At 55.1% G+C, this 57,671-nt stretch carries 39 protein-coding genes and 2 tRNA genes (2 of these 41 running past the window's edge); 10 read left to right on the forward strand and 31 right to left on the reverse strand.

All coding sequences use genetic code 11. The features are described from left to right. Positions 1-2,326: the 5' portion of a T9SS-dependent M36 family metallopeptidase gene (locus FHG12_RS10955; protein WP_139515767.1), read on the reverse strand. It extends 317 nt beyond the left edge of the window; the window shows 2,326 of its 2,643 coding nt (coding positions 1-2,326); its start codon is at positions 2,324-2,326; the stop codon falls past the left edge of the window. 162 nt (positions 2,327-2,488) lie between these two features. Next, entirely contained in the window at positions 2,489-3,028 is a 540-nt protein-coding gene (locus FHG12_RS10960) for an RNA methyltransferase (protein ID WP_139515768.1), read from the reverse strand. Between the two features lie 227 nt (positions 3,029-3,255). Between FHG12_RS10960 and mutS the strand changes: the two genes are divergently transcribed. From mutS to FHG12_RS10985, 5 genes are all read left to right on the forward strand, one after another. Next, the gene (gene mutS / locus FHG12_RS10965; protein ID WP_139517773.1) at positions 3,256-5,934 is read left to right on the forward strand and encodes a DNA mismatch repair protein MutS; all 2,679 of its coding nucleotides are present in this window, start codon (positions 3,256-3,258) and stop codon (positions 5,932-5,934) included. Between the two features lie 138 nt (positions 5,935-6,072). Next, a tRNA-Gly gene (locus tag FHG12_RS10970) sits at positions 6,073-6,148 on the forward strand. A 67-nt stretch (positions 6,149-6,215) separates the two neighbouring features. After that, positions 6,216-6,298, forward strand: a tRNA-Leu gene (locus FHG12_RS10975). A gap of 409 nt (positions 6,299-6,707) precedes the next feature. Continuing rightward, positions 6,708-7,115 carry a hypothetical protein gene (locus tag FHG12_RS10980; protein ID WP_139515769.1) on the forward strand — a complete coding sequence of 136 codons (408 nt, stop codon included), beginning with the start codon at positions 6,708-6,710 and terminating at the stop codon, positions 7,113-7,115. A gap of 1,140 nt (positions 7,116-8,255) precedes the next feature. After that, positions 8,256-9,242, forward strand: a complete 987-nt coding sequence (locus FHG12_RS10985; protein WP_139515770.1) for an AAA family ATPase — start codon at positions 8,256-8,258, stop codon at positions 9,240-9,242. Positions 9,243-9,274: 32 nt separating this feature from the next. On the opposite strand, the gene FHG12_RS10990 is transcribed toward FHG12_RS10985, so the two are convergent. From FHG12_RS10990 to FHG12_RS11005, 4 genes are all read right to left on the reverse strand, one after another. After that, positions 9,275-10,537, reverse strand: coding sequence for a lipopolysaccharide biosynthesis protein (locus FHG12_RS10990; protein WP_139515771.1), 1,263 nt, complete (start codon positions 10,535-10,537; stop codon positions 9,275-9,277). Further along, positions 10,534-11,730 carry a glycosyltransferase gene (locus FHG12_RS10995; protein ID WP_139515772.1) on the reverse strand — a complete coding sequence of 399 codons (1,197 nt, stop codon included), beginning with the start codon at positions 11,728-11,730 and terminating at the stop codon, positions 10,534-10,536. The genes FHG12_RS10990 and FHG12_RS10995 overlap by 4 nt, the downstream gene beginning before the upstream one ends. Positions 11,731-11,879: 149 nt before the next feature. Then, positions 11,880-13,421 carry a hypothetical protein gene (locus FHG12_RS11000; protein WP_139515773.1) on the reverse strand — a complete coding sequence of 514 codons (1,542 nt, stop codon included), beginning with the start codon at positions 13,419-13,421 and terminating at the stop codon, positions 11,880-11,882. A gap of 64 nt (positions 13,422-13,485) precedes the next feature. Next, positions 13,486-16,335 (reverse strand): TonB-dependent receptor, encoded by a 2,850-nt coding sequence (locus FHG12_RS11005; protein ID WP_139515774.1) that lies wholly within the window; start codon positions 16,333-16,335, stop codon positions 13,486-13,488. 224 nt (positions 16,336-16,559) lie between these two features. On the opposite strand from FHG12_RS11005, the gene FHG12_RS11010 reads away from it, so the two are divergent. Together FHG12_RS11010 and FHG12_RS11015 are read left to right on the forward strand one after the other, a co-directional pair. Then, a complete protein-coding gene (locus FHG12_RS11010) occupies positions 16,560-17,456 on the forward strand; it encodes a YicC/YloC family endoribonuclease (protein ID WP_139515775.1) in 897 nt (298 codons plus the stop codon). Positions 17,457-17,835: 379 nt separating this feature from the next. Then, positions 17,836-18,330, forward strand: coding sequence for a hypothetical protein (locus tag FHG12_RS11015; protein WP_139515776.1), 495 nt, complete (start codon positions 17,836-17,838; stop codon positions 18,328-18,330). 209 nt (positions 18,331-18,539) lie between these two features. On the opposite strand, the gene FHG12_RS11020 is transcribed toward FHG12_RS11015, so the two are convergent. From FHG12_RS11020 to tatA (FHG12_RS11065), 10 genes are all read right to left on the reverse strand, one after another. Beyond that, positions 18,540-19,802 (reverse strand): M28 family metallopeptidase, encoded by a 1,263-nt coding sequence (locus tag FHG12_RS11020; RefSeq protein WP_230471091.1) that lies wholly within the window; start codon positions 19,800-19,802, stop codon positions 18,540-18,542. A gap of 53 nt (positions 19,803-19,855) precedes the next feature. Beyond that, on the reverse strand, positions 19,856-20,257 hold the full coding sequence (locus FHG12_RS11025) for a VanZ family protein (protein WP_139515777.1): 402 nt from the start codon (positions 20,255-20,257) through the stop codon (positions 19,856-19,858). A gap of 12 nt (positions 20,258-20,269) precedes the next feature. Next, positions 20,270-20,650 carry a glycine cleavage system protein GcvH gene (gcvH, locus tag FHG12_RS11030; RefSeq protein ID WP_139515778.1) on the reverse strand — a complete coding sequence of 127 codons (381 nt, stop codon included), beginning with the start codon at positions 20,648-20,650 and terminating at the stop codon, positions 20,270-20,272. Positions 20,651-20,833: 183 nt separating this feature from the next. Further along, complete coding sequence (sov, locus tag FHG12_RS11035) at positions 20,834-28,261, reverse strand: T9SS outer membrane translocon Sov/SprA (RefSeq protein WP_230471092.1); 7,428 nt, start codon at positions 28,259-28,261, stop codon at positions 20,834-20,836. A 33-nt stretch (positions 28,262-28,294) separates the two neighbouring features. Then, positions 28,295-28,900 carry a Holliday junction branch migration protein RuvA gene (gene ruvA, locus FHG12_RS11040; RefSeq protein ID WP_139515779.1) on the reverse strand — a complete coding sequence of 202 codons (606 nt, stop codon included), beginning with the start codon at positions 28,898-28,900 and terminating at the stop codon, positions 28,295-28,297. A gap of 190 nt (positions 28,901-29,090) precedes the next feature. Further along, the gene (locus FHG12_RS11045; RefSeq protein WP_139515780.1) at positions 29,091-31,361 is read right to left on the reverse strand and encodes an NADP-dependent malic enzyme; all 2,271 of its coding nucleotides are present in this window, start codon (positions 31,359-31,361) and stop codon (positions 29,091-29,093) included. Between the two features lie 166 nt (positions 31,362-31,527). Next, positions 31,528-33,564, reverse strand: coding sequence for a LysM peptidoglycan-binding domain-containing protein (locus FHG12_RS11050; protein ID WP_139515781.1), 2,037 nt, complete (start codon positions 33,562-33,564; stop codon positions 31,528-31,530). Next, complete coding sequence (gene gatA, locus FHG12_RS11055) at positions 33,564-35,003, reverse strand: Asp-tRNA(Asn)/Glu-tRNA(Gln) amidotransferase subunit GatA (RefSeq protein WP_139515782.1); 1,440 nt, start codon at positions 35,001-35,003, stop codon at positions 33,564-33,566. The genes FHG12_RS11050 and gatA overlap by 1 nt, the downstream gene beginning before the upstream one ends. A gap of 9 nt (positions 35,004-35,012) precedes the next feature. Next, complete coding sequence (tatA, locus tag FHG12_RS21340; RefSeq protein ID WP_139515783.1) at positions 35,013-35,396, reverse strand: twin-arginine translocase TatA/TatE family subunit; 384 nt, start codon at positions 35,394-35,396, stop codon at positions 35,013-35,015. A gap of 2 nt (positions 35,397-35,398) precedes the next feature. Further along, entirely contained in the window at positions 35,399-35,623 is a 225-nt protein-coding gene (tatA, locus tag FHG12_RS11065; RefSeq protein ID WP_139515784.1) for a twin-arginine translocase TatA/TatE family subunit, read from the reverse strand. 339 nt (positions 35,624-35,962) lie between these two features. On the opposite strand from tatA (FHG12_RS11065), the gene FHG12_RS11070 reads away from it, so the two are divergent. Beyond that, positions 35,963-36,901, forward strand: a complete 939-nt coding sequence (locus tag FHG12_RS11070) for a GAF domain-containing DNA-binding protein (RefSeq protein ID WP_139515785.1) — start codon at positions 35,963-35,965, stop codon at positions 36,899-36,901. Positions 36,902-37,276: 375 nt separating this feature from the next. On the opposite strand, the gene FHG12_RS11075 is transcribed toward FHG12_RS11070, so the two are convergent. The 7 genes from FHG12_RS11075 to FHG12_RS11105 all read right to left on the reverse strand — a co-directional run bounded on the left by FHG12_RS11075 (position 37,277) and on the right by FHG12_RS11105 (position 45,365). Continuing rightward, a complete protein-coding gene (locus FHG12_RS11075; RefSeq protein ID WP_230471093.1) occupies positions 37,277-38,659 on the reverse strand; it encodes a murein hydrolase activator EnvC family protein in 1,383 nt (460 codons plus the stop codon). Further along, positions 38,643-39,410, reverse strand: coding sequence for a DUF4292 domain-containing protein (locus tag FHG12_RS11080; RefSeq protein WP_139515786.1), 768 nt, complete (start codon positions 39,408-39,410; stop codon positions 38,643-38,645). The genes FHG12_RS11075 and FHG12_RS11080 overlap by 17 nt, the downstream gene beginning before the upstream one ends. After that, positions 39,403-41,220: a tetratricopeptide repeat protein gene (locus FHG12_RS11085; RefSeq protein ID WP_139515787.1), complete on the reverse strand. Its 1,818-nt coding sequence runs from the start codon at positions 41,218-41,220 to the stop codon at positions 39,403-39,405. Before FHG12_RS11085 ends, FHG12_RS11080 begins: the two co-directional genes overlap by 8 nt. A gap of 113 nt (positions 41,221-41,333) precedes the next feature. Continuing rightward, complete coding sequence (locus FHG12_RS11090; protein ID WP_139515788.1) at positions 41,334-42,344, reverse strand: sugar phosphate nucleotidyltransferase; 1,011 nt, start codon at positions 42,342-42,344, stop codon at positions 41,334-41,336. 79 nt (positions 42,345-42,423) lie between these two features. After that, complete coding sequence (gene dut, locus FHG12_RS11095; RefSeq protein ID WP_139515789.1) at positions 42,424-42,858, reverse strand: dUTP diphosphatase; 435 nt, start codon at positions 42,856-42,858, stop codon at positions 42,424-42,426. A 109-nt stretch (positions 42,859-42,967) separates the two neighbouring features. Further along, positions 42,968-44,470, reverse strand: coding sequence for a lipopolysaccharide biosynthesis protein (locus FHG12_RS11100; protein ID WP_230471094.1), 1,503 nt, complete (start codon positions 44,468-44,470; stop codon positions 42,968-42,970). A gap of 106 nt (positions 44,471-44,576) precedes the next feature. After that, complete coding sequence (locus FHG12_RS11105) at positions 44,577-45,365, reverse strand: enoyl-CoA hydratase/isomerase family protein (RefSeq protein WP_139515790.1); 789 nt, start codon at positions 45,363-45,365, stop codon at positions 44,577-44,579. Positions 45,366-45,649: 284 nt separating this feature from the next. Between FHG12_RS11105 and mscL the strand changes: the two genes are divergently transcribed. Both mscL and FHG12_RS11115 read left to right on the forward strand, forming a co-directional pair. Continuing rightward, a complete protein-coding gene (gene mscL, locus FHG12_RS11110) occupies positions 45,650-46,075 on the forward strand; it encodes a large conductance mechanosensitive channel protein MscL (protein ID WP_139515791.1) in 426 nt (141 codons plus the stop codon). Between the two features lie 150 nt (positions 46,076-46,225). Then, a complete protein-coding gene (locus FHG12_RS11115; RefSeq protein ID WP_139515792.1) occupies positions 46,226-46,687 on the forward strand; it encodes a hypothetical protein in 462 nt (153 codons plus the stop codon). Between the two features lie 364 nt (positions 46,688-47,051). On the opposite strand, the gene FHG12_RS11120 is transcribed toward FHG12_RS11115, so the two are convergent. The 8 genes from FHG12_RS11120 to FHG12_RS11155 form a co-directional block, all read right to left on the reverse strand. Next, a complete protein-coding gene (locus FHG12_RS11120; RefSeq protein WP_139515793.1) occupies positions 47,052-47,576 on the reverse strand; it encodes an OmpA family protein in 525 nt (174 codons plus the stop codon). A 63-nt stretch (positions 47,577-47,639) separates the two neighbouring features. Continuing rightward, a complete protein-coding gene (locus FHG12_RS11125) occupies positions 47,640-48,011 on the reverse strand; it encodes a DUF4870 domain-containing protein (RefSeq protein ID WP_139515794.1) in 372 nt (123 codons plus the stop codon). Between the two features lie 53 nt (positions 48,012-48,064). Next, complete coding sequence (locus FHG12_RS11130) at positions 48,065-48,706, reverse strand: hypothetical protein (protein ID WP_139515795.1); 642 nt, start codon at positions 48,704-48,706, stop codon at positions 48,065-48,067. A gap of 47 nt (positions 48,707-48,753) precedes the next feature. Beyond that, a complete protein-coding gene (locus FHG12_RS11135; RefSeq protein WP_139515796.1) occupies positions 48,754-49,308 on the reverse strand; it encodes a hypothetical protein in 555 nt (184 codons plus the stop codon). 438 nt (positions 49,309-49,746) lie between these two features. Next, positions 49,747-52,863: a translation initiation factor IF-2 gene (gene infB, locus FHG12_RS11140; protein WP_139515797.1), complete on the reverse strand. Its 3,117-nt coding sequence runs from the start codon at positions 52,861-52,863 to the stop codon at positions 49,747-49,749. Positions 52,864-52,985: 122 nt separating this feature from the next. After that, positions 52,986-54,266 (reverse strand): transcription termination factor NusA, encoded by a 1,281-nt coding sequence (gene nusA / locus FHG12_RS11145; protein WP_139515798.1) that lies wholly within the window; start codon positions 54,264-54,266, stop codon positions 52,986-52,988. Between the two features lie 133 nt (positions 54,267-54,399). Next, positions 54,400-54,870: a ribosome maturation factor RimP gene (locus FHG12_RS11150; RefSeq protein ID WP_174805796.1), complete on the reverse strand. Its 471-nt coding sequence runs from the start codon at positions 54,868-54,870 to the stop codon at positions 54,400-54,402. 128 nt (positions 54,871-54,998) lie between these two features. Next, on the reverse strand, positions 54,999-57,671 hold the 3' portion of the coding sequence (locus FHG12_RS11155; protein ID WP_230471095.1) for a DUF7948 domain-containing protein. Its footprint extends 1,221 nt past the window's final position; the window shows 2,673 of its 3,894 coding nt (coding positions 1,222-3,894); its start codon lies off the right edge, out of view; it ends in the stop codon at positions 54,999-55,001.

Genomic DNA, 57,671 nt, shown 5'->3' on the forward strand with positions numbered 1-57,671 from the left:
TGAGGTCGTCGCTGCTGCCTTGCACGGCATCGGAGCCCATGCCGCGGCGGGCAAATACGCGCCAGATCAGGGCTTGATTAGCCCCGCCGTAATCGGCTTGATCGGCCTTCAGAATAGCATCGCGCCCGTCCAGGAAACCGGGTTTGCACGGTTGCAGCTTCATGCCATCGATGACGAGCTGCATGGTTTTGTTGTTGCCGCCCGTGCCTTTGTACAGGTCGGCATCGTAGCCGTAGCGCCCGATCATAGCCCAGTTCAGATCCCACAGCACGCTGGCCCATACTTCGCCGACGTCGTGCGTTTCGGTATAAACCGGACCGACTTCTGCATAGGTGTGGTTGTTGATGCTGAAATCGGTGCTGTAGAGCTTGTTACGAATGCCCGTACCCGTAGTGGGCGCCGCCAGCACGTAGTTGCCCACGGCGCGGCCCGTTTCGCCTTTGTCGGTGGGGCGGGTCGTCATCCAGAGGCCTACAAAATCGCTCCAGCCTTCGCCCATCTGCTCTTTGTTGTTGAGGCAACTGGAGTTGGCAGGGCCGCCGGTCAGGCGAATGGAGATGCCATGGGTGTACTCATGGGCCATGATGCCGTTGTCGAGGTCGCCGTCGCGGGCCGCCGCTTGCGACCGAAACAATACCGAGCCTTTGACAGGCGTGCCCGCCGTAAGCTGATTCTTAATCTTCTGACCATCAGCCTGATAGATCATCATTGAGGGGATCTTAATACCAGCCGTATCGGTGCGGGCACCGGTGACATAGTAGAGCACGTCGGGCTCGTTGCAGACGATGATGACCGCCGTAGCGCCGGCTGCCTGTGCGTTCTTTACCTGATCAGTGTACTTGCACGAAGATGTGCGATCGACTACCGCAATGTTGCCCGTGATTTCAGCCACGTTGGTGAACGTCGCGCAGCCGCTATTGGGGGTGTTAGTACCGTCGTTGGCCAGCACCAGATTTCCGGCGATGGGCGTTGTGGTGGGAAAGGATTTACCAAATTCTGCCTGCACCCCCACGTACGACCCGGCAATCGTGCTGGGCTGCGTGACCGTGAGATCAGCAATAGCCGGCCGCGGCCAGATGTACATCTGCATCACGGGGTTGTAGTTGTCGGGCGGGGCCGAGAAGTTGGCGTTACGCACGCCGCCACCGTCCTGCGCTTCGGCCTGCACGTCGTCGTCGGCCAAGCCTTTGTCGGTGTAGTTCTTAAACTGGAAGTTGCCGCTTACTTCATCAAACCCGTACTGAAAACTAACATCGTGCATGATGTTGTTGATATAGAACAGGTTGGTGATGTTGGCATCTTGGTTTATCAGCGGCGACTTGGTGTTGTCGAGCGCAAAATTGAAATTCAGAGATGCGCCGCCATCAGGCGAGTATCCTGCCTTGTTCTGCCCCGCACGGTCTTCGTAGGCATACACGTTGTTGCCGCGCGTGATGGTGTATTTCGGGCCTGAGCCGCCGTCGATGTCGTGCCAGCCAAAAGGCGAAGCCGCAGCATTAGCTGGGCTGGTCAGGACGCTACGGGCACCGTAAGTGGGGCTCTCCACCGGAATGGGATACACATTGTACGTCGCGGTGGCCGCGGGTTTGGCCGGCGTATCGTCGCCCGATGCCGCTGGAGCGCCTTGTAGCCACGGGGTGCCGTTGTAGGCCGCTTTCAAGGAAAGCGTAGGAGCTTTTTCTTGGGTAGTCCAGTCGTTTTTGTTCAGAACGGCGCCTGTGCCCGCATCGACCTGCATATTCCAGTAATGGTCGCCGCCGGGCGGCATAAAGGCCACGTCCCAAGCCAGCTTCACCTGTCCATTGGGCTGCAGAATGTATACCTGCTTGGTCGGAATCTCACGCGCCGAAATCGTGGGGTCGCTCAGCACCGGGCCGCGGTTGGCTGTGGCAGGCTGGGCCTGCCGTAGTGCGCTAGGAGCCAAGCCCACAGAACGGGCCGCTGAAGCGGTAGCATCTTGGGCCGTAAGGGCAGCTGACGTGCTCCGAACGGCTTGAGCGAGGTTAGGCTGAAACTTGCCGCCCTGGCTGAGCAGGTTGCCGTTGCGGTCGAAGTTCAGGTTCATCTCGGTCCCGATTACCTCCAGGCCCTGGTAGCGTTGGCGCAGGTACACGTGCGACACACCGTTGTGCGCATCGGTGTAGGAGTCGGTCACGAACGGGTCGCGCACGTCGGCTTCGGTTAGGCCCAAAGCAGCCCGCTTCGATTCGAGGTAGCGTATCGCCCGCTGAACCGAGGCATCCTGGGCCTGTGTGGCCAGCGGCCAAGAAAGGAGCATGGCCAACGCCAACGCCCGGTACCGGGCAGTGGTAAAATTTAGGGGCATAAAAGTGAGGAAGATGGGTGTAAGAGTGGCCACCAAACAACGAGGACTCTATTTCCAAATCTACTAACAAAACCGATAAATTCGGCGGGCAATCGGCTAAAAGCAGAAGCTAATCGACAAAGCCTGCCAGTGCCCCGACTAGACGGGTGCCGCTCCCTTGCCTCAGGACTTTGCGAAGCCCATTTTTACCAGAAAGTCCCACAGCACAACCCCAGCTGCCACCGACACATTCAGCGAGTGCTTGGTGCCAAATTGCGGGATTTCGACAGCCGCGTCGCACAGGGCCAGCACGTCGTCTTCGACCCCAAAAACCTCATTGCCCATGACCAAGGCATAAGGACGCCCAATTTCAGGAGTGAACTTAGTAAGTGTTTGACTATCAATAGTTTGCTCAACGGCTACTATGGCGTAGCCTGCGGCTTTAAGCTGCCGAATAGCGTCAACAGTAGTAGCCGCGTACTCCCACGCTACCGACTCGGTGCTGCCCAGCGCGGTCTTGGTGATTTCGCGTTGCGGCGGCCGGCCGGTAATTCCGCACAGCCAGATTTTCTCGACGGCAAAAGCGTCGGCGGTGCGGAAGGCGGCGCCCACATTATGCAAGCTCCGCACGTTGTCCAGAACGAGGGTTAGGGGGAATTTTTGCGTACTTTTGAAGTCTGCCACTGAGAGCCGGTTCAGCTCTTCCATCGTTCGTTTGCGCATCGTGGGGAGGGGTTGTTTTGCGCAAAGGTAGGAACGCGCTCCGGCGCGTTCGCTGTTTCGCCTGAACGCCGCAAAACCGTCTGCTCGGCTTGGCACTCACCGTTCAACGATTGAATGCGCTCCGGGGCATTCCTACAGCTTGCACTTTGTCTAACAAACCTAAGTTCGTCATCAAGTCGGTCGGTCCCGACCACATCACGCCCGCGCCCGTAGCCGATACGCCGCTGATGAAGCAGTATTATCAGCTCAAGCAGCAGCATCCGGGCGCGTTGCTCCTGTTTCGGGTCGGTGATTTTTACGAAACCTTCGGCGAAGATGCCGTCACCAGCTCGCGCATCCTCGACATCACGCTCACCAAGCGCGGCGCCGGCACCTCGTCGGAAGTGGCGCTGGCGGGTTTTCCGCACCACTCCCTTGACACGTATTTGCCGAAGCTCGTGCGGGCCGGGCAGCGCGTAGCCATCTGCGACCAGCTCGAAGATCCGAAGCAAGCCAAAGGGTTGGTGAAACGTGGTGTTACAGAGCTAGTTACGCCCGGAGTGTCATTCAACGACAACGTGCTCGAGCGCAAGAGCAACAACTACCTCGCGGCCGTCCATTTCGGCAAGCAGGAAGCCGGCATTGCCTTCCTCGACATCAGCACCGGCGAATTTTTGGTGGCCCAAGGTGACCTTGCGTACCTGGGTAAGCTGCTCCAGAATTTCTCGCCCGCTGAGGTGCTGTTCTGCAAAAAAAGCCGGCACGAGTTTGAGCAGCATTTTGGCCCTGATTTCTGCCATTATGCCCTCGACGAGTGGGTTTTCGGCTTCGACTACGCCCACGATTCGCTCACGCGCCATTTCAAAACCACCTCGCTCAAAGGCTACGGCATCGACACGCTACGGGAAGGCATCACGGCGGCCGGCTGCATCCTGCATTACCTTGCCGAAACCAAGCATACCGACATTGGCCACATCGCCAACATCGCCCGCTTGGAAGAGGACAAATACGTGTGGCTCGACCGCTTTACGGTGCGCAACTTGGAGTTGGTGCATCCGCAGCACATGGGCGGCGTGCCGCTCATCGACATCCTCGATCAAACGGTAACGCCGATGGGCGCGCGCCTGCTGCGCAAATGGGTGGTGCTCCCGCTGAAGGAAGTCGGGCAAATACAGCGCCGCCTGGATACGGTAGACGCGCTTTTGCAGAACCCCGAGCTGCTGGGTGAGCTAAATCAACATCTTAAGCAAATATTTGATTTAGAACGACTTATATCGAAAGTGGCCGTGCGGCGCATCAACCCGCGGGAGCTGATTCAGCTTAGCCGCGCGCTGGATGCCATCGGCCCGATTCGGGAGTCGCTGGCTGGTTCGGGCATTCGGGCTTTGCAGAAATTGGCCGATCAGTTGAACCCGTGCGTGACGCTCCGGGAAGAGATCAAAACCAAAATCCGGCCCGACGCGCCCGTGCTCACCAACCAAGGCAATGTGCTCAACGACGGCGTGGATGCCGAGCTGGACGAGCTGCGCAAAATTGCGTTTTCGGGCAAAGATTACTTGCTGAAACTCCAGCAGGAAGAAAGCCGCAAAACCGGCATCTCGTCGCTGAAAGTGGCTTATAATAAGGTGTTTGGCTACTACCTCGAAGTCACCAACGCCCACAAGGACAAGGTGCCCACCACCTGGATTCGAAAGCAAACTTTGGTGAATGCCGAGCGCTATATTACCGAGGAGCTGAAAACCTACGAAGAAAAGATCCTGCATGCCGAGGATCGGCTGTTTGTGATCGAGCAACAGCTTTATAATGAGCTGGTTCTGTCGGCCATGGATTACGTGCCGCAGATTCAGCAGAATGCCCGCGCCGTAGCCATTCTCGACTGCCTGGCCTCGTTTGCCACCACGGCGCGCCAGCACCGCTACGTCAAGCCCATCGTGAACGACACCACCGAGTTGGACATTCGCCAAGGCCGTCACCCGGTGATTGAGCGGCAACTGCCGCCCGGCGAGTTTTACATTCCCAACGACATTCGGCTCGATCAGGAAGAGCAGCAAATCGTGGTAATTACGGGGCCAAACATGGCCGGCAAATCGGCTCTGTTGCGCCAAACGGCCCTGATTGTGCTGTTGGCTCAGATCGGCTCGTTCGTGCCCGCTGACGCAGCCACCATCGGCGTCATCGACAAAATCTTCACCCGCGTAGGCGCTTCCGACAACCTGTCGAAGGGCGAAAGCACGTTCATGGTGGAAATGACCGAAACCGCTAGTATTCTTAACAACCTATCGGACAGAAGTTTAGTGCTGATGGACGAAATCGGGCGTGGCACCAGCACCTACGACGGCATCAGCATTGCGTGGGCCATCGTGGAGCACTTGCACAACAATCCCAAAGCCAAGGCCAAAACGCTGTTTGCCACCCATTACCACGAACTCAACCAACTGGCCGATGACTGCCCGCGGGTGCGCAACTACAACGTGGCCGTGAAGGAAGCCGACGGGCGCATCCTGTTCATGCGCAAGCTGGTGGAAGGCGGTTCGGAGCACAGCTTTGGCATTCATGTGGCCCGTATGGCCGGCATGCCCACCGCTGTAGTGCTGCGCGCCAACGAAATCATGCATCACCTCGAGCAGGAGCGAACCAGCGCCGGCGCCGAAGACAACACCCTTCTCGACGAAGTGCTGGCTGGGCTTGAAGTAAACACTCCGGATAACGCAACGCCAATCGGAGGCGAAACCGCCCAGCGCGGCCCAGCAGCCCGGCCGGTAGCCGTAGCTTCGGCGCCACGTCCGAGCCTGCAACTCAGCATGTTCGAGCCTTCCGACCCGGCCTTGGAGCGCATTCGGGAGCTGCTGCAAGCCTTGGATGTGAACACGCTTACGCCCATCGAGGCCCTGCTCAAGCTCAACGAATTAAAGCTCGTATTGAAATAAGATTGAAGAAAAAGCCCCTGAGAATGAGCTAGAACCATTTTTTTTCGGGCAAATCAGGAAGAAAAATTGCGCTAGGACTTGACACAATAAAAATCAGTTGTACCTTTGTCGCACCATTCGCCACTTGGTGAACGACATGCGAGAGTAGCTCAGTTGGTAGAGCGCGACCTTGCCAAGGTCGAGGTCGCGGGTTCGAACCCCGTCTCCCGCTCCAATAAAAAACTAAAAAGACGTTGCCAACCCGCAACGTCTTTTTAGTTTTGTAGCGAGTCTACATTTAAGCCGGAGTGGTGGAACTGGTAGACACGAGGGACTTAAAATCCCTTGCCGAATAGGCGTACGGGTTCGATTCCCGTCTCTGGTACGAAAAGCCCCTTTACACAAGCTGTGAAGGGGCTTTTGGCGTTTTAAGGGCTTTAGGGCGGTCGAGGGTGAATTATGTAAATATCGAATAACCAAATGATTATATGTATTTTGTGTATTGGCAAGCTTGAAAATAAAATAGGATGTAACCATTATGATTTTTGCACGTAACCGGATGCGGACTTGTTGGAATATAAAAATTTTTCAATTAAATAGGCTTATACTTGTATAAACAGCAGGTTTTGGAGCCTATTTTGCTTGGATGACCCCACGGTAAGTTCGTGCAATTGTACAACAGCCTCTTTCCTCTAGTTTTCCACCTTCAGCATATAGTCACCTTGAAAACCTTCTCTACTTCTGCCCTAGTTCTCGCCACCGCTTGTTTATTGGTTGGTTGCAAGAAAGAATCTGTGACCACGAAAGGTGACGTCAAAACGCAACTGCTGACTGCCAAGAACTGGCGGGTTAGCTCCGACGTGGTTGAAACGACGCGCAATGGTGTGGCCGACGCGCCGTACGACAAGTATGCAAACTTGGCTCCCTGTGGAAAAGACGATTTTATCCGCTTCCGCGATGACATGAGCATGCTGGTGGACGAAGGCCCCACCAAATGCGCGCCCAACGACCCCCAAACGCAGGGTGGCAAGTGGAGTTGGAACAGTGGCCAGACTGAAATTACGATGACAGACCCCACGTTTGCGGGGCGCGACAAATACAGCGGCCCCGTTGACCTAACAACGGACACGATCACGATTGTGCTTACTGATACCAAGGGCACGACTGTTACCAAAGAAACCATCGTGTACAAAGGTTTCTAGAAACATGCCACGCGCTAGGCCGCAGAAATAGTGCAGGTCTTCACAAGTTCAGGGGCGCCAAAGCAGGATAAAATCTCTGTTTTGGTGCCCCTGAGTGCGTATCGAAGGCATGTTGTTCCGTACTCTTAATGAGGGTCAGGCTATTACAGCTATGCTGTTGCCCTTATAGTACGCGGTTGGCTTGCTTTCTGAAAGGAGACAGTTGGCGACGGGATCTACCATTGCAGCGGCGGTACGAGAAGAATGGGCACCGGCGACACAATGAAATCGATGAGAAGCCGGCCAATGTAGCAGTTATGGGCGTGCAGGAAGAAGTTGGAGTTAATGCTATAGCATTGGCACACAAGTCGTTGACGGGCGGTAGGCCGGGGTTATTGATGCAAATCGAAAAGGCCCGGTAGCTGCCGTGGTAGGTGTTGCGCTATACGAATACACCCATACATAATAAGAAGAGCCAACAGTCAGGCCGTTGACTATCACCTCAAGGTCAGAGGCTTGAAGCGAAGTTAAGGCACCGCAGGAGCCCGAAAAAGACTTTTGCAGTAGGTCCGTGCTGATCAGCAGCAGCAAAAACAGCAAAAGTCACGGCCAAAGCCCGCCATGAGCAGGCAAGCGTGGGTGGCCGGAGGGCGCAGCAAAGCCACCCTCCGTACCGGATGGTAAGGGTTGTTTCATAGGAAGTTAGTGTGAAGTGGAACGGAAGCTCAAACCACGGCCTTGTCTCCGGTCCGCGGTTGGAGGCAATAGCAGTAGAAAAAATGCGTTGTTAGGCCCGGCCCAAATGCCGGCATATAAAGGAGAGTAGGTAGTGATTTTGGTTTAACCTATTAATAGACAGGTCATTATAATGAGCGCCGCCTTTTGTTATAGGCCCTGCATTGAGCCACTTTCTAACCCACACAGTTTGCAAGAGCGCAAGGCAGCGCCAGCCTCCAAGGCGGGAAGGTCTGGAAGTTGCTGCTGTATTTCGATGAATAATTGGTAGGACAAATCTATGGTACTAAAACAAGTTTCGCTATCACATAATCACGCGAACGGGTGGCACCTCGCTCAAACTGAACAGTAAACAGGTTTCTGTTGTGCCTGCTGCTTGGCTGGTATTCACTACTTTTAAGACCCTTCCTCGCTTTTCGTTTCTACATGGCTGCTTCCGCTATCCCACTTTCTCCCGACGAATACCAGCAAAAAATCAGGCAGGCTTTTGCCGAGGTCGGCAAGGTGGTAGTGGGCCAGCATTATATGGTCAATCGGCTGCTTATTGGCCTATTTACGGGTGGGCATATCCTTCTGGAAGGCGTGCCTGGGCTAGCTAAGACTCTGACTATTAGCACCTTGTCCAAGGTGCTGCATCTGAACTTTCAGCGGGTGCAGTTTACGCCCGACCTGCTGCCTTCCGACTTGGTGGGAACCATGATTTATAACCAGAACCAGTCGGTGTTCGAGGTGAAAAAGGGTCCGATCTTTTCCAATCTGGTGCTTGCCGACGAGGTCAATCGTTCGCCCGCCAAGGTGCAGAGCGCGCTGCTCGAAGCCATGCAGGAAAAACAGGTGACCATCGGCGAAACCACCTATCCGCTGGACTTGCCGTTTCTGGTGTTGGCCACGCAAAACCCTGTGGAACAAGAAGGTACGTATCCGTTGCCCGAGGCGCAGGTCGATCGGTTTATGATGAAAGTGTACGTCGATTACCTCAAGAAAACCGACGAACTGGAAGTCATGCGGCGCATGGCCAACATGGCCTACGTGGGCGACGTGAACCCCGTGCTCACCAAGGAAGACATTTTCGGGGTGCGCGATCTGATTAACCAGGTACAAATTTCGGAAACCCTGGAGAAATACATCATCGAGCTGGTTTTTGCCACGCGCAAGCCCGCCGATTACGATTTGGCGGAATTTGCTCAGTATGTGCAGTTTGGCGTAAGCCCAAGGGCCAGCATTGCCTTGCACCGCGCGGCCAAAGCGGTCGCCTTTTTCGACGAGCGCGACTATGTGCTACCCGAAGACATCAAGGATGTAGCCAGCGACGTGCTCAACCACCGCATCCTGCTCAACTACGAGGCCGAGGCCGACGGCATCCGCACCCAGGATCTTATCGAAGCAATCTTGCGTAAAGTGCCCATTAGCTAAGTATTTGATATTCAAATATTTGTGAATATGGCCTAATTTCCTTTGGCCAACAGTTCGCGCAGGCGAGTCAGCTCTTGCGGGCGGGGTACGAAGTCGGATACAGATGTGCCGGTTGCGCGCAAAAACTGACGCAGCAGGTAAGCCGTGCAGGCAAAGTACGAAAGCGAGGTGGCGCAAGCCGCGCCAATGATCCCCCAGCGGGGAATCAGCAGCCAACACGCGGGCACCGTAACCAAAATGCCCACGACGGTACACACATTGTTGACCCAATACCGGCCGATGCCAGCAAAATAAGAGCTGCATATCATGTTGATAGACATGATGATAACGCCCGGCGCCAACACCAGAATAACTGGCCGGGCCGCCCCGAACTCAGGCCCGAACACCGTGATTAGCACAACGGGCGGTAGCGCGCAAAGCACCAGCACCGCGGCCAGCGTGCCCAGCACCGTGAGGCGCGCCACGCCCAACGTGGAGCCGAGGCCAGCGTGCTTGTCGGTAGCGTGCACCAGATCAACGTATTGGATCAGGGCGGTGCTGCGCGGAATGATCCAGATAGCTTCGGCCAGCGCTACGCCCACCGACAGCACTCCCACGGCGCGGGCGTCGGCGTAGTGTGCCACGAAATAGTAACTCAGGCGATAGTTGACGAAGGCCAGAATGTTGGACAGGTGCGAACTGCGGCTGTTGCGGGCCAGCTCGCGTACGGTATGACCAAATCCTGATCGGATGTTTTTGGGGTCGGGAAGCTGGAGTAAGTACTTGAATGTGAGAAGCAAGGGCAAACCGTAGGCTACGTAGGTAGCGTAGTAATACACGGGCACCTGCCGCCACGCCAGCCCCAGAAAAGCCACTAGCAACACGCCCGCCAGCAAGGCTACTTGCAACACCGTCAGGAAGTTATAGCTCGCTTCCCTTTTGCGGCCCAACAAAAGCGACGTGTTGATCGAGAAAAAGGCCTGCACCACCGACAACGCCCACAAATGCCACAGATACATTTCGGGAACGGCCCGTAGGGCGCCTACGGTGGCCGTGCCCGCCGTGCACACCACCAAGGCCCAGCCATAAGCCGGCGCAAGCAGGTGCCAGACGTTGTGCGTGGGAGCCAAAAAAATGAGCGACGAGCCGCCCAACAATCCGATAAACAGCAGCAATACCGCGCAATCGGTCACGAATAGGCTGACGGCGCCGCGGCCGGCAGCGCCGAGGTAATGCGCCGTGAGCCACACCACAGCAAAACTGAGCAAGGCAGTTGCCAGCCGGGTTGCAAAGTTGTGGAGGATGCGGCGAATCATGCGTGCGGAACAGGAGCCCAGTCCAACAGGCTGTGATAAAGCGAGTTAAAAGCTTGCCCGACGTGCGCCGGACTGCTGCGGGCCACTGCATCGGCGTGCAGACGAGTAGCATCCGGCCGAACTTCGCCCGCCAGCACTGAGGTTAGCGCGGCGGCCAGGGCTTCTTCATCGTCCATGGGTACTAGTTGGCCAAAGGCACCTTCGGGGCGAAACAGCTCCGGCACGGCGGCCGTGTGGGTCGCGACTACGGGGCAGCCGCAGGCCCGCGCTTCCAGCAACACGCAACCGAAAGTTTCCAGTCGGCTAAACGAAACCAAGGCCGCGGCCTGCTGCATTTCGGTGGCCACAGCCGATTGCGGCAGCTTGCCCAGAAAGACCACGGTGCCGTCAGCGAGCAAGCTTAACCCCTGAGCCAGTTGGCGTAGCAGCGCTTCATCGGGTCCGTAGCCAGCAATGCGCAAACGCAGGCTGGGCCAAGTGGGCCGCAGTCGAGCCACCACCCGCAAGATTCCTGAGATGTTTTTTACAGCATCATCAAAAGCCGAAACGTTGAGCAGCGTTTGCGTACGCGGCCGTACTAGCGCGGGCCGGAACAGATCTGTATCTACCACATTACCAATCACAACTGAATAGGCATTGCGAAAGCTCAGCGCGTGCATCGCGTCGCGCAGAGCTTCCGAAACGGTGTGTAGCGCCGCAGCCTGCCGTACCACCGCCCGCGTCAGGATGCGACGAAGCCAACTAATGCCCACGACGCGTTCCGGTAAGTACAGCGACCAATGCTCAGTGACTAGATAAGGCACTCGGTAACAAAGCTTTAGCCACCACGCAAATAAGCCGGTGCGCAGCAACACATGCACGTGTACCAACTGCGGTCGGCCCCAAGTGCGTTGGAGGTGCCAGTAGCCGTGGCCGAGGCAACCAAAATACAGAATCAGTTTCAGCAGCTTGTCCAGAGGCCCAAAACCCGTAATGCGGTCTTGATAATAGTAGCGGTAGATAGGAAAAGCTAATTCTGTATCTATTTTGTAATCAACGAGTTGTGGTAATGGCTTGCGGGCCACTGTGGCAAACAGGATGGCGATATCAGCGTGCGGCGCGATGGCTGCAACGTGGCGGGCCACAAAGTCGCCGGCTTGGTCGTCGTAGCGGTTGGGGTACCACTTGGGCAGCATGAGTACGCGAGGCTTCATTACGAGCGCAAGCTACAGGTTTTGGGGTGGCGGCACGGGGCGAAGTAAGGCCAACTTACGCAACAAAAAAGGAGCCTTCTCAGAAGGCTCCTTTCGACTAACCGGCATTTCAGGATGCTTATACCTGAAATGTATAGACAGTTAAAATATTAATAATCAGCATTTTGTGGGTCGAAGTTGGTCCAGCCAGCCAGCCAGTTGTCAGCAGAAGTACCTGAGCCGGAGAAGGCGCCGATGTAGCTTACTTTGGTGAAGAAAGCGTCCGTGACCTTGGTGCTCGTAAAGTCGGCGGGCGCCGTGGGCGGGGTAGTGGCAGAAGCAGCTACGATGGGCGAAGCACTGCGCGGCAAAAAGCTCGGAGCCGTCAGGTTGAAGGGGTTGAGCAGCTGCACGTTATCCGAAGTAGCATAGCGTTTGTTGCCATTCGCTTTCAGCCACGTGACTGGGCCCACGGCCGTGCCCCAGGCTGCCGAATCGGAGCTCATCACGTTGTTGACGGTCAGGCTGCCTGCCCCGCCATTTGGCCCAATATACACGATGCTGCGCTGGCCGTTGGTTGAGTTCGACCCGACCAGCGAGCCAGCCACGATGTTGTTTTTGAATTGCAGATCGCTGCGACCGGCGTTGGCGGCCGTTAAGCTGTTATCAATCAGCACGCCCGTCGGGAAGCCCATGATCACGGAGTTCAGAATGCTGAGCGCCGAGTTGCGGCGAATATGCACGCCGGCCGTGTACTGCGGGCTGTAATTGGCCGCGCTAGGGTTCAGGATCGGCCCTACGGCCGTCACGTTGGAGAATACCGCCGAGGTGATCGGGCCTTTGGTGGTGCCGTTGGCGTCGTTGTCCGATTCGAAGGCTTTGGAACCCGACTGGTCGGCCTGCTGCGGATCGCGCAGAGAAACAGCGAATTGTACCTTGCCCGAGAAGCCGTTATCGGTATCAAAATCGTCGTCGAAGCCGCGGTGGGCCACTAGGTATTTGGCGTTGACGGTGCCTCCGAACCATTCGTACGAGTCATCGCCGCTGTACGAAACCTGAATGTGATCGACGGTTGTGCCGCTGCCCACGCCGTCGAAGGTCAAGCCGTTCAGCTCATTATTGGGCGTAAGCGCAATGCCCGCAAACTCAATGCGAATGTACTGGAGCGTGCCGGAGTTGTCGGCAGCGTTGGTGCCGCCGTATTTGGTTGTGATGCCGCCTTCGGCCGTGGGTAGGTTGGTGCCGTCGATGGAGTTTACCGGCGCGTTGCCAGCAATGACCACGCCGCCCCAGTCGCCGTAGTTGCGCGAGCCTTTGGCTTGGTTAGAAGTAAAAATGATGGGCTTTTCGGCCGTGCCGGCGGCTATGATCTTTGCGCCGGGCTCAATAATCAGGGTGCCTTTCGTGTCCTTATCGCCTTTGATGATGGTGCCCGGCTCGATGGTAAGGGTCGCGCCGGTGCGTACGTACACAAAGCCCTTCAGCAAGTATCGGTTGGCCGCCGACCAGGTAGTGTTGGTCGTGATGGCAGTTTCCTTGCCATCGCCGACCACAATTACCGACCCCGAAGCCGGTGGGGGCGTGGTGCCGCCGGTGGTAGTTCCGCTAGGTACGGGAGCGTTCGGAGCGGGGGTGGTATCCTTTTTATCGCAGGAGGCAAGACCCAGCAGTAGCGTTGCAACGAGCGCCAGGGATAGGGGATTCTTTTTCATGAGGGCGTGAAATGAGAATTAGGTCTTGGGGGTTGGAAAGGATGCGACTCGAAAAACTCAGTAATTAAGGCAGGGGCGTAGTCGGAGTAGCGCGTGGCTCCAAGTTGAAGCGCATGCCCACGGTGTAGTAGGTGCCGCGGCGGTAGCCGGCCAGCGACTGGTCGCTGTTCGTGTACTTTTTGTCGCGGTTGTAGTCCTGCACCAGGTTCACTTTCTGGTTGAGCAGATCCTGCACGCCGGCATTCAGCGACATGCGCTTCGATACCGTTTTGGTCACCGACAAGTCGATGGTGTGGCGGGGCATTTCCACTACGTCGGGGTAATCGTTGCTGCCCGCAAACAGAATGCGCGGCCCAAATACGTTGTAGAGCGCCGCGATCTGCCAGGTGTTTTCGGGCGTCTGGTAGTAAAGGCCGCCGTTATACACATAAGGCGACTGGCCCTGGAGAGCGCGCTTCTTGTTCCAGGCTACGTTGTCGCCCAGTGAAACTTGGCTTTTAATCAGGGATCCGTTGAAGACTACCGAGAGGTTTTTGAAGCCCGACGTGCCGAACGCATCGTCCAAGAGAGTCAGGTTCTTCTTCAGGTCGAGCTCGACGCCGTACGCGTAGGCGCTGGGGGCGTTCACGAAGGTGTAGGCTAAGTTGGTCGTCAGCACCACCACGTTTTCAATGGGGTTCTTAAACTTCTTGTAGAAAGCCCCCACATGGATCAGTTCGCCGTCAGAAGGGTAGAGTTCGTAGCGCAAATCGAAGTTGTCGATGCTGGCGACCTTCAGGGGCGTTTCGGGATTGAGGTACAACGAGCCGAAATTCAGCACGTTGAAGTCGAAGTCGTAGTAGAAGAACGGCGCCGACTCGCGGAACTCGGGGCGGTTGAGGCTACGGCCGTAGGAAGCGCGCACTAGGTTTTTGTCGTTGAAATTATAGCTCAGATTGGCAGAGGGCAGCAGGAAATTGGTGGTCACGTCTTGGGAAACCGGCTGGCCGTTTATGCCTGTGTTGATCGACTGCACGTTGCGCTCGTAGCGGGCGCCTGTCAGCAGCTTGATCTTGGGCGTGACCGGAATGTTGAAGGATAAGTATCCGGCTTCCAGTTCGTTAGACGCGCCGTAGCGATACGTTGAGTTGATGTCCTCGTCCATGCGGAAGCCGCCAGAAGCGATGTTGCGCGGGTCGAAGATGTTGCCCACGGCCTCGTTGCGCAGCCGCGGATCGCCGTTGGCATTGAGCGAGTAGCCAAAGGCCCGCGCCTGGAAGTGGCGCCGACGGTATTCGAGGTACGTTCCGGCCCCGATTTCCACCTCCCGCTCAGCCACCGACACCTTGTGCTTCAGGTTGGCATTGACGGTGAAAATGTGCTCGCTGAGCGCCTGATACAGCCGTCCCGCATTGTTAACGTCCACGCCGCCGGTTGCCGGCGTGAGCACGGTTTCCATATTCGCCGCTCCTTCCGTTGTCGAAGGCGTTATTTGGTACGACACGCGGCGCAGATCCGGCTCGTTGCGGTTGGAGTAGCCGTAGCCTGCCACCCAATCGAGGCTAGTCTTGTCTTTGTTAAAGCTGTGTGTGCCAGCCAGTTGGCCGGTATAAGTAGTGCGGCCTTGGTAGCCCAGTTGGTAGCTGCGGCGTGTCAGTACGCCGTTGTCGTCAAGGCCGGCGCGCGTAGTTTGCTGATTACGAGCCTGTTGGTTGAACAGGTTGCGGAACTCTAGCCGGCTGCCATCGTTAAGCACGACGCTAAAATTCTGGATGGCACCCAGCCGGACGTTGTTTGTCGATTGGTCGTCCTTCAGTTGATCGGTGCGCTGGCCGGCTCCGTCAAACAGGTTGCGATCGATGTGAAAGCGCGAATAGGTATTGGTGTAGTTGACCGACGAAACGCTGCCGATTTCCAGGCCTTTGATTTTGATCTGGTCGATGTAGGCCGCGTTAAACCGCAGATCGGGCATGGCCTTCATCTTATAAATTGGGAAAGTATTCTCGATCTGTTTGGCGTAGAAATCGCGCTCGTACTGCTGATAAGCCGTGCCCAGCACCGGAAAACCGCCCGGCAGCTCGCGCATCCGCGCGCCAAACCCGAAAGCGTCGCCCGCTTGCGTTTTATCCGTGAAGAAGTCGTTGCCCGTAGTTCCGTTGCGGTAGCCCAGCGAGTAGTTGGCCGTAAAGAGGCGCTCGTTGAACGTGGGCTTGCGCAAATACACCTTCACCAAGCCGCCTGCAAAATCGCCGGGCAGTTCGGGCGACGGATCTTTGAATACCAGCACCCGATCAAGCAGGGAACTGGGCACCACATCGAAGGAAAAAGATTTGCGGTCGGTTTCGGAGCTGGGTGCGTTTACGTCGTTGAGCCACACCGTATTGTAGCGGTCGCTGAGGCCGCGCACCTGAATAAACCGGTTGTCGACGATGGTCACGCCCGGAATGCGGCGCACGACTTCGGCCGCATCGCGGTCCTGTGTTTTCACAATCTGCTCCGACGAAACGCCGCTGACCACCACGTTGGCCTGCTTGATTTCGCTAATCACCGATACTTCGGTGTTGGTGCGGCGCACGCCGGTCACCACTACTTCGTTGAGTTGCTTGGTGTCTTCCTCCAGCGTCGAATTGATGACAGTCGGCTTGCCGGAGGCCACCGCTACCTGCGGAATGCTGCGGTTTCTATAAGAAACGGAGGTGATAAGGAGCGTGTACTGGCCCGGCGGTACGTTGCTGATCGTGAAGTTGCCGTTAGCATCGGTCTGGTCGGCCAGCATAGTACCGTCCAGCCGGACGGTACCCCCCACAATGCCCTCTTTTGAGCGGGCATCCGTAACCACTCCCTTGACGCTTCCGGTTTGGGCAAAGCCCGTAGTCAGGGTCAGAAGAAGGAGGAAAAACGTGAAAAAACTAGGCTTGAAGTCGATGTTTCCCATATCGGCAGCAAAAGTACCGGCAGGGTATTAGCCCAATATTTCCCGTATATTATCTAATCGTTACTTGTGTATAACTAGCTTGTTGTCAAGTATTTATATAATATTTAGGCTTGCCTGCCTCGCCACTTGCTACTTCGGGTACGGCAAGATGTGTAGCCTACCTGCCCTGGCTTATCGTAGCTACCTTTGTTTTACTCACATCCACACCTCACCGCACGTTCATCATGCTTCAATCCATGACTGGTTACGGTATTGCCCATCGCGAAACCGACCGTTATTCCGCAACCGTAGAAATTAAGTCGCTCAACTCTAAAGGCCTTGACCTGACATTGCGGCTCCCGCGCTTTCTGCAAGATCGCGAGTTGGAACTCCGCAACATGGTCACCAAAAGCCTGATCCGCGGGAAAGTCAACCTCAACTTCGACTTCGTGCGCCCGCGCGCGGCTGCGCGTGTAGGCGCAGTGCTTAATCAGGAGGTGTTGCTGGCCGCTTACGAAGAACTGCGTCAGGCCGCTGCCCAAAGCGGCGCCTCGCTAGAGCAGCTTACCGCCATCGCGACGGCGCTGCCAGGCATCCTGCGCATGCCCGCCGATATAACTGCTGCTACAGAAGACGAAGAAGAAGTGGCTTGGGAAGATTTGCTACCCTTGGTACACGAAGCATTAGAGCGCGTTAACCAATTCCGGACGGACGAAGGGCAAGCGCTTAGCGTGGAGCTGCTGGGCTATACCGAACGCATCCGGATTTTGCTTTCGGATGTGGAGCGTCACGATCCGATGCGCATTGAGCAAGTACGGCAACGCCTACAGGCACACTTGGGCGAGCTCGTCACAAATGAACAATTCAGTGATGCCCGCTTCGAGCAAGAGCTATTGTACTACATAGAAAAGCTGGATATCGCCGAGGAAAAAGTGCGTTTAGTCAGCCATTTACGCTACTTCAACGAAACGGTGTACTTACCCGAACCTACGGGAAAGAAACTTGCATTTATTTCGCAGGAGATTGGTCGCGAGATCAACACCATCGGTTCAAAAGCCAACGACTCCACTCTGCAGCATTTAGTAGTCGAAATGAAAGAAGAGCTCGAGAAGATCAAAGAGCAAGTCAATAATGTTCTCTGAGTCCAAGCCAACATGCACGAACCCTGTTACCATTGGAATAGGAGTTTTATTATGAATTTTAGTATATCATAAAGTAAATGTATAATTGGTTTTTTAGCAGATAGCGAAGAATCTGTTAAAACAAATATAAAATCTAAAAACCCTCTTTTCTTGCTATAAAACGCATTTTACGGTGATTTTTAGAGTTTTATTAACGGGAGTAAAAAATTATTTTTTACCGATCTATTGCGGTAAGAAATTTTCCTCGTAAATTGTGTTATCCAAACAGAGCGTCCTGATATCTTTCGGCACTCAACTCACTTTGATTCAACCCTTTTTTCAGTTAGAAGCTATGAAAAAAGCATTACTCCTACCATTTTTATGCTTGTCGATCCTGTTGATGGCAGCTCGACCATTCGCAGAAGTCGAAATGATCAAAAAGCGCGTGCTGAGCGAGCGAGTTGAGATTTTGATTCCCAAAGGTTTCGAAGTTATGAGCGAGCAGCAGATGGACTTCAACTATGCCAAAGCTCAGAGCCGACCAAGTGTGATTTACACAAATAGCAAAGAGGCCAGCATCGCATTCACCTACACCGACAACACCGCCGATCAGGACATGATCGACATGTACGCGGCCAACTTCTACAAGATGTATTCCAAGCAATACAAAGAGGCGAAGTGGTTCAACAACGGTGTCAAGGAAGTAAATGGTCGCAAAGTTGGCTACATGGAACTGATGAAGCCTGAGCTTGGCCATGAGGTTTACAACCTGGTTTTCTTCACCGACGTGGAAGGCAAACTGCTGATGTGCAACTTTACTTGTGCTGACCGTCAGAAGCCCGAGTGGGAGAACGTTGCTAAGCAGATCATGAGTTCTTTCAGAACCAACGGCTAACACTAGGTTCTAATCCGAGACCTTATAAAACAATGATCCCGGAATAATCAGATACTCCTCTGATTATTCCGGGATCATTGTTTTATAACAATGTTTACCCCGTGCCTCTAAAGCAAGAGCCAATCCGGTACGATAGAGCTAAAGCATAAGCCAGAGTTAAGCGCCACAGCGGCGGAATATAGTTTTGTTTATATAGCTTAAACGCTGGCTCAGTCTCTAAGAAGGTTGTCAACGAATTCTACTAATAGCTTGAACACTCCAGAAAATGCTGTTAGTGGCAATGTGTCAGCTCGGTCATCTACATCGTGATAGGCAGCTATGCCACCACGAGTATAGATAAAGAAGGCCGGTACGCCGCGTTCCGAGAAGTAAAAATGATCGGAATTGGCTGCCCGTCCCCGTGCAGTTATTGAATTTACAAAGTGCTGACTATCATTTAGTTGCTGCAATAGGTGATAAGGTGCTGCCAGCTGTCGGCCATTTACGACGGTAATGCCGTCGCTGCCGGTACCTAGCAAGTCCAGATTAATCAGAAAGCGGATGCGGTCGAGCGGAAATACTGGATGGTCCACGAAATAGTGAGAACCAATCAGCCCTGCTTCCTCGGCACCGAAAGCCATGAATACGATTGACATGGTCGGGCGCTCCTGACGCTGCGCGTAATACGCAGCTAGCTCCAAAAGCATAGCGGTGCCGCTGGCGTTATCGTTCGCACCCGGAAAGTATGTTCGCCTGCCCATATGACCCAAGTGGTCGTAGTGAGCTGTTATGACAATGAATGAGTCGGGAGAAACGCTGCCTGGCAAATAGCCTATAACGTTTTGCGTCGGGTAATTTGGGCGCAAAATAGCTTGCACGACTGTGCTGGCATATTGCGTTGCGGCGGGCCAGCTGCTGGCGAGCACGTGCAGGCGCGGCTGGTGGGCTTGCTGCTCCGAAAGCGAAGCCGTTAATTTTGACACTAGCGTAATGCGCGCGGCAGCCTCGTCTAAGTGTTGAGCAAAAGAATCGGGGAGGGTGCGAATGCGTTCGGCATCGCGCTGGCGCAAAACGACAATACGGTGCCGCAACTCCTGTCGCAGGAACCGAGTGCCGGCGGTTTCGGCGGTAAAGATGAGCGTATCGAGATACAGCACAGCACCTTTTGCTTTCCCGCCGCCGGAATTGGGCTCAGCAATGAAATCCTTGCCGGGGCGAAGCATTTTGCTGCCTGCCCTCAACGCCATTCTGCCTGGAAAGGTATTGACAGTCAGTGAGAAAGGTTGCTGGTAGTTGGGTGTAAAAGGCTGCAACCCCAGCATTTCGAAGCGTTGCCTAATATACGCGGCCGCTTTGTGTTCACCCTGCTGCACATAGCCCCGCCCGTGCATAGCCGGGGCTGTAAGATCGCTGATCGTTTGGCGCACCCGAGGCATATTCTGCGCAACGCCAGGGTCAATGGTCAGCAGGGCAAAGTTGACCAGTAGCAACACCGGGCGCCAAGGCAAGCCACAACGATACGTGCGTTGCGAAGCTTGCGCGTACATTATTTCCGAAAGCGCTGGAGAGCCCAGACTGTGAGCAGTCCGGTGGCAGAACCCAACGAATCGCTGATCAGGTCGGACCACTCGCCGTGACGGCCTAGCGCCATGGTCATTTGCAACACTTCAATGATGGCTCCAAAGACCACGCTACCCAGAAATACGCTCGGCCACGCATATTCGCGCAGGTTGGCAAACCGGTACTGATAACGTACGGCCAAATACGTCAGGATGGCCAGCACCAAAAACACAAAGGCGTGGGCGGCAGTGTCGAAGGAAAGCAGTTGCCACTCCGGTACTTCCGGCATCTGCTTGGCAGGCGTGAGAGTAAGCACTAACACCAGCACCGCCCACATACCGGCCAGTAAGGGATAGAGCCGGGCAAGGGGCGGTGCTGTAAATGTCACGGTGTGAAGAGATTAGGCGCCTACTAGTTCGCCGTATGCTTCGGCTGATAACAGGCCTTCGAGTTCGGCTGGGTTGGCTACCGAGATCTTCACCATCCAGCCTTCGCCGTACGGATCAGAGTTTACAGTTTCAGGGCTGCCGTCCAGAGCGCTGTTGACTTCCAGCACAGTGCCGGAGATGGGGCTGAACAGATCCGAAACCGTCTTGACGGCTTCTACCGTGCCAAACACCTCATTCTGAGCGATCTCCTTGTCCAAGGTGTCAATGTCGACATATACGATGTCGCCGAGTTCCTTTTGGGCATGGTCGGTGATGCCGATGAAAGCTACATCGCCTTCAATGCGGATCCACTCGTGCTCTTTTGTGTACTTCAGGTTGGCAGGCAGGTTCATAAGGGCAGGTTTAATAATCTGAAATGGGTAGCGTAGCGGGGCTACGAAATCAAAAGTAAGATTTAAAAGGCGGACGGGTCAACCATCGCCCGGTTAAATTCCTAACTGCCTGCTGCTTACTATGTTAATTGTTACTTGGTTTTTTATTTACAACTTATTGATAATCAGTTAATTGTAAATATACTACTGCGAAAGGCTATAGCGCAATTGGATGCCGCCTTCGGTCGCAGCGTTCTTAAACGAGTTGCTTACGCGTGGCTCCGTGACGGTGCGGGTAAAGAAGAATTGCAGATTAAGGCGCTGGTTCAGGATGTAGTCGATGGTAGGACGAATCTGGACTTGGCGCGAGCCGTTGGTGGTTTGGCTGGCTGCCCGGCCGGGACTGGCCTGCGCCGTGCCACCCGGATCAACGACGTCCTGAATGGTGCGCTGGATGATGGTGTTGTCGCGGATGGAAAGATCGAGGCGGGCGTTGAGTTCGTTGCGCAGAATGCGCTGTTCCCCGCCAATCTTGAACGGCAGCTGCAACCGGTTGGTCGCGTAGCCAAAACCAATCACCAGCTCCTGCGTGTGCAATTCCGTCACTTGGGCGTTGGTGGTGTTGAGGGCCACATTGCGTTCGGTGCGATATTCCACGCGTCCGGTCGTCTTTTCGAGCGTAGTGAAGTTGATGCCAATCAACGGTGCCAAACGCTCTACAATACTCACTTGCCCGATGATGTAATACGGGATAAACTGATTGGACGTATTCACCAGCTCCGACAGGCCTTGTGGCTCCCGGTTATACACCGTAGCTGTGTTGTAACTGGCTATGTTGTAAGTGGATGAGTACGCGTGAGTAAGGGCGATGCTCCGGAAATAACGCTTAACAAAAGGCAACTCTGCCAACCCGTTATAGGTGATGTTCCAGTTGGGAACGGGCAGAAGCGCAAACGGCTTAAACTTCTCCGATTTGTAGCCGCTCGACGACCTGCCGCGATACGCATCGAGGAAGGCGGGAAGCAGCACATCCTGCGAATTGTATCCGTACGTGCCAGGATTTGGGTTATCCGCGGCAAGGCGGTCGCGGATAAGGGCCCGGTTCTGCACGAAGCGGTCGAAGGATTTGGAGATGTTGCCGTTGGCGCTACGGTCGCCGAAAAGCGTTTGAATGGAAACGAACGAAGTGCTAAACGATCCCGAGCCCAAAGGCTGTCGTGGTGCCAGTCGGCCGTCGGGATAAGGTTCCAGCGTTTCCAGATTTACTTCGCGGCGGTAAAACACTTCACGGTTGCGCACCAACTGACGGCGTCCGTCAAGCTGAATGTTGAAGTCGCGGAAGGGCTGCAAAGCTGTGCGTAGCGCCAGGTTTTCGGTCAGCAACGAGCTAATGGGCGTATTCAGCAGGTCGCTGCGCTGGGTATACCAGCCCCGGCCAGCCGCGCGATCGTAGAGGGCATCCAGGTCATACTGCCGGCCCAGGATGAATGGCACACCCGGTGCGCTGAAATTATCACTCAAGCCAAAGAATTGAGTGCCAGGCAAATAACCCGGAAGCAGCGTGCCGTTGCTGCGGGTGTAAGTAAAGTCCAAGGAGCGCGCTGTCATTAGAGAGCGCAGGATGGCTTTCAGCACGCGCAGCTGCGGGCCTTTGGTGGTATCGGTAGGGGCGACAGGCTGCCCGTTGACGAGATCAGGTGGACCCTTCTGGCCGTCCTTAGGCTTGGGAGCGGGCGGCGGAGCGTTGTTGATGATGTTGAGGAAGCGCACTTTGTTGTAAAGCTTCACCAAATCAATCTTTCCGTTGGCGCTCAACTCACCGTTATTCTGAATGGTGTTGCCCAACTTCACGTCCACGGTAGTGGAGTCGTTGAGGTCAGCGCGCAACGCTGTGGAAGCCGCCTGCCAGCTGTAATTGGCTTGGTAGCGCGTATCGGCTGATAGCCAATCCGTGAGCGGAAACTTGTCCAAGGGCAGACGATACGTGATGCCAATGGTCTGGTTGAAATTGGTGGTACGGCCGCCGCGGCCGAGGTTGTGGCGCAGCTGCTGGCGGTTGTTGCGCGCAATGGCATCGCTGCCAATGGTGCGGCCGGGGCCTTCGTCCACCACTCCGCGGTTGGTAGCCGTGTAGTCCAAACGCAGGTTCTTGGTCAGATCCCACTGCATGTCGTAGATGCGGTTGATAAAGAAGCTCTTCTGAAATACACCCGCAATGCCGTCGGTCACAGGCACCTGACCAGGTTCGAGCGTGCGCTGCAAGAACAACTCGTTATAGCGCCGGTCAAGGTCGGCTCGGAACGAGAACCGGCTGGGCAGCGGCGTGAAGTTGATCTCTTGCAGGAACTTGAGATAAGGCGAATCCAGCGCCTTCAAGTTGGCCAGCGGGGTATAGTTTTTCGGCGTCGTCTGGTAGATGTAGGCCAGTGCACCCGTATAGGTTCGGGTGTAATCGCGGTCCGTGCGGATGTCGGTGTGGAGGCGTTCGGTGAGCGCATAGCTGAGCGCAAAGTTCTCAATATCATAAGGCCGCACTTTCTTTTCGGGGTTGGTGCGCTCCTTCCGAACATTCAACACGCTGATGCTGCGCTGGCTGGTCTGGTCGATGACTTCCTTGCGGTAGTTTGATTTCTCAGTCTCTGAATCAAACTTTTGCAGCGACTGGGTAAGCTTCGTATCCGGGTCGAGCGGGTCGTATTTGGGCGCGCGGCTCTCGATGCCCGCTTGCACCAATACCGGTACGCGCAGGCCCAATTTTTCGGGGAAAAACTTCTCGGCCGCCACCGTCGCATTGAGATCGCCGCGGGCCACGTTGTCGAGTGAGCGCTGCTGCAAGCGGTCTTGTAGGCCGCCGAAGCCCGTGGAAATGTAGCTGCCCGTCGCCGTTACGTTAGCTAGGTCAGCGAGCTTGGCATTGAAGCGAGCCGTGGCGGCCCAACCCGTCTCGCGGTCAAAATCAAACACCCGGAATTCATCCGACCACAAGCAAAGCGACTTCTCCACGCCGTCGTCGGATGGGTTGAAAACGCCAATCATCACGCCCTGAACGGCGCTAAAATCGGGGTTGCCAAGGATGGTAATCGTGGCCTTCACGCCGTTTTGCGCCGTGATGGTTTTGATATACGGCACGTTGAGCGGCCAGTGTGCTTGGTTGCGTTCAGCCTTCGCGTCGATAAAATCCTGAAACTTTACGTCTACTTGGTTTTGCGTGGGCCACACTTCCTCTACGGCCCGCACGCCACCGCCGGGCGCCGTAATCTGGAGGGGCAGCGAGTATTCGTAGTAGTTCTGGGTATAGTCAGTACCGATGCGGATAAAGCCGTTTACCTGCCCATCGCGCACGCTCCGGTCTTCGCTTTCGGCGTGCAAGAACATCCGTAGTTGCTTGTAGCGCAACATATTGATAGTCAAGTTCTTATAGGCGGCCTTGCCGTAGCCATCGCGCAGCCCCTGCACGCACATGCGCAGCGATTGCTCGTTTTGCTGGCGGTTGATGGTGCTGGAGCCGTATTCGCGGTCTCGCTCGATGTTGGGTGGCAGCACATACGGGATGGCTGACGAGCCAGACGCTGTAGCTCCGTTTTCTTCGATGCTGACCGTCGAAATGTCGAAGGCTTCGGCATCGGTATCGGTGTTGACGTTGGGCTTGTTCGGCTCCGCGATGGTGCTCAGGAAACGGCGCCACTGGTTGGCCACAAACTGTGGCTGCACAATGCGCAGCACCACCGGCTCCTGCCACTGCGTGAGGTACATGCGCACAAACCGTATCGACTTGAAGCCAAACGGTTGGCCGTCGGGAGTGCCGCGCACCGCCGAGTATTGCCGAATCGGAATGCGGAACTGGTACCACGAAACTTGGTCGCCATTTACCGATTTCGTGACCTTATCCACAATGTAGTTTTGCCCAACGGCCAATTGGCCAGGGCGGAGCTGCACGCGGTATTCGTAATAGCGCTCGGTGTCGGTGATTACGTTGTCGCGGTTGAGGTCTTCTTTGTCGGGGAAAGCGGACGAGCTCTGCTGGCTGTTCTCTTGTGAGTTGCCTTCCATGCCGTTGTACTGCTTATAACGGCCCAAAATCTTGACGTTGCGCTGCGTGTAGCCCGCGTCGAGGTGGTGCACGAAGTCATCGGCAGAAGGGTCCGCGCCGTAAATCGCGCCGAAAAACTGGGTTTCCGCATTATCATCAATGCCGTCGAGGCCAATGTCTTGCAGTGCCCGGCCGCCGGGCGCAGTGCTGAAAGCGTCGGTCAAAAACTGTTGTTTGGTAGCACGGCCCCACACGGTTGGCCGCACATCGTCGGGGTCGCGGATGCTGGCACCGTCGGGCAGGCCGTTTTCAAACTCGTGCACGTTGGCATCCTTCAGCACGTCTTCCGACACGTTGCCGAGGTTGAAGTACAAGTCGCCACCTGTGGTGTTGGGCTTAACCGGCTGCGTCGCGTCCGGATCTTCAATAGCACCCCGCGGCGAGTTGATGAACGGGTCCATCATCCAGAACTCGATGTACTCGACGTTGGCATTGTCGAAGTCCGTATCGAAGCTGATTTCACGGCTGATGCCACCGTAGTGCCGGGCATTCTCGGCGGGCGTGTTCAGCTGGAAATGCTTGCCGTCGTTTTGCAGCTGCGGGTTATAGTTGTACTGGCCGCGTTCGTTGGGAAAGTATGCCAGATCAAGCGGAAACTCAAAGCTGTTGCCAGTCGCACCCAGATCGCGATTTGGGAAAATCTCGTCTCGCTTAATGCCCCGCGTGTAGTGATTCAGCAGGTCGTTGGCGTTGATGTTGGACGGCTTGCTTGGGCCGTTGGTGTAGTAGGTCTGATCGACAGTGTACCACGCCAGTTTCGCCCGGTTGTAGCCATAGGGGCGGCCGTCGGTGGTGCTGCCGGCAATGGGCAACGGCGTGGAGGCCAAGCGCCAAGTGGTAGCCGAATTGGTGCCGCCTAGCGAGTACGGCGTGCGGGAGTTTTCAAAGTCGTCGATGTACGACACGCCATTTTCTCCGCGGCTGCCCAGCTTCGACCGGCCTGGCACCAGCTGCGCAAACTCTCCGCTGAATGCCACCGACGACGGCTCTTTGGTAGAAATAAGTGGCAAGGCATCCAGATACTTAGTGATAGCCCGCGACTCGCGACGCATGTTCACGTCGAAGCCATAAATCGTGTTATTGCCTGGCTCGTCGCCAATGTTGACACGGTTTATGCCAGGTGCTTGATTCTCAAGCAGATGTAAATAAGTGGCCCCGATGTTGATGTCTTCGTTAAGACGATAATCTAAGCGGGTGCCCACCAGGCGGCGAGGTTGCACCTGCACCACGGCGTTTTTCTCGAACGTGACGCGTAGTTCGTTGGCTGAATTTAAGTAGCTGGGGTTGAGTACTTTAACTTTTGCCTGGTCGTAGAAGACCTGGTAGTCGCGGCCTTCTTCCAGCAACGTACTCCCTGACATAACCCGCACCGAGCCCTGCGCAATGCCAAAGCCGGGCAGCGTAATCTCGTCGGTGGCCGTGGCCTGGTAGCGCCCCCGCAGGAAAAACTTGTCCTTTTCTTGTCGCTGCTGGGCGTCGCTTTGAGTTTGGTTGTAGAGCTCTTGGTAAACGTACTTATCGATGAGGCTTTGCTCGGTGCCGGCTACAAACTGCTGTTGAAGGTAATTGCCAAAGGGCTGCACCACCGGAAAAATGATCCTGCCCAGCTCCGGATCGATCGTGATGCCCGAGAAAAAGTCAAAGTTGCCGTCGGGGTTCCGGTCGTTGTTGGGGTTTACGTTATCCAGGTTCAAGACCTGAACGAGCGGAATATTCTTAACCTTTTGGCCTTCCTTCAGCGAAATCAAGTCTACGCCCGTTGCGTCGTCTTTGTAGAGCAGCTGGAGCTGGAAGTTGTTGCGGTTGATCTGGTTGGCGTTGAGGGAGTAGATGTTTTTCATCATCAAATCCCATGTCGGCAAGTTGCGGGTCAGCAGGTTTTCGTTCTGCTTGTTCACGCTTGGGTCATTTAAATCAACCAACCCCACGCCGGGGTTGGTGGCCTTCAGCATCTTCAGGAAGATCACCTGATCTTGCTGCACGTTGGCGTAATCGTCTACCGTTTCGCCCACCTTGTACACCTGCCCGTTGTACAGATACTCGTACGACACGCCTAGCACCTGTTCCGGCAGTAGCTGCGTATTCAGCGACAGGTAGCCTAGCTGCGCATTAAAGGTGTACTCGCGCGGGTCAAGCTTGCGGGCCCGTACCCGCTCAAAGTCCACGTTCTTAACCAGCTTCAGGTTGTTGGTCAAGTACCCATCAACGGTTTGGTCGCCGCGTGCCGTTGCGCCGCCGGCCAAGATGGCCGAAAGCTCGGAGTTGGCAGCGTTGGTAGCCGCCGCGTTACGTCCGGACGGCAGCAGAAACTGCGAGCGGTACAAGCGCGTCGGTTCGGCTACGTCCGTGAGTGTCACTACATTGCGCAGGTTCTCAGTCGTGCGGTTGTCATTCGTGACGTATACCTCCAGGCGCCGAATTTCCACGCCCGACTGCACGGTAGGCAAGTTGCGCAGCACCGTGTTGTAGCGGTCGCGGAAAAACTGCGACAGGAAGAAGTGGCGGTCGCGTTCGTATTGGCTGGCTTTTATTTCAAACTGCCGGCTTTGGGCACCGTTTTGTACGCGCACTTCGTCGGAAGTACCGCGCAGGGTACTGGCCACCGCCGTGACGGCCAAACGGCCAAATTGCAGCTGCGTTTTGACGCCGAACAAGTTTTGCCCACCCTGAATCAGCGAATTATTGAGTGGTAAGCTGACGTTGCCTAGCTCAATCTTGCGGATGATATCGGTGTCGAAGCCCGTGTAATCGAACTTCATGTTGTTCTCGAAGTCGAATGCGGCTTTGGTGTCGTAGTTGAACGTGAGCCGCAGTTTCTCGCCCACCTGGCCCGTAAGGTTGACGTTCATGTTCTGGTCGAACTGAAAATCACCTACTTTCTGCTGACGCAGTGTGAGGGTAGGGTTGTAGTTGCGGTTGAAGCGCGCGCCCATCCGAATCGTGACCGCGCCCTGGGGGCGAATGTCCACGTAGCTGCCCCCGAAAATCCGGTCGGCCATCGGGCCTAAGTAAATCTTCGGAATCAGGCGCTGTGCGGCTGGCGTGTTGGCGTCGCCGGCCACGCCGCCTTCCGATTTGGCACGGAAGTAATTGCGAATGGCCTGTTGTTGCTGCCACCGCGAGTACTCCTCAAACGTCATCAAACTCGGGTTGCGGTAGTCCAGATCCGTCCCGATTTTTTCCTCGATGTTGAAGTTCGCCAGACTATCGTCGGGCGTTACGTCGAGGTGCACGTTCGAGGGCAAACCCAGAATAAGCGGCGAGCGCCGACGCTGAGGCGCAAACGGACTGCCCACGCGGTCGGCTGGGTTTACTTTTGGACGGCGGCTGGGTCGGTATTTGGTCGTGTCGGCGGGTGCAGTACGGGGCGTGTCGGCCGCAACTTGTAGCGCGGTCCCTTTACCGGGCACGGGTAGCCACTTCCATAGTTGCTGAAAAGCAAATGGATGAGCTCCCGCTGCGGCTGTAGCCTGCGACCACCACGCCAGCAACGACGCGACAATAACGACTGAGGCGGTGAGGGACTTCTTACCGGAGTTCAAGGGTAACAATACAGCGCTAGGCAGCGAAAAATGCTAATGAGACTTCAGAGCAAATTTAATTAATCCCTCCACGCTCAGGTCATTACCATGGCGTTGTTGGATAGCGTCCAGGGTTTTTTCCGCGGCAGCGCGGGCAAAACCCAAGGTCACTAATGCGGCTAACGCTTCGGCGCGGTTGGTATTGTGCGCCCGCGCCAACGGGACGGTGTCTACGCCCGCTTTGGCCAGCAATTCGTCCTTGCGCATCTTGTCGCGCAGTTCCAGAATCACACGTTGCGCGGTCTTCGGGCCTACGCCTTTGATGCTCTGAATAGAGCGAACGTCCTCTTGCACAATGGCTTGGCGAATCTCGCCGACCGACATGGAGGAAACCATCATGATCCCCGTGCCCGGCCCGATGCCCGAAACCGAAATCAGCTGCATAAACAGCGCTTTTTCGTTTGGGTCTAGAAAGCCGTAGAGCGTGTGCGCATCTTCCTTAATGTGCTGATAGGTAAAGAGTTTTATTTTTTCTTCCTCCACCGGCAACTTCGAATAGGTGGCCAACGAAATTTTGATTTCGTAGCCAATTCCATTCACGTCCACGATGGCGAGGGTCGGATCTTTGTAAGCTAGTTTGCCGTCGATGTATGCGATCATAGAAACCAAAATAGGAGCGCGCAAGACACGCCCGTCATGACACGATCAAAAGGCAGATCGTTGGGATGGAAGAAGAACGTCAGCCGTTGGTATTTTATCCCAAAAATACTGGCATTCTTGGCTAAAAAATATGGCTTTTATAAAGTTCGCCTTTTTGCGCGTCGTCTACAATGGTGGCGGAAGATAATCCCTACAGCGGCTTATTATAAGTCTGCGCATCGACCACGGCAATAGCGGCCATGTTCACGATTTCACGGACGGAAGCCCCCAACTGCAGAATATGTACGGGCTTGCGCATGCCCATCAGCACAGGGCCAATTACCTCAGCACCACCTATTTCTTGCAGAACTTTGTAGGCAATGTTGCCGGTCGCTACGTTCGGGAAAATCAAGGTGTTGGCACCTTTCTCCGCTAGCTCGCTAAAAGGGTAATGCTCGCGCAAGAGCTGCGGATTGAGGGCCGTGTTGGCTTGCATCTCACCATCAAGCAGCAGATCGGGGTAGCGCTTTTTGGCTAGCTCAGTAGCGCGCCGGGCTTTGTCGGGCAGGGCGCCGGGGTTGGAGCCGAAGTTCGAATAGCTCAACACGGCAATGCGAGGCTCGGTATCGAAAAAGCGCACGCCCCGCGCTGTCAAGCCAATGATGTCTACCATCTCCTCGGCCGTAGGGTCGATGTTGACGGTGGTATCGGCGAAAAAGTACGGCCCCTTTTTGTGTTGGATGATGTACATACCCGCCACGCGGTGCACACCTTCTTCTACCCCAATCACCTGCAACGATGGGATGATGGATTTGCCGTAATCTTTGCTCAAACCCGTGATAAAGGCGTCAGCCTCACCGGTTTCCAGCATCATCGAGCCGTAGTAATTGCGTTCTCGCAACAACCGCCGGCCTTCGTAGCGCGTGATGCCACGGCGTTGGCGCTTTTGATACAGCAGCTCAGCGTATTCCTCGCGTTTCTCGTTTTCCTGCAGAATGTCAATAATTGTGCATCCTTCCAAGTCGAGGCTATTAGCGCGGACAATTGTGTTGATTTTCTCCTGATTGCCGAGCAGAATCGGGTGCGCAATGCCTTCGTCGCGCAGAATCTGGGCGGCTTTGAGAATCTTGTAGTTGTCGCCTTCGGCAAACACCACGCGCTTGGGGTTCGATTTGGCAGCGCTGGTGATGCGGTTCATCAGCTTCTGGTTGACGCCCAAGCGGCTGCGCAATTCATCTTCGTAGGCCGCCCAATCGGTGATCACCTGTCGCGCTACCCCGCTCTCGATGGCAGCCTGCGCGACGGCCGGCGAAATGGTGGTGATAAGCCTTGGATCTAAAGGCTTGGGTATCAAATAGTTGCGTCCAAAGGCCAGCGTGTTGTCGCTGTAAGCCTTGTTTACCATGTCCGGCACCGGATCCTTGGCCAGCTCAGCCAATGCTTTCACCGCGGCCAGCTTCATAGCTTCGTTGATTTCGGTGGCGCGCACATCCAAGGCCCCACGGAAGATGTAGGGGAAGCCCAGGACGTTATTGACCTGGTTAGGATGGTCGGAGCGGCCCGTAGCCATGATGAGGTCGGGGCGAGTCGCCATGGCAACTTCGTACACAATCTCCGGGTCGGGGTTGGCCAGGGCAAACACGATTGGGTTGTCGGCCATGCGCAGCAGCAGTTCGGCCGGCAGCACGTTGGCCGCCGAAAGGCCCACAAATACGTCGGCGCCTTCCATGGCTTCGGCCAATGTAGTGACGGCGCGGTCGGTGGCAAACTGCATCTGCAACGGCGCCAAATCGGTGCGGTGCTGGTTGATGACGCCGTCCTTGTCGAAGACTACGACGTTCTCAATTTTCAGTCCTAGCTCTACGTACAGCCGCAGGCACGAAATGGCCGCCGCGCCCGCACCGCTTACTACTACCTTCACCGCGTCGATATTCTTCTCGACGATCTCCAGCGCATTCAGCAACGCCGCCGACGAAATAATGGCGGTGCCGTGCTGATCGTCGTGCATCAGCGGAATGTTCATCTGCTCGCGCAGTGCCGTTTCGATGCGAAAGCATTCGGGGGCTTTGATGTCTTCCAAGTTGATGCCGCCAAACGTTGGTTCCAGCGACTTCACAATGCGAATGAATTCGTCGGGGTCCGTCGCGTCGATCTCGATGTCGAAGCAATCAATGCCCGCGAACTTCTTGAACAACACGCCTTTGCCTTCCATTACCGGTTTCGACGCGTCGGGGCCGATGTTGCCCAGCCCCAATACGGCGGTACCATTTGAAATCACGCCTACTAGGTTGCCCTTGGCGGTGTATTTGTAAACGTCGTCTTTGTTGGCCGCGATGGCTTTGCAGGGCTCGGCCACGCCGGGCGAGTAGGCAAGGGCCAAATCGAGTTGGGTACTGACGGGTTTGGTCGGCACTACCTCAATTTTGCCGGCGGGGTTTTGCGAGTGGTAATTGAGGGCGTCTTCTTTGTTTATTTTAAGCATAGAAGTGAGGGCGGAAGAACGGAGCGCTGGGGTGCTGTAATAAGCAAGGTGGCGCGAATTTGAGCGGGATCAAAGGTACGCTTCATTTAATGGGCAGAAAAAAGCCCCGCATCCTTGGGGCGCGGGGCAGGAAAGCGGCTCTTTCTAGAACAGAAAAAATAGGGGCTTACCCTTGCACAATCACCAGTTTCTGGCCCGGTTTGACGTTGTCGGACTTGAGGTTATTTAGCTTGCGCAGCTGCTCTACCGTTACGCCTTGGTAGCGACGAGAGATGTTGTAAAGCGTATCACCGGGCTGAACCAAATGCACTTTGCGGATAACCGGCGGCGCGGCGGGCGCCGGCTTTTTGGGGGTTGCGCTAGCTACTTTCGCGTGGGTTGTCCGGCGTGGCGTAACCTCACTAGCTTGCGCTATTGCGGTTTCCTCGTCGCTGCTGGCAACGTAGAATGTTAGGTGTTGGCCGGGTGCTACTTTCTCCGTTTCCAACTTATTCCAGGCCATGATCTGCGCAACGGTTACGCCGTGCTCACGCGCAATTTTGGTCAGGATGTCGCCTTTACGAACCACATAGCTTTTGGGCAGTGTGTCGTCGGTAGCTGCGGCAGTGTCGGTGTCTGCTTCAGCAACTTCCACCGATTTGGCTATTTCTTTGGGCGCTTTGTTAGAAGGTTTAGCTGAAGCAGTTGTCTTTATTATAACTGGCTCATTACCAAACGATTCTGTATTGCGGGCAGCGCTAGTTTCTGCTTCCTGTTTTTCGGCTACCGGAGCCGCGGCCATGGCAACAGAAGGCTTAGCAGTTGGGAGCGGCAGCTTGGCCGGAACATAAATCTTACGAGCTGACGCGACAGCCGTCCGAGGAGCTTCTGCTTCGCGAATGGGAAGAAGTACAAGAAGTTGCTGGCGTGGAACGAGGGCCTTGCCGCGCCGCAACTCGTTCCAGCGCAAGATCTGCGCGGGCGTCACATCATAACGTTCGGCCACGGCGGCTATGGTCTCCCCGCGTTTTACGGTATGCCGCACGCGGCGATAGCGGAGCTTGTCGCTTTCTGGCCTAGGCTTGTCGGTAACTGCAACGCCCGTCTGGATCGAATTAAAATCCGTCATCCAAGGAAGGCGGGGGGCAATAGGAGCGGGTGGCGGCACGCTCACTTTGCAGAAATCAAGAAGCGTAGAGCGGTCGAAAACGACCATTTCGCTTCGAACACAGGTCGGCACTTTCAGCGCATAATTGCGAATAGATTCCGGCAGGAAGGTCTTGCGGATTTCCGGATTCTGGCGTTGAATTTCGGCGGAGTCCAGGCCAAACTGCGCCGAAAATTTGCGCAGGTCCAAGGAGCGGCCCGAAACGACAAGCGTGTCCATGGGCTCGGGGTACAAGTAGCGCATCGTTTCGGTGTGCAAACCGTGCTCGTGCGAATACTTGATCGCGTACATGGCCGCCGTGAAGGTGGGCACGTAGTTGCGGGTTTCTTTAGGCAGGTACGGATAGATCGCCCAGAAATTGCGCTGGCCCCCCGCCTTCCGGATGGCTTTCATGATGTTGCCGGAGCCGTAGTTGTACGCGGCCATTACCAGCTCCCAGTCGCCAAACATGCGATACAGGTCGCGCAGATACTTGCAGGCGGCTTCCGTCGACTTCTCAGGGTTCATGCGCTCGTCGATGTACTCATCGCGGCGCAACCGTAGGTCGCTGGCAGTTGGCCCCATAAATTGCCACAACCCCACGGCACCCACGCGCGAGCGTGCTTGTGGCACTAGTGCCGATTCTACAACTGCCAGATACTTAAGGTCTTGCGGAAGCTTGTATTTGGCTAAATAGGTTTCGAATAGCGGGAAGTACAGGTGTTCACGTTCCAGGATACGCTGCGTATACGCCCGATTGCGATTCGTGAAGTACTCCACAAAGCTCATCACGGTGCCGTTGAATAGGTGCGGCACGTCGGTCTCGAAGCAACTGATGCGGTCACCGACCAAGTCGCGCAGTTCCGGGGGCGTATGCGCCCAACGTATCTTTAGCGAATCGATGGTGGGGGCAGCCACCAGTGTATCGGGTAGCAGCTCCAGCTGTACGTGGGTGGTATCGTCATTGAGGCGGCTACCGTTCGGATTCAGTTCGGGAAGCACCTGCGCCTGCGCAAGAGGCGACAAGGTGCTCACAAGCAGAAAAGAAGCGGCGACACGCCACAATAACTTTTTCATCAGGGAATAGCTAGTGTAAGTGATTCCGTGACTGATTTTGCAAAAGCCAACAGATGCTCCTCGCGGAAGGCTCCGCTCAATACTTGTAAACCAATGGGCAATCCTTTCGAATCGGCACCCGCAGGAATCGAAATAGCCGGAACACCTGCCAACGAAGCCTGCACCGTGAAAATGTCAGCCAAGTAAATAGCCAATGAATCTTTTTCGTTTTCGCCAATGCGAAACGCAGTGGTAGGCGTGGTGGGCAACACCAGAAAATCGTATTGCCGTAGGAGTTCGTCAGTTTTCTCTTTAATCAAACGACGAACTTGCTGAGCTTTAGTATAATAAGCGTCATAATAATCTGCCGACAGTACAAAAGTGCCCAGCAATATGCGCTTCTGTACCTCGGGTCCAAAGCCCTGCGCTCGTGTCTTTTTATACAAAGACTCAAGGTCGGTGGCATCGGGAGCTCGGTAGCCAAACTTCACCCCATCGTAGCGGCTCAGGTTGGAGCTGGCTTCCGCAGTGGTAAGAATGTAATACGTCGGGACGATGTAGTCGAGGTGATGAAAGTCGACGGCTTCTACTACGTGGCCTTGGCTACGCAGCAAATCGAGCGCTCTTTCAGTCGCTTCTTTGATCTCCGGATTTAAGCCGGGCCGCTCCAGACAATCGCTGATGTAGCCGATGCGGTAGTGTGGGGCAGGTGTTAGCAGCTCGCTGTAAGCCGGCACGGGGTGCTGGCTGGCTGTGCTGTCGAAATCGTCAGCGCCCGCCATTACTTCCAGCAGCAAAGCCGCATCTTCCACCGAGCGCGTCAGCGTACCTATCTGATCAAAAGAAGAAGCGTACGCGATCAAGCCATAGCGCGAAATGCGCGAATAAGTAGGCTTGAAGCCAACAATGCCGCAAAATGCTGCCGGCTGACGCACCGAGCCGCCCGTATCGGAGCCGATAGAAGCTAGGCACAGATCGGCTTGCACGGCCACTGCCGACCCGCCCGATGACCCACCGGGAACACGGTCGGGATCTATCTCGTTGCGGGCTGGTCCGAAGTAAGAGGTTTCATTGGAAGCCCCCATGGCGAATTCGTCGCAGTTCTGGCGCCCAATGATAATAGCGTCTTCGTCCAGTAAGCGCTGCACAGCCGTACCCGTGTACAACGACTTAAACCCATCGAGGATGTGGCTGCTGCTTTGCAGAGAGTGGTCTTTGTAAGCCAGCACGTCCTTGAGGCCAACTACCATACCCGCAAGCTTGCCAGCGGTACCGGCAGCCAACTTGGTATCTACAGCATCGGCCTGCATAAGTGCCTCATCAGCAAATACTTCCAGAAAAGCGTTCAGATGGCTTTTCTTCTGGATGTTATCCAGATAATACTCCACGAGCTGACGACAGGTCACGGTGCCTGCCGTCAGCTCGTTACGAACTTCGGTGAGAGAATTAAAGCGTCTCAAATCACAGAATTAGTTGGTCGTTTGATCAAGGCGAGGGCTATCAGCCACGGGAGGCGTGATGCCACCATCCATGGGCGGTGCAATAGGAGTTACAGGCGCGTGCGTGCCTTCTGGCTGGGCTACAGGAGCTTGATAAACAGGCTGCTGCGGCGCTTGATAACCCGTATTGTTGTTGAATTGGTTTTGGTATTGGGTTGGCTGGGGCTGGCCTGAGTTTTCGATTTCGCTGCGGATTTCCCGCGATGCATCTTTAAACTCCCGAATGCCTTTGCCTAAGCCGCGCGCTAGTTCCGGGATTTTATTGGCGCCAAAAAACATCAGGATGACGACCATAATCAGCAGCAACTCGCTGCCACCAATGTCGCCGAGGAAAAGCAGAACGGGCATGTTCATGATTACAGGCGGGGTTGGGTAGGATCGTTTGGATTAACTGGGCGGTCGCGGTACTCAGGCTTTTCTTCCTTCGTGGCATCTTTGAACTCCCGAATGCCCTTTCCCAGGCCTTTGGCAAGTTCCGGGATGCGCTTGGCGCCGAACAGTAAGATGATGGCAATAACAATCAGCAGAATTTCGGTGCCACCAAAATTGCCGATGCCTAGAAACAGGGAAAGCAGTGTCATGATGAGAGGCCTGAAGCCGGTTTGGGGTGCAAAGCTAGGTATACGCTGTTTAGCGTGATTCAGGATTGGTAAAGGTACCCTATAATTTTCAAAACAGTTTTACAGGACTCTATCTTTCCTGTTGCGCCGGTCAATCCGTTTCGGCAAACGGCTCGTACATATTTAGAAGCCTTGACTGGTAAAAAAGGAAGTTCAGCGTCTAAATACTTATATTCACCGTCGTAAGATTGTTATTTAAGCTCATTTTTCGAAGCAAATGATGCTTAGGCACCGCTGATGCCGTTTGCTCCGCTTTGATTCGCAGCTGCCTCTCCCCGAAGATTTAACGTTCTTAAAAAGTTGGCTCGTAACTCCAGCACAACCCGTTCCGCCCTTCCCGACCTGCACAGCAGTGACGAAGCACAGCGGCTCGAGGTTTTACGTAATTATCAGATTCTAGACACGCCACCCGAGCAAGTGTTTGATGATCTGACGCGCTTAGCGGCTTTTATTTGCAATACGCCGGTTTCGCTTGTGTCCCTGATTGACTCTGATCGGCAATGGTTTAAGGCCAAAACCGGCTTTGACAACATTGAGGGATCTAAGCGCGAATTTGCGTTCTGCAACTACGCGATGTACTCCGACGACGTCTTCGAAGTAGAAGACGCGAGCTGCGATCCTACTTTTCAGACGAACCCGATGGTGACTGCTGCGCCTAGCATCCGCTTCTATGCTGGTGCGCCGCTGGTAACGCCGGAAGGGCATCCGTTGGGAACGCTTTGCGCCATCGATACGGTACCGCATCGCCTGAGCGATAGCCAACGCGAGGCCCTGCGGATTTTGGCACGTGAGGTGGTTTCGCACTTGGAGCTGCGTCGCGCCCGCCTGCAACTAGAGCAGGAGCAGCAAAAACTGGACGGGCTGTTGCGCATGGCCAACAACGCGGCCGATTCATTGTATTTTGACAACCGCTGCGAGATTTTTATCAAGCAGGATCATAAACTGGTACGCGTCAACACGGGCGATATCCGGTATGTCGAAGCCCTTGGCGATTACGTGAACATCCACACGGCCCGCGAGCGCTTCACGGTATACAGCACCATGAAAGACCTAGAAACCAAGCTGCCGCCCCGCGACTTTGCACGCGTTCACCGCAAATACATCGTGCGCCTCGATCGGATAGTCGCGATCGAAGCCGATTCCGCTTTGGTGGAAACGGAACGCGCCGGGCAGCCGGTGCCAGTGCCCATTGGCAATTCCTATAAAGCGGTGCTGCTCAACAGGCTAAACTTGGTGTAAGCTGCTGCTGAGCTGCGATGCAAGACAGCACAGCAAAACAAGCCTTTCACCGAGAAAAATTATACTTTTAGCGAAATAGGTTAGCGTCTGAGCCGTAAGCTATCTATCTTTCGTCATGTTATCGGGGCTTCTGCTATGCCGACGAGCCAGTTTGGCTTTATTTGGCAACTGCATGACGCGCTGATAGCTAAGTTTGTTTTCATAGCTCAGAAAGGCACCGTGCGATGTACGGTGTTTTTTTTGCCCATGCAGACGCCAGCCTTGTGGCGCGTAAATGATTGATGATCAAGTAGTTATATGGAAAAAGGCCGCGCTAGATCTAGCGCGGCCTTTTTCTTTGTAGCGGATCGTCCCTTTGAGAGCCGTGTTGAGCCCCTACTTGTGGCCTATCCAATTCTGAGGATTGAGGTTAGCGCTGTTTCGCCACACCTGAAACTGTAGCTCGGTAGTGCCGTCGGAACTGGTATAGACGGTGCCGATTGGCTGGCGCATCTTCACTTGCTGGCCTTCGCTGACGCTGACGCTGCGCAGCTTGGCGTACACCGTAAAGTACTCGCCGTGCTGAATCATCACGATGTTGTTCATGCCCGCGATACTAGCTACGGTGAGCACTTTTCCGTCAAAAACGGCGCGGGCAGGCTCACCGGCGCTGGTTTGAATATCAATGCCGCGGTTTTCTACCATCACGTTTTTGAGCACCGGGTGCGGGTGCCGCCCAAAAGGCTGGGAGATAAAGCCCCGGCTCACGGGCCACAACAGCCGGCCGCGGTTCTCGGCAAAAGACGACGACAACACGGCCGTTTCGGGCGTCAGGGTTACGCGGTCGGTGCGGGCGGGCTCCGGTTCGGCTTCACTAGAGCTAGAACGGGAAGTAGCCCCCGGACTGCGACTAGGCGCATTAGCCGCTCTTTCGCGGTTCGCGGCGGCTCGGGCCGCGGCACGTGCGGCTGCTACGCGGGCAGCCCGCGCGATTTCTTCGCGGACGCGTTCGGCAATGAGGTTATCGAGACGGCTGACGGCTTGCTGACGTTCGGCCAATTCCTGCCGCAACCCTTCTTCCTGCCGGCTGAGCTTCGTCACCACTTGGTCCTGCTGCGTTTTGAGCGTAATCAAGTTGCGGTTTTCGTTGAGCTGGGTGCTGAGCAAGCTGCTTTTTTCCTGCTTCTTTTCGGTGAGTCCCGTAAGCTGTTGACTCAGAAGCTGTTGCGTATTGCTAATTTGGGCGGCCTGCGCCCGGCGCACCTCCGAGTATTGCCGGATGTAGCGCAATCGTAGCATAAACTGATTAAACGATTCGGCCGCAAACAGGAACATGATCCGGTTGTAGCTGTTGGCCGTTTTGGACGACGCATAGATCAAACGTGCGTACTCTGCCTTCAACTGCTCAAGGCTTTGCCGGGTTCGTTGCACCTGGGTTTCCGTCTGCTGCACATCCGACTCGATGTATTTCAGTTCCGACGAGATGTTTTTGATGACGCCCTGCTGCACATTCAGCTTTTCCTTGAGCGCATTGAGCTGCCCAATAGAAGCCTGTTTCTGCTGCTGCGTTTGGGCCAGAATGCGGCTGGTTTCTCGGATGCGGCGCAGGGTGGCCCGGCGCTCACGCTCCAATTGGGCTTTCGTTTTCTTGCCGTTGGTTGATGACCGACTGCTCGAAGAAGTTCGGCGCTGCGCCAAAGGTGAATTGCTCAGCGCCATGAATAGCGCCGCGATCAACAGCCCGTAGAATGCGTAACTGCGACTATTTTTTCCGCGCATAACCCGAAGGTACCGAGAACGGGAATGCCAGACGCTCCTTGTCTACATCCACGTTGCGGTAATTAATCGAAACCGTAGAAACGGGCAGCTTGGCTTGTTGGGCTTTCACCAGCACCGAGTAGGCAAATTGTTGCGTCGTTGCTTCCAGCGGTCGGAAATCTGAGTAGTCTACTTTGAAGTTGTTGTCGGTTTCGCGGTCGCGCACGGTGAGTTGCTGCATACGCGCCCGACTCAACGCAATAAGCTGTTCTATAATCAAGTTAACTTGCTCATAATGAACAGTTTGTAAATCGCCGCTGGTATTGATGGCGGGCGTTACACCGGGCGCTGCAGGCAGATAATTGCCTAGCAACAAGGCCTGCACCTGCTCGAAGGTAACGGGCACATTGAACCGCTTGCTCAAGTATGAAAAGTTGCCGGAGTAGTATTCCTTCTGCAACCGGTTGAGCAGCTTCACGGAGTCGCGGGTGATAAAGACCCGGCCAACTTCGCCGATGGGCGAAACCGAAGCGGAAATCCAGATAATGCTGTCTTTGCGCATCCGCAACGTAATGTTGACGGTGGGCGGCTTTTCACCGTTGGCTTCGATCTGGGCTTTGCCCTTGGCTGTTAAGTAGCGAAAATCGACGTTGCTGGCGCCTACTTCGGGAGCGACTTTGCCCGAAGTTGATTTGGTCGGAACGGCCTTGCGGGCACAGCTTCCTAACAGGAACAGGGCCAGCAACAGTACCAGCTCAATGCGTCTACTCATACAGTTTTTTCTCTTTGATCTTGCGGTCAATCAGGGCCGATGCTTCGCCCGTTTTCTTAGCGCGCTGCCATTCGGTCAGGGCTTGCTCTTTCTGGCCCAGCTGAAACAACACGTCGCCGTAGTGCTCAATAACGTTGCCGTCGGTGCTGGTTTTTAGGGCTTTTTCTAAGTATTGCCGCGCTCCGTTGTAATCTTTTAATTTGTACAACACCCACGCGTAGGTGTCGAGGTAAGTATCGTTGTCGGGAAACTGCTTGACCAATTTCCCCGACATTTCTTTCGCCTTGTCGAGCTTCTCGCCCCGCAACGAGAGGTAATAGCTGTAGTTATTCAGCGCTTGGGCATTGTTGGCGTCGAAAGCCAAAGCTGCCTCGTAGGCCGCGTCGGATTTGGGGTAGTCCTTTAGCTCATGGTAGGCGTCGCCGAGTTGGGTATCAAATTGGGCCAGCAACTCCGGGTTATCAGTGGCGAGCTTGCGACCATATTCCAACGATTTCACGCCTTTTGTCGGCTCCTTCTTCAGCAGGTGCGCTACACCGTTGTAAAACCACAGCGACGCCTGATTGGGAAATAGCTCCAGCGCCTGGTCGGTGTGCCGCTGCAACGAGTCGATTTGGTTTAGTTCCGCATCAATCAGCACCACCTGCTGCCAAATCTGAAACTTGGAGTTGTCGAGGTGAATGGCTTTGAGATAGGAATCGCGGGCGTCCTTTTTGTTTTCGGTAATGATCTGAATATCACCGGCTACTGCAAAGGCCTTGGCTTCTTTGGGATGCACGCGCATCGTGATGCCCGCGAGATCCAACGCCGTAGCGTTCAGCTTGGGGTTGGGAAGTTGCCGAATGTAATCGACCAGAATACGCACTTTATCGTCGATGTCGAGCGCGGGGCTTTCAAACGCCAGCTTGATCTGTTTTTCCGACTCAGCAGCATTGCCCTGCTGCCGGTACACATCAGCCAGAATCATGCGAGCCTGTGGGTTGTCGGGATCCTGCTTTAGTGCTTGGTTTGCCACTCGAATGGCATCAGCCGGCCGATTATTGGACGCGTACAGCTCGGCTTGCGCCAGCACGTACCGCACTTCTTCCGGGTTAGCTTTGATCAGGGATTCTCCTTCTTGCAGTGCTTTATCTAACTTGTTCTGTTTCAAGTAGATCTGTTGCTTCTTAAAGGATACTTCGTCGATGGGCCCAAACTGCTTTTCGGCTTGGTCAAACGTCGCGAGCGCTTCGTCCAGCTTGCCCTGCGCCATGTACAGATCGGCGAGGTTGAAAAGGTAATAGTTCGATCCCGGGACGTCGTGAATCAGGCTAGTGTACACCTTCGCCGCGTCGTCGTACTGTTTCTGCGACGTATAAATTTGGGCCAATAGCAGATAGTAGTACGCGTTCTTCGGATCAAGCTTAACGGCCGACTGCGCAAAATTGGTGGCGTCTTTCAGATTGCCGCTCAACAGGTTGGTCTCGGCTATCTTGTAGTTAATGGCGGCGTTGGTTGGGTTGAGGGCATAGGCTTTGAGCAACCGCTCTAGTGCCTTGTTGTAGTCCTCGAGCAACACATACTTCACGCCGTCGACGAAAAACGACTCGCTCATTTCCCGGTCGCGCTCCGAGAGCGGCCGGGCTTGCTGCCCGGCCGTTTCTATTTCGGCGCGCTTAGCCAGCTCCTTGCGCTCGCGGCGCGTGAGCTTGCGCGGCTTTTTCTCAGCTGAGGAGGCTGCCTTATCGGGCGCAGGCTTCTGCTGAGCAGCACTCTGTTCCGCCAACAGCAGGCTTAGGAGGAGAAAGGAAAAAGCAACAATTCGACGCATAGACGCAGTAGCGCGGACGGCCGCCCGCCGGTCAGAAGGAAGGAGTTATGCGAGATAAACAAATCTGCGAACGGAAGTTCGCGCTACTGCTAACGTCAAAAGCTTGAAAATCATCACACCCGCAGGGTGTTATAGTCGCCCACGCTCAGGTCGTGGGGCTTGCTGGTAACGCTGGCGTGGTTGCCAATCATGGAGTTAGTCACGCTGGCATTGAGGATCGTGGCCGACTGCTGCACGATGGAATTGGTCACCACCGAATCGCGCACGTTGGAGTTGTCGCCCAAAGATACGTGCGGACCAACTACGGAATTGGTAATGATCACATTTTCACCGATATACACCGGCTGAATGACTACAGCATTTGTAAGCTTGGCCGAGGCAGCTACCAATTTCTCGCCGCGCTCTTGCAGGTATTCTAAGTAGCGTTGGTTGGTGAAAACCGTAGCGTCTTTGTTGCCGCAATCGAGCCACTCGGTAACGCGGCCGGGCACGAACACTGTGCCTTTGTTTTTCATGTTTTCAAGGGCGTTGGTGAGCTGGTATTCACCTTTGTCCTTGATATCGTTGTCGAGCAAATACTGCAACTCGTTGCGCAGGTAGTCGCCGTCCTTGAAGTAATAGATGCCGATGATGGCCAAATCCGAAACGAATTGCTCAGGCTTTTCTACCAGTTCGGTGATGCGGCCTTGGTCGTCGAGCTTTACCACGCCAAACGGCCGTGGGTCGTCTACGCGCTGTACCCAAATGGTGCCGTCGGCAGAGGTGTCAAGCGTGAAATCCGCTTTAAACAACGTGTCGGCGAAAGCTACCACCAACGGTCCGGTCAGCGAATCCTTGGCGCACAAAATGGCGTGGGCTGTGCCCAGGGGCTCGTCTTGGTAGTAAATCGTGCCCTTGGCACCTACCGATTCCGCAATTTTTACCAGGCTCTTCTCTACTGTTTCGCCAAAACGACCTACAATGAAAGCCACTTCGTCGACGGGCTCGCCGCAGACCTTGGCGATATCTTCCACGAGGCGCTGTACAATGGGTTTTCCGGCAATCGGAATCAGAGGCTTGGGAACGGTGAGCGTGTGGGGGCGCATGCGTTTGCCCATGCCGGCCATCGGGACGATGATTTTCATAGCGAAAGAGTACTGGTTTAGGGTTGGAAGAAGGAGTAGGTATTGTGAGAAACGAGAAACTGCTGCGATTGGATGTGTGCTATTTGGTGCCGGTGCTACCGTAGCCGCCGGCGCCGCGCCCGGTTTCGGTAAGCTCTTCAACGGCCTGCCACTCAACGGTTTCGTGGCGGGCTACCACAAGCTGGGCAATGCGCTCGCCGTCTTGCACTACAAATTCATCCGCAGAAAGATTGACCAACAGTACTTTGAGTTCGCCACGGTAATCGGCGTCGATGGTGCCGGGGCTATTGACGAGCCCAATGCCGTGCTTGTAAGCTAAGCCGCTACGCGGCCGTACCTGCGCCTCATAACCTACCGGAATTTCCAGGAAAAGACCCGTTGGAATAAGTGCTCGTTGCAGGGGCTTCAACGTAACGGCCTCTTCTAGGTTGGCCCGCACGTCCATTCCGGCGGCATGCGCGGTTTGATAAGAAGGCAGTTCGTGACGCGAGCGATTAATAATAGGAACTTGCATGAGCAGAAACTGAGACACTAAGCTTGGAAGGGCAAAGATAGTAGCTGAAGCGGGCCTCCAATAAGTGAGCAGAACTTACTGATCTTTGGGCAAATACCGGCAAGCTTAGCTACGCTATTACGCGCCGCGGCCGCTCGGTCAGGAAAAGCAACCCCGCAAATCCCGCACAGATCAGCAGGTGCACAGCGTGGCGCAGCCAGAAATCTGCGATGGGCAAATACCACGACACAGCCACCAGCCCGATGGCAAACAGCAGCCATACGCTGAGGCGCGCGACCGGATAAGGGATCGGGAAATGCCTTTCGCCGAGCCACCAGCACACCGCGGCCATCGTAAAGTAGCAGGCCAGCGTGGTGATGGCGCTGCCCGTGTAGCCCAGCAGCGGAATCAGCAGAAAGTTGAGCGCAATGGTCAGGATGGCCCCGCCGAAAGCGATGTAGGTGCCGAAATACGTTTTGTCGGTTAGCTTAAACCACACCGACAGGTTGTAATAGACCCCCAGGAACAAGTTGGCTAACAGCAAGATAGGCACGACGCCAATGCCTTCGCGATATTCGGGCCGGCGCAGAAAAATTGGGGCCAAATCTTCCAGATTGACGCTGATAACCACAAAAATCAGGGCGCAGCACAGCGTAAACCACTTCAGAACCAGCGCAAAAGTCGTAGGCGAGTTCTTTTCGGTGCTTTGGGCAAAGAAAAACGGCTCAGCCGCGTAGCGAAACGCCTGAATCACGAGGGACATGAAGATGCTCAGCTTGTAGCAAGCGCCGTAAATACCCACCGCCGCCAAGTTGCTTTTGCCCGGATAGAAGCCCTGCGGCAGCCACGAGCCCAGCAGAATCCGGTCGAGGGTTTCGTTTACCATGCCCGCTAATCCCATCAGCATCAGGGGGTAAGCGTAGCGCAGCATGGGCCGCAGGGGCTCCAGATTTAGCTGGAATCGGAAGTCGGTCAGCTCGCGCCACAGCAGCACCAAGGTGAGGCCGCTGGCAAACAGGTTCGACAGAAATACATACCCTACGCCCAACGTCGGATCGTATAGTCGCTCGATCAGAGGGCGCAGTCCCGTCAGGTATTTGCCCGCTACCACATCCGGGCACAGTACGATAAAGAACAGATTAAGAAGCACATAAGTCAAAATATTGGCCAGCTTGATGGCCGCAAATTTTCGCGCTTTGTTCTCCAATCGAAGCCGGGCAAAAGGAATCGCGGCTACGGCATCCATTCCCAAAATCAGGGCCACCCATATGGCGTAGCGCTCGTTGCCAGGTGGCAAGCTCATCAGGCGCATTAGCGGGGCCGCTAGCAGGGCCAGCAGAAGCGTGAGCAGCACACTGCTGGCCAGCAGCATACTCAACACCCGGTCGTAGAGCAGTTTTCGGTCGGTGCCGGGGCGGTTGGCAAACCGGAAATACGTCGTTTCCATGCCGTAGGTAAACACGACGTTTAGAAACGACACGTACGCGTACAGCCCCGTCACGATCCCGTATTGAGCCGCTACAAACCGACCCGTGTACATGGGCACCAGCAAATAGGAGAGCACACGGCCCACGATGCTGCTAATGCCGTACACGGCCGTCTGCCCGGCCAAGCGCTTGGCTATTGAACTCACTATGAACTACTTACGGATTTAAAATAAATATTTTGTATCTGTCTGTATATCAAATAGATACAAATGGGGCTGCCGAGGCGAAACATCGCCCAGCCCTAAGTACGGCTTATGCGCCTTTGAATGCGGCCGGCCGCTTTTCGAGGAATGCCTGCGTGCCCTCGCGAAAATCTTCGGACCCAAAGCAGCGGCTGAACGAATTGGCTTCCGTCTGATAACCGTGTTTTTCTTCATCGTAATACGCATTCACACAGTCGATTACCATGCCGATGGCCAACGGTGCTTTGCTGAGAATGCGCTTGAGCAACTGTTCGCAGAAGGGCAACAGCTCGGCAGCCGGCACTACATGGTTGGCGAGCCCCAGGCGGTGCGCTTCGTCGGCCTTGATCTGGTCGCCGGTCATCATCAGTTCTAGGGCTTTGGCTTTGCCCACTAGCTGCGTCAGACGCTGCGTACCGCCATAGCCCGGAATCAGGCCCAGATTTACTTCGGGCTGGCCAAAACGGGCATTTTCGGAAGCCACGCGCAGGTGACAGGCCATTGCTAGCTCGCAGCCACCGCCCAGCGCAAACCCATTAACGGCCGCAATGACGGGCTTGGTGCTCTCCTCGATCATGCAGAACGCTTCTTGGCCTCGTTCGGCCACGCGCCGGCCCGCAATCTCGTTCAAGTCGGCGAGCTCGGCAATGTCGGCACCGGCCACGAACGCCTTTTCGCCGCTGCCCGTCAAGATGATGCCCCGCACGGCAGCATCGTCGAGGGCTTCCTGAAAGCTTTGCCGGATTTCCTCGATGGTGGCCGCATTCAGGGCGTTGAGTTTGATAGGGCGGTTGAGGGTGATGGTCAGAATGCCCGTGGCAGAATCCAGAGCGAGCAGCAGATTTTCGTAGGAGGCCATGCAGAAGCGGAAGGTTGTGGAAAGGCCGCAAAGATAGCGCAAAACGCGTTGGCCTGTCCGAAGCGCTCCACCCAGACAAAAGCCCGTGTGAGCGCCGGGGCAGCCTTTTTGCTTTAGCAAGCAGCGATTTTCGGGAGAATTATTGTCCGCCAAGTCTCAATATTTACGACTCGAGCAGTTAACTCTGCTAAACCGGTGAGCCAAGTCGTAAGAATTGATACATTTTTTATTATATATTGACCCATTGATTTCTCCTTTTTCCACATTTAAAAACCGTTCGAATTATGGGTCTTTTTTCCGAATTCAAAGAGTTCGTTTCGCGCGGCAACGTGCTGGATTTAGCTGTCGGCGTGATTATTGGAGCGGCCTTCGGCAAGATCGTGACTTCGTTGGTCGACGATATCCTGATGCCGATTCTGGGTAAAATCAGCGGAGGGCATGATTTCTCCGATTTATTCGTTTCGCTGGACGGCACCACGTACGCCTCTTTGAAACAAGCCAAAGATGCGGGTGCAGCTACCTTGAACTACGGCCTGTTTCTGAACGCAGTGCTCAACTTCCTCATTATTGCGTTCTGTATCTTCCTGATCGTGCAGGCGGCCAATAAGCTGCGCCGCAAACCCGATCCGGCACCGGAAGCCGAACCAGCGCCAACAAAAGACCAGATTCTGCTCATGGAAATCCGGGATTCTCTGCGCACCCGGGTTTAGCAGAAGGCCGCTAAATTAAGCCTCTGTGCGTCACTGGCTTAGTATTTGAACTAACTTCAAGGCCAAGTCGTTTCGCCCGCGAACCCGTACTGGTTGCCAAACTGCTTGCCCAGGCCGGCAGTTTGGCTTCTACTTTGCCTGATCTCGTTTATGAAAAAATTGTTGGCGACTGCACTTCTGGTTGTTTCGGCTTTGTTGGCGCAGCAAGCGCATGCCCAAACGGCGATGGCGCCCGAGATTGGCACGCCGCCCGGCAGCCAGCCGAAAGAAACCAGTGCCCGAAAAAACAAGAAAGCTTCCGGCTCGGATATCGCGCGCATGCAGCGCCGTATGAGCATGAATCCTGATGAGGCCAAGCGCGATCAGCAACTCGAAATCTTGGAGGCGCGTTCGGGTGGGGGTACCGCCAATACGAGTTTTGGTCGGGGCTCGGGGCCTGCTCGGCAGTACGAAAAGAACTCCGGCGGCTTTGTGCTACGCAAGTTCAAAGACAAGCGGCGGGGCACGGCCCGCCAGAAGCGCGGCCAGTTGCATGCGGCTCCCGGCATCGACCCGAAAGGCAAGCCCTTAAAGCACAAAGTCAAATCCAAGAGCCACTTTCTATTCTTCTAGACCAGCAAGTGTTTCTTAATCAAGCTGTTATAAAAAAAGCCCCGGTGCAACGCTCCGGGGCTTTTTGCTTCTTCAGTGCAGTCGAGGCCACCGTTCGCCCCCGATGCCTGAAGAGAGGAGGTAGCCATTACGGCAATAATTTAAGTGGCTAAATCAAGTGAGTATAGTGCGTAAAACATGGGTCTGTACGTAACAAACTGTCTTGGTCGACAAGCTGTAAGCAAATAAAATGCGGCCATGACGCTTCCTTACTAAATATAAGGAAGCGTCATGGCCAAGACTGGTAACGCATCGCAACTGCCTGCGGCATAAATCGCTGTTTCAGTACCTCGTCGTAATCACTTACAATTTTATATAAAATTATTCATAGTTTAACAAATTCTACCCGTTGATTTAATTGATTCATCTCCTCGGAGTTGTCTGTACTGAGCGGTTGGGCCTCGCCGATGCCTTTGGCTTTCAGCCGAGTCGCCGCGATTCCATTCTTAACTAAGGCTGCCCGCACAACATCGGCTCGTTGTTGCGCAAGAGCCAAGCTAGCGGTAGCATTGCCAGTCCGGAGCGTATGGGCTTCGATGCTCAGGCGCAAGTCGGGCTGTTGTTGCAGCAAGCGCGTTAGTTCAGTGAGCATCGAATAGCTGTCGGGCAACAGCGTTGCGGTATTGGGCTCAAACTGAATACGATAGGAGACTAGGCGTCCTTCAGTCAGAAGCGCGCGGTGGTAGTCATCGGTTTTTTCGGCCACTTTGCGATCGATGGCCTCGTCAATCTTGCGCGCCGCCACCCGGTTAGCCGCCCGATCGACGGCCGCATTCAAAAGGCCAAACTGTGCCGAACTGTTCAAAGGCAAGGCCAGCAACGCCAGAATTGCAAACAGAAGCTTTTTCATGCACGTAGAATTTTGTTCAATTGCTTGATTGTAAAATCGTTATGCGTTAGGCAGCCCAATGGGCTACAGGCTCGCAAACAGGCTTTGCGCTTTCAGGCCCAGTATTGGGATGGGTTTTTCCTGACCATTGATGGCCCCTAACAGCCCCAGCAACCAAAAGGCAAACAGTACCAGATACAGCGGCAGCATACACAGGCTGATTAGCCAGCCGATGAGTGGCACAAACATAAGTACTTGCAAACCAACGTACAGCGCGAACCCGGTGAGCAGAAGCAGCGCATTTTGCCGCAAGTGAAAAGCTGCAAGAGGCGAGCGTTCTTCTTTGTTGAGAAAATAGCTTACCAGCCATCCGACCACCGTGAGATAGCTGACAATGGCGAGCAAGCGACCCTGATCGGAAGCAGTTGAGGAAGAAGGTGTTGGCGTTGGTTCCATGGGAGTAACGTGTGGGCTATAGGATACAGGAAAAGTGAGTAGCCAAGCTTCAACTACAGCTTGGCTAATGCATTGAGGTTGATGTTCTTGGCTACTGCCTTCACAAAATCTGTGTTGTCCTGACCAGTTGACTCGACGGCGACGAAAAAACGGTCGCCCACGCCGAGGGCCACAGAAGCCTTTTTGTCCTTTTTCTGCAGCGTTTCCCAACCCTTCACCTCAGGAATGCCGAGGTCGCAGCCACGCATCATTTCGTCGTCGTTATCCTGCGAGAAGCCCGCCGACATCATGGCCGTAGCGCCCGCATACAGCGCGTTGGCGCCGTTGTAATCCACGAGTTGTACCTTCAGCTGCTGATCGCCTTTCCGGTATATCTGCTCGCAGGTGGAGTAGCTCAGCCCACCCATATTCACCGATTCGCCCTTAGGTGCTCCATCAGGCGTGAAGCCCTCAATACTGCCGGGGAGATATTTTTCTAACTCTTTGTAATGCAATGAGATAGTGTCGCCATGTGCAGCACGGAGCTTGCGTTTGGCTTCGGCTTTGTTCATTGCCTCGCCCATTTTCTCGGCAGCTTTGGTGGTCGTTGCTACGGCAGAGTAGGCATTTTTGGCTTCTTGCATCCGCTCGCCGCAGCTTGCTAGCAGCGGCAGCAAGGCAAGGGCCATGCCCCAAAAAGCAAATGAGTTTTTCATGGCTGTGATGGTAAGAGTTAGTATGTAAATATTTGATTATAAACTATTTAGAATTTTGCGGTAAGGCCCAGTTTCAAATAGCTCATGTCGTAGCCGAGCTCGGCAAAGCCCCCGATGTTGTCGGTGAAGAAGTAGCGGCCGCCCACGAAAATGCCCGAGGTCAGGTAGGCACCGCCATACGAATTGTTGCGGCTGTTGAGCACGTCGTTGTAATAAGTGTCTTTGTAATGCTCCAAGCGCATACCCAACGTCACGCCTGCGTAGGTGTCGAGCTTAGGATTGGTCGTGAAATTGTAGTGATAGGTGCCGCGCGCGGCCACAATAATGTTGCTCCAAGTGGCTTTATAGCTGGTGCCCGGATAGTCGTAGTGATAGCCTTTGTAGCCGATGAGTCCGCCCACCCCGATGGTGCCAGGCCCTATTCCTTCCAAAAGGCCCCGCTCGGCCGATACGCTAATGGCCGGGGTTGACTTCAGCGAGCCGCCGTAGTATCCATACCCTAATCCCAGGCCTACGCCCAAGTTGACCATGGTAGTACCCTTGCGGAACATCGACTCGCCGCCTTCCATGGCTTGTGTAGAAGGGTGAACAGCCGAGGTCAAAACACGGGTTGTTACCGTCGACGAGGAAGCCGTAGTAGAGGCAGGAGTTGAGGTTACAGCGATAGATTTGGTAGCGGGAGCTGGCTGAGTACTTGTTAGCGGCCGCGCAGCAGAAGTAGCTTTGGCTGGCGTAGTAGCCGTTTTAATAGGCGATTTATTGATAGTTTTAGTTTGTGCCAACGCGGGTGCGCTAGCCAGTGTAGCAAGTACCAGAAATGAAATGCTAAATGTTTTCATAGAGGGAATGAGGTTGGAGGAAAGCAGGTTAGGGTTGCTCAGGTGCAATTTGTTCCTGATTTGATACAAAACTAGCTTGAGTGCGGCGCCGGATGCAATAGCATGATGATGTGATCGTACTGCCGAAAAGAAAGCCTACAGAACGCAAAAAGCCCCGACCATTACTGGCCGGGGCTTTTGCCCTTACAAAAGATGTGAGGTTTATAGAGTACGCTTCACTTCTTTTTCTTCGAAACCTTCGATGTTGTCGCCTTCGCGCAAGTCGTTGAAGTTCTTCACCGAAATACCGCACTCGTAGCCTTGGCGTACTTCCGACACGTCGTCTTTGTAGCGCTTCAGAGCCTGGATTTCGCCGGAGTAAACCACGATGCCGTCGCGCACCACGCGCACTTTGGTATTGCGCGTAAACGAGCCCTCCGTTACCATACAGCCTGCAATGCTGCCGACTTTGGTAATGTTGAACACCTGGCGAACCTCGGCGTTGGCTACCACTACTTCCTGCACCGTTGGGGCCAGCATACCTTCCATGGCATCCTTCACCTCGTTGATGGCATTGTAGATGATCGAGTAGAGGCGGATGTCAATCTGCTCTTGCTCAGCCAGTTTGCGTGCGCTTTGCGAAGGACGTACCTGGAAACCAATGATGATTGCGTCGGAAGCCGAAGCCAGCAACACGTCCGATTCGGAGATGGCGCCAACCCCTTTGGAGAGGATGTTGACTTTCACTTCCGGCGTTGACAGCTTGAGCAGCGAGTCGGAGAGTGCTTCTACCGAGCCGTCCACGTCGCCTTTCACAATTACATTCAGCTCTTTGAACGAGCCAATAGCCAAACGACGGCCAATTTCGTCCAGTGTGATGTGCTTCTTGGTGCGCATGCTCTGCTCACGCGACAGTTGCTGACGTTGCGTGGCAAGTTCGCGGGCTTCGCGCTCCGTTTCCATTACCACGATTTTGTCACCCGCCTGCGGTGCACCCGTCAAGCCCAGGACCTGCACCGGAGTGGAGGGACCCGCAACTTTCATCTTCTTACCACGATGATCGGTCATGGCCTTTACGCGGCCGTAGTGCGGACCAGCCAGCACGATGTCGCCCACATTCAGGGTGCCGGTTTGCACCAGCACTGTGGTTACATAACCCCGGCCTTTGTCAAGCGAGGCCTCAACCACGGTGCCTATCGCATTGCGCTCAGGGTTGGCTTTCAACTCAAGGAGTTCAGCTTCCAGTAGTACCTTTTCGAGTAGGTCTTCGACGCCAAGGCCCGATTTAGCCGACACTTCCTGTGACTGATATTTACCGCCCCATTCTTCTACCAGAATGTTAATTTGGGAAAGCTCCTCGCGGATCTTTTCGGGGTTGGCGGCAGGCTTGTCAATCTTGTTGAGCGCAATAATTATCGGAACACCAGCCGCTTGTGCGTGGTTGATGGCTTCCTTGGTTTGCGGCATTACCGAGTCATCGGCAGCTACCACAATGATGGCAATGTCCGTAACCTTGGCACCGCGAGCACGCATGGCCGTAAAGGCCTCGTGACCAGGCGTATCCAGGAAAGTAACTCGTTTGCCGGAAGAGGTTTTAACCTCGTAGGCACCGATGTGCTGCGTAATACCGCCGGCTTCGCCTTTGGCAACCGTGGCATTGCGGATGTAGTCAAGCAACGATGTTTTGCCGTGGTCGACGTGGCCCATGATGGTCACGATTGGAGCGCGAGGTTGCAGATCCTCTTCAGCATCTTCAAGCCCTAAATCTACTTCCTCTTCTTCTGCAGAAAGGAATTCGACATCATAGCCAAACTCATCGGCAATGACCGTAATGGCTTCCGCATCAAGGCGCTGGTTGATGGACACGAACATGCCCATATTCAGACAAACCTTAATTACCTCATTCACAGATACATCCATCAGAGAAGCCAAGTCATTGGCCGAGATGAACTCCGTTACTTTAAGTGTCTTAGAGGCTAGCTCGCTTTGCTGACGAGCTAATTCGCTCGCTTCGGCAACACCGGCCCGCTTGTCGCGACGGTACTTGGCGCGGTTGGCTTGGCTGCCGCCGCGACCGCCGCTGAGTTTTGCCAGCGTAGCCTTGATTTGTTCTTGTATCTGCTTGTCGTTTTGCTCTGGCGTAGGCGCCACGCGCGGCGGAACGGGCTGACCACCGTGGGTGAGTGGGCGATTACCCTGTTGGCCTGACCCACCGGGGCGCGGTTGGCCACCGCGGTTTGGCTGATCCGGACGACCACCACTAGGGCGATTGCCTGGTTGCTGGCCACCGCCTTGCTGCTGACCACCGCCTTGTCCTGAAGGGCTAGCTCCAGGAGTAGGAATACGCTGCCGTTTCTTCTTGGCATCAGGGCTAAGACCGCTTTTGCGCACATCCGAAGAGGCTACTGGCCGGCGGTTGTTACTACCCCCACCGCCACGGCGAGACGAATCTACAGGAAGCTCAATCTTGCCAAGAACTGTTAAGCCTTTCAGCTGATCAGCTTTCGCAACGATTGTGGCTTCTTCAGCTTGCGGAGCCGGAATAGGTTCAGGTGCAACAGGTGCAGTTGCTTGCGGCACGGGAGCTGGCTGCGGTTGCGGAGTGACTGGGGGTTGAGGTGCTGCTACAACTGGCTCAACTGGAGCTGCAGGAGTAGGTGCCGCTACTGGCTTGGCTTCTGCTACCGGTGCCACAACTTGTGGGGCAGGTGCAGGAGTAAGAGCCTGCTCAGGAACTGGTGTGGGCGCTGGGGCTGGCTTAGTTTCCGCAACAGGAACTGGTTGAGGAGCAGGGGCTGGCGCCGATGGAACTGCCTCTTGCACTGCTGCTGGAGCCGCTGGAGCGGGAGCAGCAGTTGGGCGAGGCGCTACGGGGCGGCCTTTGGCATCCAACTCAATTTTACCTAAAACCTTCAGGCCCGGCACTTTGGGTGCTTCTACTACGGGAGCAGGCGCCGCTGGCACCGGGGCAGAAGGAATTTCAGCGGCTGGTGCCGGCTGAGGAGCAGCGGGCTTGGCTTCCTCTGCAGGCTTCGGAGTAGCCGGCGCAGGCGCGGCTACGCTTCCGTTAGCTTTAGGAGCTACCGGTTCCGGACGGGGAGGAGTGACTTCTGCCTCATTCTGGCGCTTGGCCTGGCTGAGTTTCGAGGCCTCCATCTTGTCATGCGCCGACGACTCGAATGCTTTATTGAGCAGCGAAACCTGCTCCGCAGTCAACTTGGTTGTCGGTTTATTTTCGACTTGGTGCCCTTTACCCGCCAGAAAATCCACAATTGTAGAGGTTCCAACGTTCAGGTCTTTGGCCGCCTGATTCAGCCGTTTGGTTGCTGCTTCCGCCATTCTATGCTCGCGAACGATACTCGTATTCAGTTGCAAAGGTACTATTTTAAATCTTGCCGAACGGCGTGTGGTCGCGCCGTTTAGCACGATTTAACGCCCTTGCTGGACCGGCCGCCGCGCACTCATTGCGCGGCGCCGGAATTTGTTTCTTCCTGTTCTTCGTCAGTTTCGAATTCTTGGCGGATAATTCGGAAGACGTCCTCAACGGTTTCTTCTTCCAATTCCGTCCGCCGGACGATATCTTCTTTGCTGACAGCCAATACGGAACGTCCGGTATCGAGGCCGATTTTTTTCAGCTCATCGAGTACCCAACCTTCAATTTCGTCTTGGAATTCGTCGAGGGCGATATCTTCCTCATAATCACCGGCTTCCCGGAATACGTCGATTTCCATACCCACCAACCGGCTCGCCAATTTAATGTTGGCACCGCCGCGGCCGATGGCCAAACTGACTTGGTCCGGCTTCAAGAACACCGAAACCCGACCAGTTTGTTCGTTTATTTTGATCGAACCGATTTTAGCTGGCGACAAGGCGCGCTGGATATAGAGTTCGAGGTTATCAGTGTAGTTTATTACGTCGATGTTCTCGTTCTCCAGTTCCCGCACCACTGCGTGAATACGCGAACCTTTCATGCCCACGCAAGCACCTACTGGATCGATGCGGTCGTCGTAGCTTTCAACGGCTACCTTGGCCCGCTCGCCGGGTTCGCGCACGATGTTCTTGATCGTAATCAAGCCGTCGTAGATTTCCGGTACTTCTTGTTCGAATAAACGCTCAAGAAAAGCCGGTGCTGCACGCGACAGGATGATTTTTGGGGTGCCGTTGATGATTTCTACGCGGTGTACGACGGCCCGGACAGTATCTCCCTTACGGTAGCGGTCCTTCGGGATCTGCTCCGCTTTGGGCAATACCAACTCGTTTTCTTCCTTGTCTAAAATCAAAGCCTCGCGGCTCCATACCTGATATACTTCGCCGGTGACCACTTCGCCGACCATGTCCTTGTATTGCTGATAGAGATGGTCGCGCTCCAGATCCTTCACGCGCTGAATCAGCGTTTGACGAGCCATCAGCACGGCCCGACGACCGAAGTCTTCCAGCTTAACTTCCTCGGCAACCTGCTCGCCTACTTCGAAGTCGGCTTCAATTTTCTGGGCCTCGGCCAACGGAATTTTGTCGAAATCCCAAATGTCCTCGGAGTTGTCGTCCACGATTTCGCGGTTACGCCAGATCTCGAGGTCGCCTTTGTCTACGTTGATGATGACGTCAAAATTCTCATCAGTCGTGTACTTTTTCCGAATCATCGTGCGGAACACGTCCTCCAAGATGCTCATCATCGTGGGGCGGTCAATGTTCTTCGACCGAGCGAACTCGGCAAACGATTCGATTAAGACGTGGCTGTTCATGTTGTTGTGAAAGTGTTGACTGCAAGCAAAGAGCAAAGGCCGCTGCGGCTAACTGCTCCCCGGCTGACAGCCAGTGGTAAAATGAACATTATTAGAAAGTTAGTCAATAGATAAATTATTGACTAACAATAGATTACTTAAATGAGATAACGACTTTGGCTTCCTTAATATCCGCGAACGGTACGAAGGCAGCGGGCAGCGTTTTACTCTTCTTTTTGTCCTTCACTACTTCGGCCAGCTGAATGCCTTCTGCTTCAGTAGCTTCCAGAGCGCCCGTTTTTTCGGTGCCATCGTTTAGCTTGAGGCTAAGTGAGCGGCCGACGTGGCGGGTGTATTGACGCGGATCGGTCAGGGGCTGGTCGGCGCCGGGTGAAGTTACTTCCAAGGTGTAGCTAGCTTCCTCACCGTAAGCCTCGTCGATGCGACGCGCTAACCGGCGGCTGACCTGCGCACACTCGTCAATGCCTACGCCTTGCTCGCCGTCCAAGATGGCCGTTACCTTGGGCCGAATTGCGTCGGATACGGTAAGCCCCACGACAAATAGCTCCGGGCCAGGCAGGCTGTCCTGAAGCATTTCGGCGATGTGGTTGCGGTCAAATTTCATAGAGCTCAAACTAGGCGACAAAAGAAAGAGGGGACTACTCGTCCCCTCTTCTGTACTCATTGCTGGCGCAAAGATAGTGCAAAATCCGGCCATTTGCAAGCCGGTGGTTCACCGAAGCTTAGGAGCTGCTAGCGTCGGATTTCCACCCATCCTTTGCTGGTGCGGCCGTCGGGAGTGTGCATCAAATAGTAATACACCCCATCGGGCTGGTTGATTCCATTCCAGTCATTTTGGTAGCTGGCCGACTCAAACACTTTGCTGCCCCAACGCGAAAATATCTGGACGCGGGGTGGGCAGTTTTCCGTTAGAACGAAGTAATCATTCTTGCCGTCGTTGTTGGGCGTGATAATATTAGGCGGCGTAAACGCTTCCTTCACTTCAATGATTGGCAGGCTAATGGTCACGCTGCAACGCGTGTCATTGTACGGAAGCGTCACCTTGGGCTGGTAACGGCCGGCTTTGGTGTACGTGTGATCGGCGCTGGAGCCGTTGGCCGCAGAGGTATTGTCGCCAAAATCCCAAGAAGCGTCGGCGATGGCATTGCTAAAGAGCACATGCAGCGGCGCCTCGCGGTTTTGTGGGCAGTAGTCGGGGGACCAGGTAGGGCGAGCCGTAGGCGGAGTTGCTACGCTGATGCGGCGCGTGACAGAGCCGGTACACGCCTCATTGGACGCGGTGTAGGTAAGCGTGACCGATCCGGTGAAACCTGCGGGCGGGGTAAACTGTCCGTCCGCCGTGACGTACGAACCGCTCCACTTGCCGCCCACGGGCGTGGCCCTGACGCGAAAAGGCTGTGTAGTGCCGGGGCACAGCACCGTGTCGGGTGCCGTTTGGGCCGTGACGTTACCTACTACCGTGATTTCGTAAGTGCCTTGTACATTGCAACTTCCGTAATCGTAAGTGCCGTAGCTGAGGCTGTGTTTGCCTACGCCTGCCGTGGCTGGCACAAACGTGAAGCTATCGTAATAGCCGCTCACGCCTCGGCCGCTCCAGTACATTCCTTTCGGAAGGACTACAGCCGAAGTGTTGGTCACGCAGTAAACCGGCAGCGTGGGCAACGTAATCTGTGGACTTCGTTGCACTGTGGCCGTCAGCAAACTGCTGGACGTACAGCCGTCTGGGCCTTCCAAGGTGTACGTCAGCTTTTGGCTACCGACTAAGGCAGCGGTTGGGGTAAAAACATAACCGTCAGGTATCGAGCCACTTACGCCAGGGCCACTCCATTTGCCGCCCGCTGGATTTCCTTTTAGGCGCACAGCTGCTGCCCCCGAACAAATGCTGAAGTCGGGACCAGCTATGGCGTTGACGACCGTAACCACCTGCGTGGCCCGTGCCTGGCAGCCGTTTGCCTGGTACGTATAAGTGAGTGTGTGCGTGCCGGAGCCAGCCCCCGCCGGATAAAATACATTGCCTGATACGCCCGGTCCGCTGAAGGTGCCGCCCGCCGGCATAGCCGTCAGCGTGACGGATGGGTTGCTGAACCCGTTCAGGCAGAAAGAGGTCTGCGGAAATTGGGTGAAAGCAGCCGTGAGGGCCGGTACAACATTTACTTTCAGAACCGATTCGCCGCCGCAAAGGCCAGTGCCGAGCACCGTGTACGTGAGCAATTGCTGGCCCAGCAAATTGGCATTGGGTACAAATTTATAACCTGTTGCTAATGAACCAGTTACTCCGGGGCCGCTCCAGGTGCCACCGGCAGGCGTTCCGACGAGTGGCAACCCATCAGAGTCTACACAGACCGTTACATCCGGACCAGCCAAGATGGCGCTGGGCTCGAAGTTAAATTTGAAAGCAGCGTTGTTGCAGTTGGTGCTGCCGTTGGTGCTGGAGAAAGTGCTGACGCCAGCGGGGATGGGAAAATTCGAAAGCCCCCCACAGCCCCCGCACACGGCTTGGTACACAATGCCGCGCTTGTCGAAGCGAGACGTGCCGCCATCGACGTGCTCTCCGTATCCGCCAGCACCGCCGAAAAATGTGGCGTATTCGAGCTTGGTCCCGCCAGCGGAAAGCTGCATTAAATAGAAGTCGGACCCATCGGTAGTGGTTTGGAAAGCAGTGGGCGTTACGGGCAAGCCCTGCGTATTGCCGCCTGTGTAGTTTTCACCGCCGTAGCCACTCACAAAAATGCGGTCGCATTGGTCCACCAGAAAGGCCGTAGGTGATATGTCGATGATCGAGCGGCCACTGCCGAATACGGTCGAAAAGTCGGTAGTGCTGAGGTCGGCCGTGAGCTTATGGATAAACTGGCGGCTGCCGCTGTTGGCATAATGCCCGGGGGTAACGGGGTAATTGCCAAGGGTTTGTCCCAGTACATACACGTTGCCGCTGTTGTCGAGCTGCACAAAATACCCTTGGTCGTAAAAGGACGTGCCCAGAAAAGTAGATTTCTCGATGGTGCTGCCGTTGCTGCTGATCTGGCTCACAAACCCATCGATATCGCCGCGCCGGGAGGGATAGAGACTGCCAGCCGTAGTCGGGAAGTTGCCGCTGGCGGTGCCGCCGCACACGTATAGGTTGTTGCGAGCATCTAGTTGTAGGGAATAAGCCGCGTCGGGGCCGGTGCCGCCTAAGTAGCTGCTCCACAATAAGTTGCTCAGTGAGCCATTCAGCTTACAGACTACTGCATCGCTGGTACCGCCGCCGTAAGTGCTGGCAAAGCCGTTGGCCACCGGGAAGTTGGTCGAAGAAGTGCAGGAGGCAATGTACACATTGTCGGCGGCATCGACGAGAATATCGCCGCGGAAGGCGTCGCCGTAGTTGCGCACGAGGCTGACGCCGGTGTTGCGCGGGTCCAGAATGCC

This window comes from Hymenobacter jejuensis (genome assembly GCF_006337165.1).
GTDB lineage: Bacteria > Bacteroidota > Bacteroidia > Cytophagales > Hymenobacteraceae > Hymenobacter > Hymenobacter jejuensis.

Excerpts from the sequence above, each read along its gene's own strand:
- FHG12_RS10960 (WP_139515768.1), bottom strand. The coding sequence starts at position 3,028 with ATGCGCAAACGAACGATGGAAGAGCTGAACCGGCTCTCAGTGGCAGAC.
- mutS (WP_139517773.1), top strand. The coding sequence starts at position 3,256 with ATGAAGCAGTATTATCAGCTCAAGCAGCAGCATCCGGGCGCGTTGCTC.
- FHG12_RS10985 (WP_139515770.1), top strand. The coding sequence starts at position 8,256 with ATGGCTGCTTCCGCTATCCCACTTTCTCCCGACGAATACCAGCAAAAA.
- FHG12_RS10990 (WP_139515771.1), bottom strand. The coding sequence starts at position 10,537 with ATGATTCGCCGCATCCTCCACAACTTTGCAACCCGGCTGGCAACTGCC.
- FHG12_RS10995 (WP_139515772.1), bottom strand. The coding sequence starts at position 11,730 with ATGAAGCCTCGCGTACTCATGCTGCCCAAGTGGTACCCCAACCGCTAC.
- FHG12_RS11000 (WP_139515773.1), bottom strand. The coding sequence starts at position 13,421 with ATGAAAAAGAATCCCCTATCCCTGGCGCTCGTTGCAACGCTACTGCTG.
- FHG12_RS11005 (WP_139515774.1), bottom strand. The coding sequence starts at position 16,335 with ATGGGAAACATCGACTTCAAGCCTAGTTTTTTCACGTTTTTCCTCCTT.
- FHG12_RS11010 (WP_139515775.1), top strand. The coding sequence starts at position 16,560 with ATGCTTCAATCCATGACTGGTTACGGTATTGCCCATCGCGAAACCGAC.
- FHG12_RS11015 (WP_139515776.1), top strand. The coding sequence starts at position 17,836 with ATGGCAGCTCGACCATTCGCAGAAGTCGAAATGATCAAAAAGCGCGTG.
- gcvH (WP_139515778.1), bottom strand. The coding sequence starts at position 20,650 with ATGAACCTGCCTGCCAACCTGAAGTACACAAAAGAGCACGAGTGGATC.
- ruvA (WP_139515779.1), bottom strand. The coding sequence starts at position 28,900 with ATGATCGCATACATCGACGGCAAACTAGCTTACAAAGATCCGACCCTC.
- FHG12_RS11045 (WP_139515780.1), bottom strand. The coding sequence starts at position 31,361 with ATGCTTAAAATAAACAAAGAAGACGCCCTCAATTACCACTCGCAAAAC.
- FHG12_RS11050 (WP_139515781.1), bottom strand. The coding sequence starts at position 33,564 with ATGAAAAAGTTATTGTGGCGTGTCGCCGCTTCTTTTCTGCTTGTGAGC.
- tatA (WP_139515783.1), bottom strand. The coding sequence starts at position 35,396 with ATGAACATGCCCGTTCTGCTTTTCCTCGGCGACATTGGTGGCAGCGAG.
- tatA (WP_139515784.1), bottom strand. The coding sequence starts at position 35,623 with ATGACACTGCTTTCCCTGTTTCTAGGCATCGGCAATTTTGGTGGCACC.
- FHG12_RS11075 (WP_230471093.1), bottom strand. The coding sequence starts at position 38,659 with ATGCGCGGAAAAAATAGTCGCAGTTACGCATTCTACGGGCTGTTGATC.
- FHG12_RS11080 (WP_139515786.1), bottom strand. The coding sequence starts at position 39,410 with ATGAGTAGACGCATTGAGCTGGTACTGTTGCTGGCCCTGTTCCTGTTA.
- FHG12_RS11085 (WP_139515787.1), bottom strand. The coding sequence starts at position 41,220 with ATGCGTCGAATTGTTGCTTTTTCCTTTCTCCTCCTAAGCCTGCTGTTG.
- FHG12_RS11090 (WP_139515788.1), bottom strand. The coding sequence starts at position 42,344 with ATGAAAATCATCGTCCCGATGGCCGGCATGGGCAAACGCATGCGCCCC.
- dut (WP_139515789.1), bottom strand. The coding sequence starts at position 42,858 with ATGCAAGTTCCTATTATTAATCGCTCGCGTCACGAACTGCCTTCTTAT.
- FHG12_RS11105 (WP_139515790.1), bottom strand. The coding sequence starts at position 45,365 with ATGGCCTCCTACGAAAATCTGCTGCTCGCTCTGGATTCTGCCACGGGC.
- mscL (WP_139515791.1), top strand. The coding sequence starts at position 45,650 with ATGGGTCTTTTTTCCGAATTCAAAGAGTTCGTTTCGCGCGGCAACGTG.
- FHG12_RS11115 (WP_139515792.1), top strand. The coding sequence starts at position 46,226 with ATGAAAAAATTGTTGGCGACTGCACTTCTGGTTGTTTCGGCTTTGTTG.
- FHG12_RS11120 (WP_139515793.1), bottom strand. The coding sequence starts at position 47,576 with ATGAAAAAGCTTCTGTTTGCAATTCTGGCGTTGCTGGCCTTGCCTTTG.
- FHG12_RS11125 (WP_139515794.1), bottom strand. The coding sequence starts at position 48,011 with ATGGAACCAACGCCAACACCTTCTTCCTCAACTGCTTCCGATCAGGGT.
- FHG12_RS11130 (WP_139515795.1), bottom strand. The coding sequence starts at position 48,706 with ATGAAAAACTCATTTGCTTTTTGGGGCATGGCCCTTGCCTTGCTGCCG.
- infB (WP_139515797.1), bottom strand. The coding sequence starts at position 52,863 with ATGGCGGAAGCAGCAACCAAACGGCTGAATCAGGCGGCCAAAGACCTG.
- nusA (WP_139515798.1), bottom strand. The coding sequence starts at position 54,266 with ATGAACAGCCACGTCTTAATCGAATCGTTTGCCGAGTTCGCTCGGTCG.
- FHG12_RS11150 (WP_174805796.1), bottom strand. The coding sequence starts at position 54,870 with ATGAAATTTGACCGCAACCACATCGCCGAAATGCTTCAGGACAGCCTG.